This window comes from Pseudomonas sp. Xaverov 83 (assembly GCF_019352905.1).
GTDB lineage: Bacteria > Pseudomonadota > Gammaproteobacteria > Pseudomonadales > Pseudomonadaceae > Aquipseudomonas > Aquipseudomonas yamanorum.
In genome coordinates, this window is sequence record NZ_JAAAFU010000049.1 from 111,133 (window position 1) to 165,627 (window position 54,495).

Genomic DNA, 54,495 nt, shown 5'->3' on the forward strand with positions numbered 1-54,495 from the left:
CAGCTCCGACGTGCTGGTGGTGATGGTCAAGACGCCGCCGGAAGGCTGCTCGCGTTATGAAGCCATGGCGCCCATCGACCAGTTGATGTGGAAGATGCAGAACACCGAGGGCGTGCAGTCGGCCATCTCGCTGGTGACCGTGTCCAAGCAGATGATTAAGGGCATGAACGAGGGCAACCTGAAATGGGAAACCCTGTCCCGTAACCCGGATGTGCTGAACAATTCCATTGCCCGTGCCGATGGCCTGTACAACAACAATTGCTCCCTGGCGCCGGTACTGGTGTTCCTCAACGACCACAAGGCCGAAACCCTCGACCGCGCGGTGCATGCGGTGCAGGACTTCGCCAAGGAGAACAACAAGGACGGCCTGGAATTCATTCTCGCCGCCGGTAACGCCGGGATCGAAGCCGCCACCAACGAGGTGATCAAGGAGTCCGAGCTGACCATCCTGATCCTGGTGTACCTGTGCGTGGCCACCATGTGCATGATCACCTTCCGCTCCTGGGCGGCGACCCTGTGCATCGTGTTGCCGCTGGTGCTGACCTCAGTGCTGGGCAACGCGCTGATGGCGTTCATGGGTATCGGCGTCAAGGTTGCGACCTTGCCGGTGGTGGCCCTGGGCGTGGGGATTGGCGTGGACTACGGCATCTACATCTACAGCCGCCTGGAGAGTTTCCTGCGGGCCGGCCTGCCGTTGCAGGAAGCCTATTACCAGACCCTCAAGTCCACCGGTAAAGCCGTGCTGTTCACCGGCCTGTGCCTGGCCATCGGTGTGGCCACGTGGATCTTCTCGGCGATCAAGTTCCAGGCCGACATGGGCTTGATGCTGACCTTCATGCTGCTGTGGAACATGTTCGGCGCGCTGTGGCTGCTGCCGGCGCTGGCACGCTTCCTGATCAAACCCGAGAAGCTGGCGGGGCAGAAGGGCAATTCGCTGTTCGCTCACTGATCCAACGCTGTTCGTCAAAACGCCGTGGCCTGTGCCACGGCGTTTTGCTTTGCGCGGGCTTAGGCCGATGCAACGATTTGACCTATCATGAGGTCTTTCCCCTTGATGATTGATGGTTATGACTGCCGACACCGCTACCTTGCTCAACGCTTTTGAAGACTGCCAGATGGTCGAAATCGATGGTCTGCACACTTTCGATTTCAGCCTGGATGACCAGAAGTTACTGATCATCTGCATGGACGGTCGTGCCGAGAAGCGCTGGAGTTTCAGCCTGGAGCAAGTCAAGGCGGCGACCTTTGATCAAACACTGCAAAGCTGGACCCTTACCGGTGACTCGGGCGAACACCGCCTGGTCTGCATGAGCGGCGTCACCGGCAACAATAATGACGAGGATGAAGCGGATGATGATGCGTAAATTCTGGCCCCTGCTGATGGCCGGCAGCGTAGGCGCAATGTCGGTCCAGGCCGCGCCGGTGGACACCTATGAGTTACTGGTGGGCAGCTACACCGCCGGCACCAGTGAAGGTATCTACCGCTTGCAGTTCGACAGCCGTACCGGGCAGTTCAACGGCCAGCCGGTGCTCGCTGCCAAGGCGGCCAACCCGTCGTGGCTGACCCTGTCCAAAGACCAGAAGCACCTGTTTGTGGTCAATGAAAACGGCCCAGGCCAAAAAGACCCGGTGGGGCGCGTCAGCAGCTACAGCATCGACCCGAAAAACCATCAACTGACCCTGATCAACCAGGTGCAGAGCCTGGGCAACGAGCCGACCCATTCCAGCCTGGCCAGTGATGGGCGCTACCTGTTCGTGGCCAACTATTCCGTACTGGAAGATCCGGGCGGCAGCCTCGCGGTGTTGCCGGTAGACGCCGAAGGCAAGCTGTCGCCGCCGGTGCAGTTGAGTGGGCATCCGGCCAGCCGGGTCAACCCGGAGCGTCAGGCGTCCAATCACGTGCATTCGGTGGTGTCTTCGCCAGACGGCAAGTACGTGTTTGTCCAGGACCTGGGGGCGGACAAGATCTTTGCCTACCACTACGATCCCAAGGCCAACCATGAATTGCCGCTGACCCCGGCCGATCCTGCGTTTGTGCAATTGCCACCGGGCAGTGGCCCACGGCACTTGCTGTTCACCGCAGACGGCAAGCACGCCTGGCTGACCACTGAGATGAGCGCGCAAGTGGCAGTGTTCGACTACAACGATGGCAAGCTGACCCAGAAGCAACTGGTCGACTTTGCGGACGGCCAGCCGGTGTCCGACAAGGCCGGCGCCGCGCTGCATGCCTCAAGCGACGGCAAGTTCCTCTACGTCAGCAACCGTGGCACCGCCAACCAGATGCTGGTGTTTGCCATCGACCCGGGAACTGCGCAGTTGAAAGAGATCCAGCGCCGCTCGGTGGAAGGTGACCATCCCCGGGAGTTTGCCCTGGACCCCAGCGGCAAGTTTCTGCTGATCGCCAACCAGAAGAGCAACGAGATTGTGGTCGTCGAGCGCGACCCCAAGACCGGTCTTTTGGGCAAAACCGTGCAGAAACTGGCGATTGATGCTCCCAGCGACCTCAAGTTCTTGCCGCGACAATAAGCCACAGGCCCCGCAGTGCGGGGCCTGACTGGTTGTATTAATCGTATTAATAGCGGCTAGTGTTTCAATGAATTTCTAAGGCTAACCCCTCGGGCGTAAGTTTGGTTCCAAGGCCAACACAGGCCACTCAGCCAACCGAACACAAGGGTTACCGACATGAACTTCAATCTCTTCTCGATCATCGCCGCTTCCGCTGTTTCCGCCACCGTTGCATTGCCAGCTGCGGCCAGCGTTGAAATCAGCAGCAAAAAAACCAGCACCAGCGCCTACACCCAGAAGTACCTGCAACAAAGCGCCAACTTCTACGCAGCGCTGGACCACAAAATCCAGAACTGAGCGTTAGTTTTACCAAACGCTGAAGATCAAATGTGGGAGCTGGCTTGCCTGCGATAGCGGTTTATCAGTAACAGATTTGTCGACTGATGCACCGCTATCGCAGGCAAGCCAGCTCCCACATTAATCGTATTGAGTCTCAGGGTTTTGCCATTATGGCGATGAATAACGGCGACTCCAGAAACCGCTGCAACCAAGCCTGCAACCGCGGATAGGGAGCCCGTCCAAACCACTCCCGATCCACATGCGCAAACTGCCGCACAAACGGTGCCAGTGCCACATCCGCCAGGCTCAAGTGCCCGGCCAGCAAATACTCGCGCTCCGCCAGCAACTCTTCCAGCTTCGACAAAAACACCTCACCCTCGGCCCGATAGTGCTCCATCGGCTGCTCCGGATAACGCTCGGCATACTTGTATCGATTCAATTGATGTTTGAAGCCCTGATCGTTCTCGTCAATCAGCGCCTGCGTCGCCTCATCATCCCCAAGCAACCAACCCTCAGGATCGTTCTGCGCCAGGGCCCAGCGCATGATCGCCAGGCTTTCATCGATCACCCGGCCATCCACACTCAGCACCGGCACCGTGCCCTTGGGCGATAACACCAGCATTTCAGCCGGCTTGGCCTTGAGGCTGACCTCGATGATCTGCACCGCCGCCCCCGAATACCGCAAGGCCATCCGCGCCCGCATCGCATACGGGCAGCGGCGGAATGAATACAACACCCCCTCGCTCACTTGACCTCCAGGGTGCTCAAGCCATTGCCTTGGCGCTTGACCTGAATCTGCACCGGAATCCGCTCGTGCATTTCCTGTACATGGGAAATCACCGCCACCTTGCGGCCCTGGGCCTGCAAGCCGTCGAGGGCATCCATCGCCAGTTGCAGCGACTCGGGATCGAGGCTGCCAAAGCCTTCATCGATAAACAGCGACTCAATCTTCAACGTACTCGACGCCATCGACGCCAGGCCCAAGGCCAGGGCCAGCGAGACGAGGAATGTCTCGCCCCCCGACAACGAATGCACCGAGCGCAGTTCGTCGCCCATCTCCGTGTCGAGCACCAGCAGGCCGAGCATGCTGCCGCCGCGTTTGAGGCGGTAGCGGCGCACCAGTTGGCGCAGTTGCACGTTGGCGTGGTGCACCAGCAGATCGAGGTTGTAGGCCTGGGCGATCTTGCGGAAGGTATCGCCAGTGGCCGAACCGATCAGCGCATTCAGGCGTGCCCAGCGCTGCCATTCCTCGTAAGCCTTGGCGATCTCCGCCGCCAAGGCCTGGTTGGCATCCTGGCGGCGCTGGTCGTCGGCCTGTTGGGCGCGCAGTTCGGCGCAGTGTTTTTCGCCAATGACCAGCGCGGCATTGAGTTCGGCCAGGGCGCTGTCCAGTTGCTCGGCTTCAAGGTTGCCATTGTGCAACGCCTGGTGATCCTTGAGCCGCTGTTCGCGTTCTTGCAGCAACACCTTGGCTTGTTCGACGGCTTTTTCGCTGTGTTGCAGTTGCTGGCGTAACTCAACCACCTGCGGCTCATCGAAGGCCACCAAGCGGGCCAGGCCTTCGTCATCGAGTTCCGGGTGCAAGGCACGCCAGTCGCTGAGGCGCGTAGTGAGGGCCGCGTGTTCGGTTTCCAGAGACTGTTGGCGCTCTTGCAGCGACTTGAGGTTGGCTGCTACTTGGATCAACTGGTTGCGGGTGTCCTGCAACTGCTGGTTGGCCTCGGACTCATGCTGGCGCGCCTGGTCGACGGCCTGGTCCAGTTGCTGCTGCCAGTGCTCGGCGCTGGGGGTTTCGCCCAGCAGGCCGGCGAGTTTCTCCTCGGCGGCGTGTTGCAGGGCGCTTTGTTCGGCGAGCTGTTTTTGCAAGGTCTCCAACTGCTGCTGGCGATGTTGCTGGCGGTCCTGTTCTTTCTCGATGGCTTGCTGACGCTGCAGCTGCTCGGCCAATTCTTCCTTTTGGTTATCGAGCTGTTCCAGGCGTTGGCTGACCTGCTGGTCGAGCAGCATGAAGGTCGCCGCCGGCTCGCTGCGCAGGCCGTCGAGGGTCTCGCTCGGCAACAGGCTGGCGAAGGCGTTGAGTTCTTCGTCCAGGCGTTCGCGGTCGTTGGACAGTTCCCGTTGCTGGTCAATCAGTAACTGGCGCGCCTGTTGGCTGGCGTCCTGAGCGGCTTGCAGTTGTTGCTGCATACGCCCGGCGTTTTGTTGCAGGTTGAGCAGGGCGCCTTGGCGTTGTTCATCCTGGGTGAGGCTCTGGCTGAGCTGGCTCAGTTGTTGGGCAAGCCAGGCATCACGCTTGGCCGCGTCTTGGTTGAACAGCGAGGCCGACAGCGGATGGGCTTCAAGAGCGGGCAGCAAAGCCTGCAACTGGCTGGCGAGTTGCTCTTGCTGTTGCAGGAATTCCTTTTGCTGGGCGATCAGGCCGCCGACTTCGCCGCGCAGCTCGGTGAGTTTTTCCTTGAGCACGTCCACGGCTTGCTGCGCGCTGGCTTCTTCGCTTTCGTCGTGGCGGGTCAGGCTTTGCAGCATCGCTTCGGGGTGGTGATACGGGTGCTCGACACTGCCGCACACGGGGCATGGTTGATCATTCTGTAACTGGCCGCGCAATTCCTCGACACTGGCACTGCGGGCCAAACGCTGACGTTCCAGCAGGTGCTTGGTGACGGTCAGGGTCTGTTCGGCGACGGCCAGATCAGCCTTGGCTTGCAGGCCGCTCTGGTTCAACAGTTCACGTTGTTGCTGGGCGAGGGCCTGCTTTTGCGTCAGGGCCTGGCTTTGAGTGTCCAGTTGCTGATGGCTGTCCCACAGCCGCGCCAGGTCTTCAAACGCGCGATGTTGCTTGCGGTTGTCCTGGAGCAGGCTGCCCAGCAACTGGATCTGCTCGGCCACCGCATGGGGTTCGGCGCCGGCTTCGTGGTACAGCAAGTCCAGGGCTGCGCGTTGCTCGGTCCACTTTTCACCAAGGCGGGTGGCGCGCTCTTCCAACTGCGGCAGTTCAGCCTGGCCTTTATTGAGGCGATTGCCGATCAGCATCAGCTGTTGCAAGCGGTCGCGGTAGGCGTTCCATGCATCGCTCAAGGGGGCGAGTGCGGCACTGCGCTCAAGTTCTGCGGCCAGCCGGTGCAGGCGCTCGGCGACGAGTTTTTGCTTGTCGAGCAAGCCGGTCAACGCAGCCTGGCCTTCCACGCAGGCGGCTTCGCCCAACTGTTTTTCTTCGCTGCGCCTGGCCAGTTCACGGGTCAAGTGGGCGAGGGTGGTTTGCTCCTCGAAAGCCTGACGCAGCAGGGGCACCGCATCGGCTTGTTGTTTCAGGGCCTGAGCGAGAGCGATTTGCACCTCAGCCTGCTGCTGTTGCAGTTGGGTCTGGCGGGTGTGCAGCGCGGTTTGTTGCTCAAGGTGCTGCTGGATCTGCGCGGCGAGGGGCTGCAACTGCGTGGTCAGTTCAGCCTGACGCGTGAAGTGATGACGTTGCGGTGCCAGTTGCTCCAGGCGGCTGAGGTCCAGGCGTTGTGGGCCCAGGCTTTCCCAGTGTTGCTGGGCCTGCTGCAGTTGCTCGACCGCGCCTTGTTGGCGCTCCTGCCATTCCCGCAGTTCCTTGAGCCAGGTGTGCTGCAGCTCAAGCTGCTTGAGCTGCGCCTGCTGGGTCTTGAGCTGCTGCTGGGCGGCAGTCAGTTGTTCGTCCAGCTCAGCGCGGGCTTCAGGGGCCAGCGGGGTGACGCCGGTGGCCTGGTCTTGCAGGTGTTTGTGGGCGTCCCGTGCATCCTTGGCCTTGTCGAAGGCGCGGCGACCGAGTTGGGTATAGAGCGCGGTGTCGGTGAGCTTTTCCAGCAGTTCGCTGCGCTCATTGTCGTTGGCTTTGAGGAAGGCGCTGAATTCACTTTGCGCGAGCAATACCGCGCGGGTGAACTGCTCGAAGTTCAGGCCCAGGGCCAGTTCCAGCTGGGTCTTGTATTCGGTTTTCTGGCTGGCCAGCAGTTGCTCGCTGTCCAGGTCGATCAAGCTTTGCCGGCTGGCTTGCAGCTTGCCGCTGGCCTTGTCCCGGGCGCGGTTGGCTTCCCAGCGGGCGCGGTAGCGACGGCCGCTGACGCCGACAAAATCCACTTCGGCATAACCGCCGCCAGTGCCCCGGCGAATCAGGGTGCGTGGGTCACCGATGGAAATATCGGTGTCGGCATCCGGCATTTTTGCCTGGCCGGTATCCCCCAGGCGTGGCACGGCGCCAAACAGCGCCAGGCACAGTGCATCAAGCAAGGTACTTTTACCGGCACCCGTGGGCCCGGTAATCGCGAACAGCCCGGCACTGGCCAAGGGCTCGGCGGTAAAGTCGATTTCAAACGGCCCGGCCAGGGAGGCAAGGTTTTTCAGGCGAATGGCGAGGATCTTCATGGCTGTTCGCCCTCCTGTTGCACTTCCTGGAGCAGCACGGCGAAGTCCTTCAGGGTCTGTTCGTCCACTTCACTGCCGTAACTTTCCTGCCAGGCGCGGCTGAACAATTCCTGGGGCGTGAGCTGGTCGAGTTCGATCAGGCGGTCTTCCTGGCTGTCTTCACGGCCTCCGCTGCCTGCGTATTCAGCGGCGATGCGCACCAGGCGCACGGCCTTGCCTTGCAGGGCGTTTTCCACTTGCTGGCGCAGGTCGGGTTGCGGCTCGTCGAGGCGCACCCGCACTTCCAGCCACGGTTGGCGCTGGGTTTCCGCCAGCAGGTCGATGTCGGGCAGCTCGGCCAGTTGCTTGAGGATGTCGGCCAGGGGGGCGGCTTCCAGACGTTGCAAGTTGACCGAGCGCGGGATCAGGCGGGATTCGACGCTGACCAGGGTTTCGCCGTCCAGTTGCACATCGAGGATCTGGTGCTGGTAGCCGATTTCCGAAAACGACAGTGGAATCGGCGAGCCGCAGTAGCGAATACGCTCCTCGCCATTCACCCGCTGGGGTTTGTGCAAATGGCCGAGGGCCACGTAGCTGACGCTGGCATCAAACAGGCTGGCGGGCAGCGCTTCGGCATTGCCGATGATCAGGCTGCGCTCGGAATCTTCCGACACCGAACCGCCGGCCATGTGCGCATGGCTGATGGCAACCAGTGCCTGGCCCGGTTGGCGCTTGGCGTTGGCAGCGGCGATGAGCCATTCATGAACCTGGCCGATGCCCCGCAGGTAATCGTCCCCCAATTGCGCGCCGGTCACTTCGGCCGGGCGCAGGAAGGGCAGGGCCAGGCACCAGCCGGCGATTTCACCGTCGGCACTGGGCAACGGAATCAGCAGGCGTTCGACATCCAATTGCCCGTCATCCAGCCACAGCACCCGGCCCAGGGCGTGGGTACGCAGGCGGCGCATCAACGGCGCCGGCAGTTCGATGCGCGAGCCGGAGTCGTGGTTGCCGGCGATCATCACGATGGTCAGTGCGGGGTTTTGCTCGTGGGCGCTGATGATGAAGTCATACAGCCGCTCCTGGGCCTTGAGCGGCGGGTTGACCGTGTCGAAAATATCGCCGGCGATCAGCAGCACATCCGGGCGATGCAGGCCCAACTGGCCCAGCAGCCAGTCGAGGAAGCAGGCGTGTTCGAAGTCGCGTTCCTGGCCGTGCAGGTTTTGCCCAAGGTGCCAGTCGGAGGTGTGAAACAGACGCAAGGCGATCTCCGTAAAAAAGAGGGTGACCGCTCAAGACAGGGTGGCGGTACGCATAACCGCCAATTCTACTGTGCTAATGCTTAAACATCCCGCATCAAAAGCCCGAATCTCAGGTCCATTTCCGCCGGGATCGGCAGATACACCGTATGGCCGTCGCCCGGCGCCACCTCGATAGCCTCGCCCTTGGCGTTGTGCAGCGTGGCCAGGTCAAAGTGGAAATTCCCCGTTGGGGTCATCAGTTCCAGGTGATTGCCCACGGCAAACCGGTTCTTCACCTTGACCTCGGCCAGCTCGCCGCGCCGTTCACCGGTGAGCTCGCCGACGAACTGCTGACGTTCAGACACCGAGCTGCCGTTTTGGTAGTTCTGGTATTCAGAATGCACGTGTCGGCGCAGGAAACCTTCGGTGTAGCCGCGCTGGGCCAGGGATTCGAGGTTGGTCATCAAACCCCGGTCAAAGTCGCGCCCGGCCACTGCGTCGTCGATGGCCTGGCGATACACCTGGGTGGTGCGGGCGCAGTAGAAGTGGGATTTGGTGCGACCTTCGATCTTCAGCGAATGCACGCCCATGCGCGTCAGCCGCTCGACGTGCTGCACCGCCCGCAGGTCCTTGGCGTTCATGATGTAGGTGCCGTGCTCGTCTTCGAAGGCGGGCATCTGCTCGTCAGGGCGGTTGGCCTCCTGCAACAGGAACACCTGGTCAGTGGGCGCGCCGAGGCCCAGGGTCGGCTCGGGCACGTACTGCTGAACGATGTCGCCAACGGCGTTTTCCACCGCAGGTGTGGCCTGGTATTTCCAGCGGCAGGCGTTGGTGCAGGTGCCTTGGTTGGCGTCGCGTTTGTTCATGTAGCCCGACAGCAGGCAGCGCCCGGAATAGGCCATGCACAGCGCGCCGTGCACAAACACTTCCAGCTCCATGGCGGGGACGTGCTGGCGGATTTCCTCGATCTCCTCCAGCGACAGCTCCCGGGACAGGATGATCCGGCAGATGCCTTGGGCCTGCCAGAACTCGACGCTGGCCCAGTTCACCGTATTGGCCTGTACCGACAGGTGGATCGGCATGTGCGGGAAGTGCCGGCGTACCAGCATGATCAGGCCCGGGTCGGACATGATCAGCGCGTCCGGGCCCATGGCGATCACCGGGGCGAGGTCCTTGAGGAAGGTTTTCAGCTTGGCGTTGTGGGGCGCGATATTCACCACCACGTAGAACCGCTTGCCCTGGGCCTGGGCTTCCTGGATGCCGAGGGCGAGGTTGGCATGGTCGAACTCGTTATTGCGCACCCGCAGGCTGTAGCGCGGTTGCCCGGCGTAGACGGCATCGGCGCCGTAGGCAAAGGCGTAACGCATGTTTTTCAGGGTGCCGGCGGGGGCGAGCAGTTCGGGGGCGATAACGGGAGGCATGGGTTCGGGTCGCAAAAGGGCGGCAGGGTAGCCGGGGCGAGCACGGGGTTTATTGATCCAGGTCTAATAAGTAGGGCACTCGCGGGATTTGCAGCGGACTAAACATCAAGGCGCACATGAGCGTCTGGTGTTTTAGACATGGATCGGACATGAACCAAACCAACTTGCAATTCAAAACCCTGCTGTTACTGCTCGCCCTGGTGACCATCGCGTTTATCTGGATTTTGCTGCCGTTCTACGGCGCGGTGTTCTGGGCGGTGATCCTGGGGATCATCTTTGCGCCCATGCAACGGCGCTTCCAGCAACGTTTTGGCTGGAACCGCAACTTCACCTCCCTGGCAACCCTGACGGTGTGCCTGGTGATCGCGATTTTGCCGGTGATCATCACCAGTGCCTTGCTGGTGCAGGAGGGCGCGACGCTTTACAAGAACGTCGAGAGCGGCAAGCTCGACGTTGCCGGTTACATCGAGCAGTTCAAGAATTTCCTGCCACCGTATTTCCAGCATCTGCTGGACCGCTTCGGCATGGGTAACCTGGAAGGCCTGCGGGAGAAGATCGTCAAGAGCGCGATGCAGGGCAGCCAGTTTTTTGCGACCCAGGCGTTCAGCTTCGGCCAGGGCACGTTTGATTTCCTGGTGAGCTTTTTCATCATGCTGTACTTGCTGTACTTCCTGCTGCGCGACGGTCCGGAGCTGGTACGCAAGGTGCGCACCGCCGTGCCGCTGGCCGAACCGCAGAAGCGTCGCCTGCAATTGAAGTTCAACCGGGTGGTGCGGGCCACGGTGAAAGGCAACGTGCTGGTGGCGGTCACGCAAGGGGCGTTGGGTGGTTTGATTTTCTGGTTTCTGGACATTCCCAGCGCGTTGCTCTGGGCGGTGTTGATGGCGTTTCTGTCGCTGCTGCCGGCGGTGGGCGCGGGGATTGTGTGGGGGCCGGTGGCGGCGTATTTCCTGCTCAGCGGGTCGACCTGGCAAGGCGTGGTGCTGGCGCTGTTCGGGGTGTTTGTGATCGGGCTGGTGGACAATGTGCTGAGGCCCATCCTGGTGGGCAAGGACACCCGTATGCCGGATTACCTGATCCTTATCTCAACCTTGGGCGGCCTGTCGATCTTTGGCCTGAACGGGTTTGTCATCGGCCCGTTGATTGCTGCGTTGTTCATGTCCAGCTGGGCGCTGTTTGTCGAAACCAAACCGCGGGTTCAATTGCCTTAGGCATGAAAACAATGGGCCATCCTGACCGACAGGGCCTGGGCGGCTGGCAACGAGGTGAGTGGGCCGCTGATGGGTTCGCCATCGCGTACCAGGTACCAGCAGGCGAGCAAACCCAGCTCCCGAAGAGGGGCGGGAACGGCACTGCCGATAACGGACATGATTTGAATAGTGGGCATGATGACCTCCAAGACGCTATGGAGGTGACATTACGGTGTGCAGGCCTTAAGTGAAAATTAACCCGCTCGATAGTCGACATCACTGTTATCGAGCGATCAATCAGTCGACAACCTGGTCGAGCATGTGCACCACTTCCTGTTCACTGAGCAGACCCTTGCGCACCAGGTTTTCCGTCAGCAAGGACAGGAACTTGGCGTTGCGATGGCCTTCCAGGGCCTTGAGTTCGGTCAGTACGCTATAGACCTTGCTTGAGGTGCAGAGGCCGGCGGTGCGATGGGGGTTTTGCGTGGGCATGGTCAATCGTCCTTGTTGTTATTGACTGGACAGTGTTGATAGTGGAGGCCTTTTAAGACACAAACATGACAGCGCAGACCCGGTTCGGGCAAGCGTCAATTGAGATCAATGATGTGGGATTTGGCCACAGCCATTGTCCTTATTACGACCTTGGCGAGATTTATTCAGACCAACAGGCCAAAAAAAGGCCCCGCTTTTAGGGCGGAGCCTGTTCAGGTGTGTCAGTTCATGCTTACCAACCGCGACCATAATAGCCGTGTGGAGGGCCGTAGTAGCCGCGCGGTGGGCCGTAATAGACCGGTGCCGGGCGGTAATAAACCCGTTGCTGCACATACACCGGCGGTGGCGGTGCGTAATAGACCGGCGGCGGAGCGGCATACACCGGCTGCGGCTGGACATACACCGGCTGTTGCACGTAGACCGGTTGCTGCTGGCTGGCAACGATCGAGCCGCCTACCACTGCACCGACAACGGCCCCCAGTGCAAGCGGAGCACCCCAACCACCACCGTGGGCGGAGGCTTGTCCTGCTATAGCGAGTGCGCCGATAAGCAAGGCGATCTTGGGGAGTTTACGAATCATGGTCATTCCTCGGTTAGCCCCAGCGCTCATGGTCTGCAATCAATAGACTCAAGGATTGTCGCGGGGATACTTTTAAGACAGCGTATTTCTAAAAAACAGCACGGCCTATAGGTAAAGGTTGTGTAAGGTCTGTATCGGTTGGCTTACACAAGCGGCCGGGCACAGTGCGTATGATCCACGACAACCCGCCGGCGCGGGTATTCCGTCTATCCGAAACCGCCTCTGGAAGGGCTTCAAGGAGTTACCGATGCAGATGAACCCCAACAAGGACACCCAACTGTGCATGTCACTGTCGGCGCGCCCCGGGAACTTTGGCCTGCGTTTTCATAACCACCTGTACGAGCAGTTGGGGCTGAATTTCTACTACAAGGCCTTCAGCAGCCAGGACCTGCCAGGCGCCGTCGGTGGCATTCGTGCGTTGGGCATTCGTGGGTGTGGCGTGTCGATGCCGTTCAAGGAGGCGTGCATTGCCCTGGTGGACGAGCTGGATGATTCGGCGCGGGCCATTGCGTCGATCAATACCATCGTCAACACCAATGGGCATTTGAAGGCCTACAACACCGACTACATCGCCATCGAGCAACTGCTGCGCAAGCACGAAGTGCCCAAGGACTCGACTTTCGCCCTGCGCGGCAGCGGTGGTATGGCCAAGGCGGTGGCCAGTGCGTTGCGCGATGGCGGTTATGCCAAGGGCGTGATTGTGGCGCGTAATGAAGTGGCGGGCCGGGCACTGGCCCAGAGCCTGGGGTATGAGTGGCAGGCGCAGTTGGGTGCCTTGCGCCCGCAGATGCTGGTCAACGTGACGCCGATTGGCATGACCGGAGGGGCGGAAGCAGATCAGTTGGCGTTTGAGGCTGATGCCATTGATGCGGCCGAGACCGTATTCGATGTGGTGGCGATTCCCTCGGAAACGCCGCTGATCCTGCGCGGCCGCGACCAGGGCAAACGCGTGATCACCGGTTTGGAAGTGATCGCCATCCAGGCCTTGGAGCAGTTTGTGCTGTACACCGGCGTACGGCCGACGGATGCGCAGTTTCAGGCGGCGGTGGCGTTTGCGCGAAGCTGAGCATCGCCGCTGACTGTGTGGCGAGGGAGCTTGCTGTGGATAGGGAGCTTTTGTGGCGAGGGAGCTCCCTCCCTACCAAAGCTCACTCACCACAAACATTACTCTAGCCGCGAAAGGCGCTCTTCCAGCGCCACAATCCGCGCTTCCAGCTCTTCGATACGCTCCAGGGAAACCCCACTTCCCGCACCACGCTCCACCGGGTTCCCACGCGCCGCCAGGATCGCTTCAATATCCGCCGGGTCACCCAAGGCGTGCATGTACCGATCTTCCCGCTGCCCCGACTGACGCGGCACCAACAACGCCAGCCCACGGGCAATCAGGCGTTCCAGTTGATGCACCACTTGCTCGGTGTCTTCAAATTCGTGCATGCGCCCGCTGCGGGTCAGCAGTTCGTTGACCGTCTGCGGCCCCCGCAGGAACAACAGCCCACTGAGAATCACCTGGGCCGGCACCAGTTCCAGGGCCTTGTCCACCCGATGCTCCCAGCGGTCGGCGCGGCTGCCCATCACCAGCCGGGTAAACCCGCGACCTTCCAGGGCCCGCAGGCTCTGGCCGACCTGGCCCTGGCTGAGGTTCATCACCGGTTCGCGGCTGGTTTTCTGGTTGCAGGCGATCACCAGCGCGTTGAGGGTCAACGGGTAGGTTTCAGGGCTGGTGGCCTGTTTTTCGATCAGGCAGCCCAGGATGCGGATTTCCGTGCTGTTCAGGCGCGGCTCTTCGGAAGTGGTGTCGTGCTCGGTGGTCATCGCGCTTTCCCTAATGCAGTGAGCCCACTAGCCTAATCCTGAAAAAATAAAAGACAAGCGGCGCTGGCGGCCGGCATGTCTATAATCGCCGCTGTTTCAAACCCTGCCACAACTGTCGAGACTGTCATGACTATTTCCCTGTACGCCGCTTCCCTCCCGGTCTTCAAGCAAATGCTCAACGCCCTGAGCGATGTGCTGAACAAGGCCGAAGCCCACGCCACCGCCAAGAACATCGACCCGAACGCCTTCCTGCAAGCACGCCTGTACCCGGACATGTTCCCGCTGGTGCGTCAGGTGCAGATCGCTGTCGACTTCGCCAAAGGCGTTTCTGCCCGCCTGGCTGAAATCGAAGTTCCGAAATACGACGATACAGAAGTGACCTTCGCCGACCTGCAAGCGCTGATCGCCAAGGTACTGGCGTTTATCGACACCATCACCCCGGCTCAGGTCGACGGCAAAGAAGGCATCGAAATCATCACCCGCCCTGGCACGCCGAAAGAGAAGCGCTTCAGCGGCCAGTCGTACCTGCTGAGCTACGGCCTGCCGCAGTTCTTCTTCCACGTCACCACCGCTTACGCCTTGCTGCGTCACAACGGTGTGGAAGTGGGCAAGCGCGACTACATGGGCGCGTTCTAAGCCTTAAGTCGTAAAAAGCCCGGGGCAGTTCATTCACGAACCGCCCCGGGCTTTTTTGTGCGCCTAAGGTTTACGCGGTCTGTTCTTCTTTGCCCAGGCACGCAGCAGCGGTGAACAGCACGTCGGTGGACGAGTTCAGCGCGGTTTCCGCCGAGTCCTGCAAGACACCGATGATGAAGCCCACGGCTACCACCTGCATCGCGATTTCGCTGGGAATGCCGAACAGGCTGCATGCCAGAGGAATCAACAGCAGCGAGCCCCCGGCAACCCCCGACGCGCCGCAGGCGCACACTGCAGCGACTACGCTGAGCAATATGGCGGTGGGGATGTCCACGGCAATGCCCAGGGTGTGCACGGCGGCCAGGGTCAGTACGGTGATGGTGATGGCCGCGCCGGCCATATTGATGGTGGCACCGAGGGGGATCGACACCGAGTACGTATCTTCATGCAGGCCCAGGCGCTTGCTCAGCGCCAGGTTGACCGGGATGTTGGCTGCCGAACTGCGAGTGAAGAAGGCGGTGATACCACTTTCCCGCAAGCACATCAGCACCAGCGGGTAAGGGTTGCGGCGCAGTTTCCAGAACACGATGGCCGGGTTGATCACCAGCGCGACGAACAGCATGCAGCCGATCAACACCAGCAGCAGGTGCGCGTAGCCCAGCAGGGCGCCGAAGCCGGACGTGGCGAGGGTCGAGGCCACCAGGCCGAAGATCCCCAGGGGCGCGAAGCGGATCACCATGCGCACGATCAGCGTGACGCCGTTGGACAGGTCTCCCAGCACGGTGCGGGTGGTGTCGCTGGCATGGCGAATGGCGATGCCCATGCCGATGGCCCACGCCAGGATACCGATGAAGTTGGCATTCATCAGCGCGCTGACCGGGTTGTCCACCACGCTGAGCAACAGGCTTTGCAACACGTCACCGATGCCGCCGGGAGGACTGATGGCCACATCGTGAGTGGCCAGTACCAGCGAGGAGGGGAACAGCGTGCTGGCGATCACCGCGACCACGGCGGCAGAAAAGGTGCCCAGCAGGTACAGGAACAGGATCGGCCGGATATGGGTTTCCTGGCCATGCTTGTGGTTGGCAATTGAAGCCATCACCAACACAAACACCAGGATGGGCGCGACGGCCTTGAGCGCCGAGACAAAGACCTTGCCGATAAATCCGGTGGCTTGTGCCACGTCGGGTAACAGCAGGGCCAGCAGGATACCGGCGATCAGGCCGATGACGATTTGGGTGACCAGGCTGATAGACATCAGGCGTTGAAAGAGGGAAGGGGCAGCAGTCATAAAAGGGTTGTCTCTAGTTTTTTTAATAGATGCAGCTAGGCAGCATGAATCTGGCAGGGGCGAAGTCTAACATCTGTAGGAAACGTCTAATCCGGGTGCGGCGTTCCGTCGCCACGCTGCTACACATTCTGTTAACATTGCCCATCCTCTTATTTCCTCTCTATCAGCGGGCCCTCCGGGCTGTCGTTGATGTCGCTGTTTTCTGGAGTTTTTGATGTTGTTTCCGATCCTGCTGCTGTCGGCGGCCGGTTTTACCGTGCTGACCACAGAGTTCATCATTGTGGGCCTGTTGCCTTCCATCGCCCGGGACCTCGACGTGAGCGTGTCCCAGGCCGGGTTGCTGGTGACGTTGTTCGCCTTTACCGTGGCGGCGTTTGGCCCGTTCCTGACCGCGTATTTCGCGCGGTTCGAGCGCAAGCGGCTGTTTATCACGATCCTGATCATGTTCGGCCTGGCCAACACCCTTGCAGCAGTGGCCTCGAATATCTGGGTCATGTCCTTGGCCCGGTTGATCCCGGCGCTGGGATTGCCGGTGTTCTGGGCCCTGGCCAGCGAGACGGCGGTGGACATCGTCGGGCCGGATTTCGCCGGCCGCGCGATTGAAAAAATCGGCTTCGGCATTGTGTGCGCCACGGTTTTCGGCATCCCGGTGGGCACGCTGATTTCCGATATGTTCGGCTGGCGCACTGCCTTCGGCATTCTTGCGGTGGTGGCGTTCGCCAAGGCGTTGCTGCTGTTTATCTACCTGCCGAAGACCCGGGCGAAGAACGACCAGGTCAGCTTGCGCTCCCAGTTCAAGATCTTGCGCAGCCCGCTGATGCAGGGCCATATCCTGCTGTCGATCCTGGTGTTCAGCGGGATGTTCACCGCCTATACCTATCTAGCCGACATCCTCGAACGCCTGGCGGGTTTTGACGGAACCCTGGTGGGCTGGTGCCTGATGGGCTTTGGCGCGGTCGGCCTGATTGGCAACTCCTTGGGCGGGCGCATGGTCGACCGGCATCCGCTGATCGCGTCGATGGTGTTCTGCGGCTTCATGATCGCGGGCATGGTGGCGCTGGTGCCCGCCATTCATTCCACCATCGGATTGGCGGCGGCGATGGCCGTATGGGGCGTGACCCAGGCGGCGCTGTTTCTGGTCAGCCATGTGCGGCTGATGAAGGCCGCACCCCATGCGCCGGCGTTTGCCGCCTCGCTGAACATCGCCGGGGCCAACCTGGGGATTGGCCTGGGGGCGTTGGTGGGCGGTCACGTGATCGACACCCTGGGCCTTGGCAGCCTCGGGTTTGCTGCGGCTGGCTTTATCCTGCTGTCGATCCTGCTGGCGCTGTGGCTGATGACCGCCAAGACCCGCGCCATCTGCGCCTGATTCCTCAGGGCAGGGCCGTAAACAGCTCCCGTCTCGCACCTTCGGTAATCGCCACGATGCCGGGGTGCTTGACCTTGCGCTCTACCGAGATCGCATAAAACGACTCGGTCACCGCATCCGTCTGGCCGATCAGCACCACGCCATATTGGCGTTCCACCTCATCGGCAATCACGCTGGGTGCGATAAAAATCCCGCTGCCGGATTGGCCAAAGGCCTGCATCAACGCACTGTCGTCAAACTCCCCGACAATCCGTGGCTGGATCTGCTGCTCGGCAAACCAGCGCAGCAAACGGCTGCGCACCACCGTCTCCGCGCCCGGAATCAACAGCGGCGCGCCCTGCAGGCACTGTGGGAAATCGCCGTGATGCTGGTCAGCCAATGCCTGGGTCGCGAAAAAACTGATCCCGCATTCCCCCAGCTTCTGGCTGTAGCCCTTGATGTCCAGGTGCGGCGGCATCGGGCTGTCGGAGATCACCAGATCCAAGCGCTGGATCGCCAGGTCCGCCAGCAAGCGCTCGAGTTTGTCTTCACGGCAGGTGATGCGGATCGGCTCGCTCAATTCCATGGTCGGCGCAATCAGCCGGTAGACGATGGACTTGGGCACCACATCCGCCACGCCGACCCGGAACAGGATCTGCTGCTCATTGGGCTGGGTGCGCAACATGGCTTCAAGCTCATTGCCCAGCTGGAACATCTGCTCGGCATAGGGCAGCGCCTGGCGCCCGGCTTCGGTCAGCTCCAGTTGGCGCCCAACCTTCTGAAACAAGGCCACGCCGAAGGTCTGCTCCAGCAGGCTGATCTGCCCGCTGATGGTCTGCGGCGTGAGGTTCAGTTGCTCACAGGCGCGCACGATGCTGCCGGTCTTGGCGACGACCCAGAAGTAGTGCAGTTGTCGGTAATTGAGCATGGCAGTCAACACTTCGTGAAAACCGAAGTATAAACGAAAAAAATACGAATTTTACTGAAGTGTTCGCCTGCATAGAATGCGTCGCTATCGAGGGGCCACTACTTGGACCCGACGGTTCTAACGAGGAACGCATCATGAAACTCAATTCCCTGGGCGCAACGGCGTTACTTGGGCTTTCATTAGTCATGCTCAGTGGCTGTGACCAAGCGGAAAAAAGCGCGCAACAACTGCTGGGTAAAGCCACCGAGTCGGCCAAGCAAGTGATTGACGACACCCACCAGGCCGCCGAACAGGCGTTGAGTGATGCGACCAAGGGCTTGATCGCACCGCCGGAAGGCAAGCAGGACAAGCAGGACAAGCAGGAACAGCAAGACAACAAGCCTGAATCCACCTCCCAAGAAACCTGATACCCGCACATCACACCAGGACTGACCTATGGAATACCTTTTACAACTGGCCGCTAGCCCGACCGCGTGGATCGCACTGGCCACCTTGATCGTCATGGAGATTGTGCTGGGGATCGATAACCTGATCTTTATCTCGATTCTCACCAACAAGTTGCCGTTGCAACACCGGGCCAAGGCCCGTCGCATCGGCATCAGCATGGCATTGATCCTGCGTCTGGGCCTGTTGAGCACCATCGCCTTTATCGTGCAGCTGACCGCGCCGGTCATCGACATCCTGGGGCAGTCGTTCTCCTGGAAAGACATGATCCTGATCGCCGGTGGCCTGTTCCTGGTCTGGAAGGCGACCACCGAGATCCATCACAGCATGGACCCCGAAAAGGAGCACGTGGACACCGGTGCGCCGAGCGTGACCCTGGGCTTCGCTTCGGCCATTGGCCAGATCCTGCTGCTGGACATGGTGTTTTCCATCGACAGCATCATCACCGCCGTGGGCATGACCGAGCACTTGCCGATCATGATCATTGCCGTAGTGGTCTCGGTAATCGTGATGTTGGTGGCGGCTGAGCCGTTGGCCAAGTTCATCAACGATAACCCGACGATTGTGATGTTGGCTTTGGGCTTCCTGATCATGATCGGTATGACGCTGATCGCCGAAGGTTTCGGCGCCCATGTTCCAAAAGGCTATGTGTATGCGGCCATGGCGTTCTCGGCGGCTATCGAGTGCCTGAACATGATGCGACGCAACCGGCATAAACGCCTCGCTGCCAAACAGTAAACGCTGTCAAGAAAGGCCGGCTGCGCTCATCAGAGCCCAGCCGGCCTTTTTGCTGCCTGGTTCCCGCTGAATCGTCCATGTATGTAGGAGTCGTCTGTTAAGATTCTTCGCCTTGACGTTTTGAGGTGCCTTCATGAACGAGCCAATTCGCCTGACCCAATACAGCCACGGTGCTGGTTGCGGTTGCAAGATTTCACCTCAGGTGCTGGAAGTGATACTTGCCGGCAGCGGTGCGCAAAACCTTGACCCCAAGCTGTGGGTAGGCAACGCCTCCCGTGATGACGCTGCTGTATATGCCATCGACGACGAGCGCGGCGTGGTGTCTACCACCGATTTTTTCATGCCGATTGTCGATGATCCCTTCGACTTCGGCCGTATTGCCGCCACCAACGCCATCAGCGATATCTACGCCATGGGCGGCGATCCGTTGATGGCCATCGCGATTCTCGGCTGGCCGGTCAACGTGCTGGCCCCGGAAATTGCCCGGGAAGTGATTCGCGGCGGTCGTTCCGTGTGTGATGCTGCCGGGATTCCCCTGGCCGGTGGCCACTCCATCGACGCCCCCGAGCCGATCTTCGGCCTGGCTGTCACCGGGCTGGTGGAAAAACGCCACATGAAGCGCAATGACACCGCCACCGCCGGTTGTCAGCTGTACCTGACCAAACCCTTGGGCATCGGTATCCTCACCACCGCCGAAAAGAAGGGCAAGCTGCGCGAAGCCGATGTGGGCCTGGCCCGTGACTGGATGTGCACCCTCAACAAGCCCGGCAGCCGTTTTGGCAAGCTGGCCGGTGTGACGGCCATGACCGACGTCACCGGTTTCGGCCTGTTGGGCCATCTGGTGGAAATGGCTGACGGCAGCAATTTGACTGCCCGCATCCAATACGAAAAAGTCCCACGCCTGCCCGGGGTTGAGTACTACCTGGAGCAGGGCTGCGTGCCTGGCGGCACCTTGCGCAACTTCGACAGCTACGCCAGCAAGCTGGGGCGCCTGAACGAACTGCACAAACGCGTGCTGTGCGACCCGCAAACCAGCGGCGGCCTGCTGGTGGCGGTCACGCCCGAGGGCAATGCCGAATTCCTCGCCGTGGCCGCGGAACTGGGCCTGGACCTTGAACCTATCGGCGAACTGGTTGAGCGACAGACCAACGCGGTAGAGGTGTTCTGATGCCCATCGACATCACCGATTACCGCGACATCTTTCTCAACGACCGGCCGATGATGGATACCCGCGCGCCGATCGAGTTCAGCAAGGGCGCGTTTCCCGGGGTGGTCAACCTGCCGTTGATGACCGACGACGAGCGCCAGCGAGTGGGCACCTGTTACAAGCAGCAGGGACAGCAGGCGGCCATTGTCCTCGGTCACGAACTGGTGTCCGGGGCAATCAAGGCCGAACGTATCGAACACTGGGCGCGTTTTGCCCAGGCCAATCCTGATGGCTTGCTGTACTGCTTTCGCGGCGGGATGCGTTCGCAGATTGCCCAGCAATGGTTGAAAACCGAGGCGGGTATCGACTATCCGCGAGTGGGCGGTGGCTACAAGGCCATGCGCACCTTCCTGCTTGACACCGTTGAAAGCGCCACCGCGCAATGCGACTTCGTATTGCTGGGCGGCATGACCGGCACCGGCAAGACCGAAGTGCTCGGCCAGTTGAACAACGCCCTGGACCTGGAAGGCCACGCCAACCATCGCGGTTCCAGCTTCGGCAAGCGCGCCACGGCGCAACCCTCCAACATCGACTTCGAAAACCGCCTGGCGGTGGACCTGCTGAAAAAGCGTGCTGCCGGTATCGAGCAGTTCGTGGTCGAGGATGAGAGCCGCATGATCGGCAGCTGCGCCCTGCCATTACCCTTGCACAAGGGCATGCAGGGCTTTCCGATGGTCTGGCTGGAAGACAGCGTTGAAGGCCGCGTGGAGCGCATCCTGAAGGATTACGTGGTGGACCTTTGCGCTGAGTTTTTCACGGTGTTTGGCGAGACTGGCCAGGAACTGTTCGCCGAACGCCTGACCCAGAGCCTGGGCAATATCCACAAGCGCCTGGGCGGCGAGCGGTTCGCGCGGTTGCACGCGATCATGCAGGGCGCATTGGCAGAGCAAGCCCGCAGCGGCGCGGTGGATTTGCACCGCGGCTGGATCGAAGGGCTGTTGCGTGAGTACTACGACCCGATGTATGCGTTCCAGCGGGAAAGCAAAGGCGCACGCATCGAGTTTGCGGGAGAGCAAGCGGCGGTGGTGGAGTATTTCCGGGACAGGCTCGCTCGGCGTAAGTAATTGATTGAGTTCGCCGGCCTTTCGCGAGCAAGCCCGCTCCCACATTCGACCGCATTTATCCTGTAGGAATGCAGTCAACATGTGGGAGCGGGCTTGCTCGCGAAGAGGCCCTCGAATTCACCCAATCACTACAGGATAAAAGCCCCGATCAGCCCACACACCACCCCCATCAGCATCGTCAGCCCGGCCACGGTCACCAGCACCCGCGCATCGAAGTCCTTACGCAGCATCAGCAGCGATGGCAGGCTCACGCTCGGCAGGGTCATCAGCAAGGCCACGGCCGGGCCGGTGCCCATGCCGAGGGTCATCATGGTCTGCACGATGGGGATTTCGGCGGCGGTCGGAATCACGAACAACGTGCCGACAATCGCCAGCGGCACCAGCCACACCAGGCTGTTGGCCATGGCGCCGTCAACGTGGGGAAACAGCCAGACCCGCGCCGCGCCGAGGATCAGCACCGCCAGGATGTACACCGGGATCGTGCTCCAGAACAGCTGCCACAGGGTGCGCAGCCAGCGGGTCAGGAACGGTTCGGTTTCGGTGAGGCTGGCCTGGGCCACGGCGTCGAGCGCGGCTTCCGGTACCTGCTCCGGCCGCGCGATGCGTTGCGCCACTAGCGAAACACCCACTACCAGCACGATCCCGGCCACCAACCGCAGCGCGGTAAAGCCCCAGCCAAGCACAAAGCCCATGAACACCAGTGTCGCCGGGTTCAGCACCGGGTTGGCAATCCAGAACGCCAACGCCGCGCCCACCGACACCTTCTGCCGACGCATACCGGCCGCCACCGGAGCGGCGCAGCAACTGCACATCATCCCCGGCAGGGCGAACAGCCCGCCACGCAGGGTAGATCCCAGCCCGGCACGGCCAAACAGGCGCAGCAGCCAGTCCCGTGGGATCAGCACCTGCAGTAATGAGCCGAGAATGACCGCCAGCACCGCAGCCTTCCAGATCGCCAGGAAATACACCTGGGCATAGGCCAACGCGGCGGCCAGTGGCGCGCTTTGCTGGTCGTTGAGAATTGAGGCGCCGATGCTGTGGTTGTCCGCCGCGATAAACGCTTTGGCGTAGTAGGGCGACCACTTCACGTAGTAGAGGCCGATGCAAGCCACCAGCAGGAACAGCGCTGGTTTCCACCAGAAGGACCAGCCCCGGGCGGGCTGGGTGGAGGAGAGGTTGGACATTTCGATGATCCGCAGATGAGTCAATAGCGCAGCATCATACGCTGTGGGACCTAAATATCGGCACTCACCTGTGTGGCTTCCGGGCAAGTCTGCTGGCCGTTATCTAGCCCTTGCTTGTAATTGCGGCTCAGCATCGTGGCCTTGCCGTTGTGCCAGGTCAGGGTCAACACATACAAGGTATCGAAATCACTGCCGGACCAATCGTCGGTAATCACGTGTTTTTCACCCACCGCTTCACTCGCCACCTTGTTGATCAGGTCTGGCAGGTAGCCGTGGGACCAGGCGGTATAGATGATGGCGTTGTGGTACTTGTCTTCCACCAGTTCGTCAGCAAGAGCGCTGGTGTCATTGGCCGAAAACTTTATGTTCACCGGCAACCCGAGCTTGATGGCGCTGGGGCTGATGGTCATCAATGGGCGGATGTAGCTGTAGGAGTTGTCTTTCTCACCTTCCTCGACATTGCGGGTCGGGTTGGGCGCGAACACGAAGTTGGCCTTGCCGAATTTTTCCGGCAGGACGGTGGCCAGGTTCATGGCACGGTTCAGTCCCTGGCAATTGAGTTGGCCAAGGCCGCCGGCCGGTTTTTCGCCGTGGCGCAGGAACACCAGGGTTTGCACACCGTCGACTTGCTGGGCGCGGCTGATCCGGGATTCCAGGGTAAGGCCGACTGCGGTGCTCACCAGTAATACCGGCAGCAGGATGTAGGAGTAGCGTTTGAAGCGTTTCGCAAGGCACAGAGGCTTGATGGTCATGAAAGTTCTAAGTCTCGGTGCAGGGATTCAGGGCAAGCAAGCCCAGCCATCGGGCGCTCTCTAAGAGTCTCCCCAGGCAGTTTGGTTCGTTTCGTGGGGGAGATGGGGCGGCATCCTTGCCGTGTGCAGGAGATTAACCAGTAGATGTTGCTGAATTAAGACGGATGCACGAGAGACGCCGAACCACTACTCTCCTACTTTTACCAGGAGTCGCGCGATGAACTCACTTTCAGACTTCCCCATCACCGCCAAATGGCCAGCCCGGCATCCCGAGCGCCTGCAGCTCTACTCTTTGCCGACGCCCAACGGGGTGAAGGTGTCGATCATGCTGGAGGAACTCGGGCTGCCTTACGAGGCGCACAAGGTCAGCTTCGAGACCCAGGACCAGCTCTCCGCCGAATTCCTGTCGCTGAACCCCAACAACAAGATTCCGGCGATCATCGACCCCCATGGCCCCGGCGGACAGGCGCTTGGGTTGTTCGAGTCGGGCGCGATCCTCATTTACCTTGCCGAGAAGAGCGGCGAATTGCTGCCCGAAGACCCGGCAATGCGTTACGAGACGATCCAGTGGCTCATGTTCCAGATGGCCGGTATCGGGCCGATGTTCGGCCAGGTGGGGTTCTTCAACAAATTCGCCGGCGCGGCCTATGAGGATAAACGCCCGCGTGACCGCTATGTCGCCGAGTCTCGCCGCCTGCTGGAGGTGCTGGAAAAACGCTTGCTGGGCCGCACCTGGATCATGGGTGACGAGTACAGCATCGCCGACATCGCCACCTTCCCGTGGGTGCGCAACCTGATTGGCTTCTACGAGTCCGGCGACCTGGTGGGCATTACCGACTTCCCGAACGTACTGCGGGCCCTGGACGGGTTCGTCGCCCGGCCAGCGGTGATCCGTGGCTTGAACATCCCAGCATAAGGACCGGCATGGCCTCTTTCGATTTCAAACAACTGGACGTTTTCAGCGGCGTGGCCCTCAAGGGCAACCCGCTGGCCGTGGTGCTGGGCGCCGACAGCCTGAGCGACCAGCAAATGGCGGATTTCGCCAACTGGACCAACCTCAGTGAAACCACATTCTTGCTCAAGCCCCGTGATCCACGGGCAGACTACCGAGTAAGAATTTTTACCACCCTGCAGGAATTGCCATTTGCCGGCCATCCGACCCTCGGCAGTTGCCATGCCTGGCTGCAGGCCGGTGGCCAACCCGCTGGCGAGGAGATCATCCAGGAGTGTGAAATCGGCCTGGTGCGCATCCGTCGCCAGGGAGGTGAACTGGCATTTATCGCGCCACCGCTGCTGCGCGCCGGCCCGCTGGAGAGTGAGTTGATTGAGCGCGTGCGGCGGGGGTTGGGCCTTGAACCCGGGGCGATTTTGCGTAGCCAGTGGGTGGATAACGGTGCGGGTTGGCTGGCGGTCATGCTGGAGGACCGGGAACAGGTACTGGCGCTGCGTCCGGATTACTCGCAGTTGCAAGGGCTGGCCGTGGGCGTGATCGCCCCGTGGCGCCCCGGGCGGGACGGTGACGAGGCGCAATTTGAAGTGCGGGCCTTTATTGCCGGCGATGGAGCCCCGGAAGACCCGGCCACCGGCAGCCTGAACGCCGGTGTTGCCCAGTGGCTGCTGGGGGAAGGCCTGGCGCCCAGCCGCTATGTGGTCAGCCAGGGCACCGCCATGGGCCGCGCCGGGCGCATCCGCGTCGAACAGCATGGCGAGGAAATCTGGGTCGGCGGTGCGGTTGCCGTTTGCATTGACGGACGTCTACAGCTCTAGATCAATGCAATTGTTACCGGGTCTGCAATAAACTGTTCTGCACTTGGCGTTTGTGCTCTGCGGTGCACGAGGCATAAGCTTTCGCCCCTATGTTTTTTCGGCCTGCCTTTTTCAGGAGCATCAATGTCCAGCCAGTTCCCCGAAGCCCGTCCACGCCGCCTGCGCCGCTCTGCGGAGTTGCGTGGCCTGTTCCAGGAAACCGAATTCACCCTCAATGACTTGGTGCTGCCGATCTTCGTTGAAGAAGAAATCGACGACTTCGTGCCGATCACCAGCATGCCCGGGGTGCAGCGCATTCCCGAGTCGAAGCTGGCCGGCGAGATCGAGCGCTATGCGAAAGCCGGGATCAAGTCGGTGATGACCTTCGGTGTGTCCCACCACCTGGACGCCTCCGGCAGCGACACCTGGCAAGAACGTGGCCTGGTGTCGCGCATGTCCTCGATCATCAAGGACGCGGTGCCGGAAATGATCGTGATGTCCGACACCTGTTTCTGCGAGTACACCGACCACGGCCATTGCGGCGTGATGCACGGCGCCGAAGTCGATAACGACCGCACCCTGGTCAACCTCGGCAAGCAAGCCGTGGCCGCCGCCCGTGCCGGTGCTGACGTGATCGCGCCGTCTGCCGCGATGGATGGGCAGGTGCAGGCCATTCGCCGGGCCCTGGATGAAGCAGGCTTCAGCCATATCCCGATCATGGCCTATTCCACCAAATTCGCCTCGGCCCTTTACGGCCCGTTCCGCGAAGCCGGCGGCAGCGCGCTCAAGGGCGACCGCAAAAGCTATCAGATGAACCCGATGAACCGCCGCGAAGCGGTGCGTGAGTCGTTGCTGGATGAGCAGGAGGGCGCAGATGCGCTGATGGTCAAACCGGCCGGCGCGTACCTGGACATCATCCGCGACATCCGCGAAGCCTCGCGCTTGCCGGTGGCGGCATACCAGGTCAGCGGCGAGTACGCGATGATCAAGTTCGGTGCCCAGGCGGGCGCGATCGATGAAGCCCGCGTAGTGCGGGAAACCCTGGGGTCGATCAAGCGCGCTGGGGCAGACTTGATCTTCACCTACTTTGCGATGGACCTGGCGCTCGCCGGGATCTAAGTAACCTGTGGCGAGGGAGCAAGTTCCCTCGCCACAAGAAGCCTGTTCGCGGCTGCTTGCACCTTAGCGCTGGGCAAACGCCAGGTTCAGCCCCAACCCCGCAAACGCCGCTGCAAAACTGCGGCGCAGCCAGTTCTGCACGCGTGGCGATTCGATCACCGCGCGGCGGAACACATTGGCCAGCAGGCCATAAATCACAAACACCGCAAACGTCATCGCCATGAACACACTGCTCAGCAACAGCATTTGCAGGGCCGGTGCGCTCGTGCCCGGGGTGACGAATTGCGGCAGGAACGCCAGGAAGAAAATCGTCAGCTTGGGGTTCAGGATATTCAGCAACAGGCCCCGCACCATCAGGCTACGGGCGCTGGAAATCGTCGGTGCGTCGTTCATGGCAAAGGCCGAGCGGTCCCGCCAGGTGGCGTAGGCGAGGTACAGCAAGTAGGCGGCGCCGGCATACTTCAGGGCTTCGAACGCCAGGGCACTGGTGTGCAGCAGGGCGGACAGGCCAAGTACCGAGGCCAACAAGTGCGGGACGATCCCGGCGGTGCAGCCCAGGGCGGCGAACACACTGGCGCGCTTGCCGGCGGTCAGTCCGGTGGACACGGTGAAGATGACGCCGGTGCCGGGAATCAGCACGACGATCAGGCAGGTGATCAGAAAGTTCAGGCTAAGCATGGCATCCAAACTCCTTGTAGGAACGACGGGTGCCTGATCCTTTCACGTCCTGGTTTTTTTGGCGAGAGCAGCAGGTCGGCGAACCCCGGTTAGACTTACCGGTCGATATCTGCCAAGACTGGCCCATCGTCACCCAAGGAAGCCCCATGCATTCATCCCGCCTGATCCTGTGCCTGACCACCTTGCTGGTGCTGGCCGGCTGCTCCAGCCAGCGCACCCAGCAATTGCCCGAGCGCAGCGAAGCCGAGGTAAAGGCGCAGATCGTGCGGCTGATGCCGGCCAGCGTGCCGGATCGTGGCGGCTGGGCCCAGGACATCTACACCGCCTTCAATACGCAGAAAATCTACCCCAGCACGGAAAACATCTGCGCGGTATTGGCCGTGACCGAGCAGGAGTCCACCTATCAGGTTGACCCGCCGGTACCGAACATGGGCAAGATCGCCCAGGACGAAATCCTGCGCCGCGCCGCTAAAGTCCACGTGCCGGCGGTGCTGGTGCGCACGGCGCTGCAACTGCGCTCGCCCACGGGCAAGTCCTACGCCGAGCGCTTGAACGCTGCGCGTACCGAGCGGGATCTGAGTGGGATCTTTGACGACTTCATCAGCGTCGTGCCCTTGGGCAATACCCTGTTTGGCGGCTTCAACCCGGTGCATACCGCAGGCCCGATGCAGGTCAGCATCGACTTCGCACAAAAGCAGGCCCGGGATTATCCCTACACCGTGGATGGCAGCATTCGTCGGGAAGTGTTTACCCGTCGAGGCGGCATGTACTTTGGCATCACCCATTTGCTGGGCTACCCGGTGCATTACGACCAGATGCTGTTCCGCTTCGCCGACTTCAATGCCGGTTGGTACGCCAGCCGCAATGCGGCATTCCAGGCGGCGGTCAGTCGGGTCTCGGGTACCACGCTGGCGCTGGACGGCGACTTGATCAACTACGGCTCTTTCCTGCCAGGCACCACCGAGTTGGCGGTGCGTTCCCTGGGCAAGGCGCTGGACATGCGCAACCCGAGCATCCGCAGCCAGTTGGAGCAGGGTGAGCGCCTGGATTTTGAAGATACCACCCTGTACCAGCGTGTGTTCGCCCTGGCCGACAAGGCCGCCGGCAAACCGGTGCCGCGAGCCATCTTGCCGGGCATCGTGCTGAAAAGCCCGAAGATCACCCGCAACCTCACCACCGCCTGGTTCGCCAAGCGCGTGGACGAGCGTTATCAGCGTTGCATGAAGCGTTAGGGGCGACGCTTGACCAACTTGCGCCACAGCCACACCCACAGCCACAACACCGGGAAGGCCAGGATCACGAACGGCAACACATAGCTGGCGCGCTCCAGGGCGTCGGCGGTGCCGTCCACCAGGTTTTCGCCCAGGTTGCTGAACATGCGGCTCAAGCGTGACTGCTGTTGCAGGCCGTCGGAGGTGCTGAAATTCAGGGTCACGCGGTTGGTGTCCAGGCGACGCTTTTGGCCTGCGGCGGCCTGAGCCAGTTCCTGCAGGTCGTTTTCGATATTCGCCTGCTCCTTGCTCAAGGTGATCAGGTCGCCCACGGTGATGTCCTTGCGCTTGGCCAGTTCATCCAGGCGCTGCTGCTGGGCCAGCAAGCGCTCCTGACGACGCTGCACATCGGCGACCGCATCGGCCAGGTCTTCGGCGGTAGTAATCCGCTGCCCCAGCTTGCCACCTTCGGCCGCCATGGCCACCAGTGGTTCAACGCCGGCGGGTGCAATGCGCAACACCATCTGGCCGCCGTCGCTGTCTTGCTTGATACCGAGAATATTGCACGGGCCGAACCGCGCCGACTCGCAGGCTTCGCGGGTGGCCTGCATGCGCGGTGCGAGCAGGGCGACGGGCAGCGAGAGGCTCAGCTCATGCTCGTAGGCCAGTTGCGCCCCGGCCTTGCCTTGTTCGCCACTGATTACGGTGGCTTCGGAATGGCTTTTGGGTGAGCAGCCGGCCAAGACCAGCAGCATCAGTAGCAGAGAGGTTTTGCCGTCCGGATGGCGCATTGCAGTTCCTTGGGGTGTGCAAAAGTGGCGATTAAACCGGGTCCGGCGGATTAACGCAAAGCATCGTGAAGGATTTGCAGCGCTGATCTTGATAGTCGTCGCCCAAGGGCTGGGGTACACCTCAAGGCTCACTCCAGGGAAGAATTTGCCATGACCGCCCATGTTGTCCCCGAAGGTTTTGTCCCGTTGTCTCGCAGCAGCCCTTTGCTAGACCTGCTGGGCCCGGTGTACTGCCGTGGTGAAGGGGTGCAGCTGGAAATTGGCCTGCGCGCCGACAACCGCCACGCCAACGGACGCGGCACCGTGCACGGTGGCGTGTTGGCCACCCTGGCGGATGTGGGCATGGGCTACGCCATGGCCTTTTCCAGCGAGCCGCCGCTGCCGTTGATCACGGCGAGCATGACTCTGGATTATCTCGGCGCGGTGCAGGTGGGGGAGTGGATCGAGGTGCGCTTGGAACACCACAAGCGTGGGCGGCAGATGGCGTTTGCCACGGTCAGCGTGCAGGTCGGGGAGAAGGTGGTCGTGCGGGCAAATGCGGTGTTTGCGGTGCCCCAGGTGCGGGACTGACCGATAAAGAAAAGGCCCGGTTTTCGTGGAACCGGGCCTTTTCCATGTTGCTCTTTGAAATCAGCTGCGTTCAAGGGCCAGGGCTACACCCTGACCGCCACCGATGCACAGGGTGGCCAGGCCTTTCTTGGCGTCACGCTTGATCATTTCATGCAGCAGGGTCACCAGCACACGGCAGCCTGATGCGCCAATCGGGTGGCCGATGGCAATCGCGCCGCCGTTGACGTTGACCTTCGCCGCGTCCCATTCCAGCTCTTTGCCCACTGCCAGTGACTGCGCGGCGAAGGCTTCGTTGGCTTCGATCAGGTCCAGGTCGCCCAGGTTCCAGCCGGCCTTGTCCAGGCAGCGGCGGGTGGCCGAAACCGGGCCAATGCCCATGATCGCAGGATCGACGCCGGCGTTGGCGTAGCTGGCGATGCGTGCCAGTACCGGCAGGCCCAGGGCCTTGGCTTTGTCTGCGCTCATCAGCAGCACGGCAGCCGCGCCGTCGTTGAGGCTGGAGGCATTGCCGGCGGTGACGGTGCCGTCTTTCTTGAAGGCCGGCTTGAGCTTGGCCAGGGATTCAGCAGTGGTGCCCGCGCGTGGCTGTTCGTCCACGGCGAAGGCCACCGGGTCGCCCTTGCGCTGGGGAATCAGGATCGGCGTGATCTCATCGCTGAAACGCCCGGCTTCAATCGCCGCCGTGGCTTTTTGCTGGGAGGCGGCGGCGAAGGCGTCCTGGGCTTCACGGCTGATACCGTACTTGTCCACCAGGTTCTCGGCGGTGATGCCCATGTGGTAGTCGTTGAACGCATCCCACAGGCCGTCGGTGATCATGCTGTCGATCATTTTCGCATGGCCCATGCGCAGGCCGGTGCGAGCGGCCGGCAATACGTACGGGGCCAGGCTCATGTTCTCCATGCCGCCGGCGATGATCACCTCGGCGTCACCGCAACGGATCGCTTGCGCGCCGAGGTGCAGGGCCTTGAGGCCCGAACCGCAGACCTTGTTCAGGGTCAGGGCCGGTACGGCGTGGGGCAGGCCGGCGAGGATCGAGGCCTGGCGGGCCGGGTTCTGGCCGCTGCCGGCGGTGAGCACCTGGCCAAGGATCACTTCATCCACCAGCGCGGGGTCGATGCCGGTTTGCTCCAGCAGGCGACGGATCACCGCAGCCCCCAGCTCCGGGGCCGGGATGCTTGCCAGCGAACCTTGGAAGCTGCCCACGGCGGTGCGGGTGGCAGCAACAATCACGACGTCTTGCATGGAATCTGTCCTCACTGGAAGTGCATTTCTGGAACATGGTCCGGGACGATCAGTTTACCGGCTGTCTTGCTGACGATCTCTTCAACACTGACGCCAGGTGCGCGTTCCTTGAGGACAAAAGCGCCATTTTCGATTTCCAGGTAGGCCAGGTCTGTCAGCACGCGCTTGATGCAGTTGGCGCCGGTCAGCGGCAGGCTGCAGCGGCTCAACAACTTGGATTCACCGTCCTTGGACGCGTGGGTCATGATCACGATGATGTTCTCGGCACCGGCCACCAGGTCCATCGCGCCGCCCATGCCCTTGACCAGCTTGCCGGGGATCATCCACGAGGCGATGTTGCCCTGTACGTCGACTTCAAAGGCGCCAAGCACGGTCAGGTCGACGTGGCCGCCGCGAATCATCGCGAAGGACTCGGCCGAGGAGAAGATCGACGCGCCAATACGTGCGGTGACGGTCTGTTTGCCGGCATTGATCATGTCGGCATCGATGGTTTCTTCAGTCGGAAACGGACCCATGCCCAGCAGGCCGTTTTCCGACTGCAGCATCACTTCCATGCCCTCGGGGATGTAGTTGGCCACCAGGGTCGGGATGCCGATGCCGAGGTTGACGTAGAAACCGTCCTGCATTTCGCGGGCGACGCGTTGAGCCATTTGTTCGCGGGTAAGAGCCATTGTTTGTCTCCTTATTGTTTGGGCTGGTGGATTATTTGCGGAGGGTGCGCTGTTCGATGCGCTTCTCGAAGGTGCCGCAAATGATCCGGTCGACGTAGATCCCTGGGGTATGGATATGCGCCGGGTCCAGCTCGCCCGGTTCGACGATTTCTTCGACTTCGACCACTGTGATCTTGCCGGCGGTGGCAGCCAGCGGATTGAAGTTCTGAGCGGTGTGGCGGTAGATCACGTTGCCGAAGTGGTCGGCTTTCCAGCCTTTGACGATGGCGAAGTCGCCGGTGATGGATTCTTCCATCAGGTACGGGCGACCGTTGAATTCGCGGGTTTCCTTGCCTTCAGCGACGGGGGTGCCGACGCCGGTGGCGGTGAAGAAGGCCGGGATGCCGGCACCGCCAGCGCGCAGTTTTTCGGCGAGGGTGCCTTGGGGTGTCAGGACCACTTCGATTTCGCCGCTGAGCAGTTGCTTCTCGAACAGCGCGTTTTCACCGACATAGGACGCGAAGACCTTACTGATTTGCTTGCCTTCCAGCAGCAGGCCCAGGCCAAAGCCGTCAACGCCGCAGTTGTTGGAAACCACGGTCAGGTTGCGGGTGCCTTTGCGTTTGATTTCGGCGATGAGGTTTTCCGGGATGCCGCACAGGCCAAAACCACCCGCCAGCACCGTCATGCCATCTTCCAGGCCTGCCAGCGCCTCTTCATAGGACGCTACGCGTTTATCAAAACCTGCCATATGCACCTCTTTTATTGTTTGTGGGCCAGCCATATGAACCGAGTGTTGCGCTGACGGATTGATTTGTTAAGTTGTTTTTTAAGGTTGATTGATTTAAAAAACAGCATAGTCGTCAGCCATCGGGAGAAGCTTCATGACAGTTAAACAGATGCGCGCCTTTCTTGCCGTGGCCCAGACCCTCAGCTTTGCGGCGGCCTGTGAGCGTTTGCATCTTTCCCAGTCGGCCTTGAGCCTGACCATCAAAGGTCTGGAGGAAGGCCTGGGCGGACGCTTGTTCAGCCGCAATACCCGAAATGTCGCGCTGACCCCCGAAGGTGAATCCCTGCTGCCCCTGGCCCGGCGCCTGATCGCCGATTGGGACAATGCCGAGGATGAGTTGCGCCAGCGTTTCACCTTGCAGCGCGGGCGGGTGACGGTGGCAGCGATGCCGTCGTTTGCCGGGAACCTGCTGCCGCCGATCCTGAAGATTTTTCGGGCGCGCTATCCCCAGGTCAACGTGACGGTGAATGACGTGATCAACGAGCAGGTGCTGGAAATGGTCCGCGATCGCCAGGTGGAACTGGGCGTGGCGTTTGAGCCTACGGAAAGCTCGTCGCTGGTGTTTACCCCGTTGTATGTGGATCGCTTTGTCGCGGTAGTGCCCGGTGACTCGGCGTTGGCGCGCCGGTCCGATATCGACTGGCACACCCTGCTGGAACAACCCTTCATCACCTTGCAGCGACCGTCCACGGTGCGGGTGATGCTGGAAGAACATCTGAAGGTGCTGGACATGAAGCTGCCGGTGGCCCTGGAGAGCCATCAACTGGCGACAGTGGGCAAGATGGTTGCCAGTGGCTTGGGCGTCAGCGCGGTGCCGGCGTTGTGTGCGCGCCAGATGCAGGAAGCGGGTGCCCACTGCATCACCTTGAGCGATCCGGTGATTGAACGGCCGATTGGTGTATTGACCAAGCCGGGGCACGAACTTTCGGCAGCGGCCCAAGCCATGTTTGATATTTTTTGCGATGAAGCGGGGAAGGGGCGTTTTCCGGCGTTGTTGCAATAACCGTCGGCAATAAAAAAGCCTGCTCGTTTAAGCGAGCAGGCTTAAGTAATCAGTGCGTAGTTATCAGCAGTATCTGTCGATCACTTTAACGTGCGAATGGCCTTTAAGGTTCTGCCACTCGGTATTAAGTGTATGAAAGACCTGCTCGATAAAGTTGCGATCAGCGGCGGCTTTCTTGCCGACATAACCCTGGCCGCGGCGGTACATCTTCAGGCGCGCTGCCAGTTCACGGTTATTCCTGTCGAACTCTTCTTCCACGGTATGGGGCGCCAGGCAGTCAATATGGACCTGGCCCGATTTACCAATCCAGAGGATATGGTCGTCGAGCGTGTCTTTCTGCGCTGCGAACATCTCAGCCAATTCTTCGATAGTTGGTTGGTTGTTCAGATTCATGTGTAAGCCCCTTGACCAGTTGGCGATCTTTAGTTGATCCATTAAAACTACTAAGTTGTCTCCGGCTCAGAAAACCGGGCGTCAGCGACTGTCTGCCGAATACGGGCAGGGTCTTGAACCGATGCATGTAGTCTTGCTGATGAACTGCTACGCAATGGTTTCATAACGAAGACAAGCAGCGTTTGAGCTCCTTGTACCGATCCTTTCGGGCCGGTCAGCTTCATCAATCTGCCTTGTGGGCAGTGCACATCCGGAAAAAACAGCTCGGCGGTCAGACGAGCTTGTTCAAAACACGTGTTACCAACGCTCCCGATCCGGGAGACGCTTGAATCATGCAATTACAAAATGGTTACGTCAACGATTATGTAGTGATTATTTTTGAGCACTACATAAATCCCCGTGGGACGGGGATGAGAGCGGAAAGCGTGACTTGAGCGTCATTTTTTGTGCGGGTGGGTCTAGGGTTTGGCAACGCTTTTGTGGCGAGGGAGCAAGCTCCCTCGCCACAGAAAAGCAGGATTTGGCTATCCCAGACGTTCTGCCAGCAATGGCAACAAACGTTCGCAGGAGGCCTCGATTTTGAGTTGCAGCAGCTCATCGCCCCGTGTCTTGCCCAGATTGATGGCAATCACAGGCTTGCCCTGCTCAACCATCGCCTTGCACAAGCGAAACGCTGAATACGCCATCAACGATGAGCCCACCACCAGCAAGCCTTCCGCTTCGTCCACGGCCGCCATCGCCTTGGCGGCCGTGCCCTGGGCGACGTTCTCGCCGAAAAACACCACATCCGGCTTCAGCCGTTGCCCGCCGCAATGGGGGCAGCGGGGCACCTGGAAGCGTCCTTCAAAGGCCGGGTCCAGCAGGGTGTCACCGTCTGGTGCCTGAACCGCGTCCACACCCGCCAGGTACGGATTCTCCGCTTCCATCTGGCGCTGGATCAGGTCCCGTTCGCTGGTCTGCTGGCAATCCAGGCACAGCACCCGGTGCAGGCTGCCGTGGAGTTCGATCACATCATGGCTGCCGGCCTGGTCGTGCAGGGTGTCGACGTTCTGGGTGATCAGCCCGGTAATGCGCTGGCGCTGCTGCAAGGTGGCCAACGCGATATGCGCCGCGTTCGGCTGTGCGACACACACCCTCGGCCAGCCGAGCATCGCCCTGGCCCAGTAGCGGCGGCGTGCCTCCGGGGTTGCGAGGAACTCCTGGTACATCATCGGCGCCTTGCCCCGGCGCACGCCTTCGCTGTCGCGATAATCGGGAATCCCCGAAGAGGTGCTGATACCCGCACCGGTCAGCACCAGGAAGCGCCGTTCGGCCATGGCCCGGTGCAGGCTGTCGAGCTGGTTATCGACTTGATGTTGCAGGGTATCGAGCATGGGGTCCCCAATGATTATTCGCCGCGAATGTACTGCTCCAGCTGTTTGATCAAGTCGGCCTGTTCGGCAATCGCTTCCTTGACCAGGTCGCCGATGGATAGCAGACCAAGGAGCTCGCCGTTCTCTACCACAGGCAGGTGGCGCAGATGTCGGTCGGTCATGATAGTCATGCAGGTCTCGACAGTCTGGTGAGTGTCGACGGTGATCACCGGTGAATTCATGATCTCGTGGGCTTTGGTCGTCACCGAAGACAATCCATGGAGGATGACCTTACGGGCATAGTCTCGTTCACTGATGATGCCCACCACCTTTCCGTCCTGGAGCACTGGCAAGGCCCCGACGTTTTTCGACGCCATCACGATCAAGGCCTCAAATACCGTATGGTCGTGGGGGATAGTGTGGACTTGCTGGTTTTGCTGGTCTTTGGACTTCAGCACTTGGGCAACGGTTTTCATGGAGGCCACTCCGGTGTTGTTATTGTTGGGAGGTTAGCAGGCCCTACAGAATCCTGGATGGCCCGCGGCAGGGCAAGGTCCAAAGCGGCATACATCCCGTCGAAAAACGTCATTGTCGCGACTTTTTAGTGCCTCTCAGCCTTTGTTTGCCGGTTTCGCCGCCCGCTTCGGGCTGGTGGCTGTCTTGCGCTTGGCCGGTTTGCGTTTGTTTTTCCACGGCGTAGCGCCACGTCCTGCCGGGCTGGCCGGGCCGCTGATGGTCAGGCGCATGCCGGTGCAGCGGGTGACTTGCTTGCTCATCCACGCCGCCTGCTTGGCCACGAACTCCTCCAGGCTCATCTCACCGCTCTGCACCATGTCCAACGCCTGTTCCCAGATGGCCGTGGTGCCGGGGTCGGCGATTGCCCGTGGCACCGCATCGATCAGGCTGAACGCGGCAGGCGTTGCCGACAGCGCCTTGCCGTTTTTCACCAGGTAACCGCGATCCAGCAGGCCCTGGATAATCCCGGCGCGGGTGGCTTCGGTGCCGATCCCGGTGGTGTCCTTGAGCTTTTGCTTGAGCAGCGGATCTTCCACCAGCTTGGCGACGTTCTTCATCGCCTTGATCAGGTCGCCTTCGGTGAAGGGCTTGGGCGGCTGGGTCCACAGGTCCTTGAGGTTGACCTTGGCCACGGTGTAGTCCTGGCCTTGAACCAGTTTCGGCAAGGACTGCGGCGCAGGTGCTTCACGGCCCTTGGCCGGCGCCAATGCTTCCGGCAATGCGCGTTTCCAGCCAGGTTCCACGATGACTTTGCCAACTGCCCGCAAGGCTTCACCGGCGCAGTCGAAATCGGCCTGGGTGCGGTCGTATTCATGGTTGGGAAGGAACTGCGCGAGGTAGCGGGCGCGAATCAGGGTGTACACAGCGCGATGCTTGCCGGTCAGTTGCCCGACATCCTTGCCGGCGCCGGTGGGAATGATGCCGTGGTGCGCACTGACCTTGGCGTCGTTCCAGGCCCGTGAGCGACGTTGTGGGTCCATGTGCGGCATCAACGCGTTCACTGCCGGATCGGCCCGGCCCAGCGCCGCGAGAATTTTCAACGCGTCGCCGTGCTGGCTAAGGGGCAGGTAGCCGCAATCGCTGCGCGGGTAAGTAATCACTTTGTGGGTTTCGTAGAGCGACTGCGCAACATCCAGGGTTTCCTGAGCGCCGAGGCCGAGTTTTTTCGAGCAGATTTCCTGCAAGGTGCCGAGGTCGAAGGGCAGGGGCGCCACGTCGCGCATCCGCTCGGTACGCAGTTTGACCAGTCGCGCACTGGCGGCGTTGCTCATGGCGTTGGCCGCGTCCCGGGCAAGCTCCGGATTGAGGCAACGGCCCTGATCATCACAGGCGTCTTCGGTCGCGCGCCATTGCGCAGTGAAGGTGATGTTGTCATGGAGCAGGTCCACATCGATGGCCCAATAGGCGACGGGTACAAAGTCGGCAATGCTGCGGTCCCGGTCTACTACCAACCGCAGGGTCGGGGTTTGCACACGCCCAACCGGCAACACGCCCTGATAACCGGACTGTTGGCCCAGCAGGGTAAACAGGCGGCTCATGTTCATCCCGATCAGCCAGTCGGCGCGGGAGCGGCCAAGGGCCGAATGGTAGAGGCTGAAGGTTTCTGCACCGGGCTTCAACGAGGCCAGGGCCTTGCGGATGGATGCGTCGTCGAGGGCCGAGAGCCACAGTCGCTGGATGGGGCCGCGATAACGGCAGTGCTCCACCAGTTCCCGGGCGATCATCTCGCCTTCGCGGTCGGCATCGGTGGCGATCACCAATTCCTGGGCTTCCCCCAGCAGACGCTTGACCGCCTTGAACTGGCTGGCGGTCTTGGGCTTGACCAGCATCTTCCATTTCTCGGGGATGATCGGCAGGTCGGCCAGCACCCAGCGCTTGTACTTGGCGTCGTAGCTGTCGGGCGGGGCGGTTTCCAGCAGGTGGCCGATGCACCAGGTCACCGTCACGCCTGAACCCAGCCAACAACCGTCGCCACGGCGGGTCGCGCCGAGCACGGCGGCGATATCCTTGGCCTGGGACGGTTTTTCACAGAGGAACAGCCGCATGGTCACCACATTCGTTACGAAATTGAATGGGGAGCAGGATGGGCAATAAATCAGAATTGGGCAACTTTTATCTGGATGGATATACAGCAATTTGTGTGTCTGGTGCTAAACCCAATGTGGGAGCGGGCTTGCTCGCGAAAGCGGTGTATCAGTCAACCTATCCGGCGACTGACACTCCGCATTCGCGAGCAAGCCCGCTCCCACACTGAATCTCCAGTGTCAGCCGGATCGAAGTTTAGTTATTGTCGATATCCACGTTCTTGGTCTCTTTCAGGCAAATCAGCCCCACGATCAGGCTCACCCCGGTAATCACCACCGGGTACCACAGGCCGTAGAAGATATCGCCGGTGTACACCACCAGCGCAAACGACACCGTTGGCAGGAACCCACCAAACCAGCCGTTACCAATGTGGTAAGGCAGCGACAACGAGGTGTAGCGGATGCGTGTCGGGAACAGCTCCACCATCAGCGCTGCCAGCGGGCCGTAGCACATGGCAGCGATCAGGATCAGTGCCACGATCAGCACCACCACCATGGTTTTGTTGACCTGCGCCACGTCTGCCGACTGCGGATAACCCGCCAGCGTCACCGCGCCTTTCAGGGCAGCTTCGTCGTAACCATCGATACGCACATCACCCACGCTCACCTGCACCGCGCTGCCCGCCGGGGCGGCCGCGCTTTCATACGGCAGGCCCTGTTTCACCAGGAAGGTCTTGACCTTGTCGCACGGGCTGTCAAACCGCGCCTTGCCCACCGGGTCGAACTGGAAGGTGCAGGTGGCTGGATCCGCCAACACCGTGATCGGTGACTGGCGGCTCGCATGGTCCATCGCCGGGTTGGTGTAGTGGGCCAGGCCCTTGAAGATCGGGAAGTACAACGCGGTGGCCAGCAGCAGGCCGACCATCAACACCGGCTTGCGCCCCAGTTTGTCCGAGAGCCAGCCGAAGAAGATGAAGAACGGCGCACCAATCACCACGCTGATGATCAGCAGCATGTTGGCCAGTGCCGGGTCCATCTTCAGAAACTGCGTGAGGAAGAACAGCACATAAAACTGTGCGGCATAAAACGTCACGGCTTGCCCAGCGTTAATGCTGAACAGCGCAATCAGCACGATCTTGAGGTTTTCCCATTTGCCGAACGACTCGCGGATCGGCGCCTTGCTGGCCTTGCCTTCCTCTTTCATTTTCAGGAACGCCGGCGACTCGTGCAGGCTCAGGCGGATCCAGGTGGAGATGCCCAGCAGCACGATCGACAGCAGGAACGGCAGGCGCCAGCCCCACACTTCGAATTGGTCACCGGTGAAGTAACGGCACGCCAGCACCACCAGCAGCGACAGCAACAGGCCGAGGGTCGCGGTGGATTGAATCCAGCTGGTGTGGAAGCCGCGTTTGCCCGCCGGTGCATGCTCGGCCACGTAAGTGGCCGCACCGCCGTACTCGCCGCCCAGCGCCAGGCCCTGGAGCATGCGCAGTGCCACGAGGATGATCGGTGCGGCGATGCCGATGCTTGAATAGGTGGGCAGCAGGCCCACGCAGAAGGTCGCCAGGCCCATCAGGATGATGGTGGCGAGGAAGGTGTACTTGCGGCCGATCATGTCCCCCAGCCGACCAAACACCAGGGCGCCGAACGGGCGCACCACAAAGCCGGCCGCGAAGGCCATCAGGGCGAAGATAAACGCCGTGGTGTCGTTGACCCCGGCAAAGAACTGCTTGCTGATCACCGCCGCGAGGGCGCCGTAGAGGAAGAAGTCATACCACTCGAACACCGTCCCGAGGGAGGAGGCGAAGATGACTTTCTGCGTGTCGTTGCTCGAGCGTGCGCCGAGCGCCGGGTCCAGGGGTTGAGCGTGTTCTGACATTGGGTAGCCCTCACAGTGATTATTTATTGTTGTTCCACTGTCGGCGCCGAATCGGCGCCGCTGTTCAGATTGCGGTGACCAGTTCTTTCTCCGGGGCGAGGCTCCTTGTGTTCGGCGAAAGGATAAGCTGCGCGGCTTTTTCCGCGATCATCAGCGTGGGTGAGCAGGTGTTGCCTGAAGTAATGCGTGGCATGACTGACGCGTCGGCGATGCGCAGGCCCGGAATGCCGTGCACCCGCAGTTGCGCGTCGACCACGGCGTCCTTGTCGCTGCCCATGCGGCAGGTGCCCACCGGATGGAAAATCGTGGTGCCGATGCGGGCAGCGGCCTCTTGCAGTTGTTCGTCGGTTTGCAGTGCTTCGCCGGGCAGGTATTCCACCGGGTTGAATTGCTTCAGGGCCGGCGCCGAAACGATGCGGCGGGTCAGGCGAATGGCGTCGGCGGCCACCCGCAGGTCTTCCGGGTGGCTGAGGTAGTTGGGGCGGATCAACGGCGCGTCTGCCGGGTTGGCCGAGCGAATGTCGATGCGGCCACGGCTTTGCGGGCGCAGGTCACACACCGAGGCGGTGAAGGCCGGAAAGGCGTGCAGCGGTTCGCCGAAGCGCTCCAGGGACAGCGGCTGTACGTGGTATTCGAGGTTGGCCGACGTCTGTTCCGGCCCGGAGCGGGCGAACGCGCCCAACTGGCTGGGGGCCATGGACAGCGGGCCGCTGCGGTCGTACAGGTAGCGCAGGCCCATGCCCATCTTGCCCAGCACGGTGCCCGCAATCTGGTTAAGGGTGCGGGCGTTTTCCAGCTTGTAGATCAGGCGCAGTTGCAGGTGATCCTGCAGGTTGCCACCGACGCCGGGCAACTCGTGCAGCACGTCGATACCCAAGGGCTTGAGCACGCTGGAAGGGCCGATGCCGGAGCGTTGCAGGATGCCGGGCGAACCGACGGAGCCCGCGCACAGGATGATTTCCTTGCGCGCCCTCCATGTAACGGCCTGGCCTTGCTGGCGAGCAACCACTGAGGTGGCGCGACCGTTTTCCAGCAGCACGCGGTCGACTTCAACCTCAGTCATCACCGTCAGGTTGGGCCGCTGGCGGACCGGCTTGAGGAACGCCTTGGCCGCGTTCCAGCGCACCCCGGATTTTTGATTGACCTGGAAATAGCCGCAGCCTTCGTTGTCGCCCTGGTTGAAGTCACTGATGCTCTCGATACCACTCTGCTGCGCTGCATCGCGAAACGCGTCGAGGATCGGCCAGTGCAGGCGCTGTTGTTCAACCCGCCACTCACCGCCGTCACTGTGGAATTCCGAGGCGCCGGCAAAATGGTTTTCGCTCTGCTTGAAAAGTGGCAGCACATCTTTCCAGGCCCAGCCGGGATTGTCCTCGGCCCAGCCGTCGTAGTCCCGGGCCTGGCCGCGCATGTAGATCATGCCGTTGATCGACGAACAACCGCCCAGCACCTTTCCCCGCGGATAGCTCAGCGCACGGCCTTGCAAGCCTTCCTGGGCTTCGGTCTTGAAGCACCAGTCGGTGCGCGGGTTGCCGATGCAGAACAGATAGCCGACGGGAATATGGATCCAGGGATAGTTATCGCGACCGCCGGCTTCAAGCAACAACACGCGATGGGCAGGGTTGGCAGACAGTCGATTGGCCAGCAGGCAGCCTGCGGGGCCGGCGCCTACCACCACGTAATCGTATTCAGCAGCTGCAGAATGCATCTGTGACCTCGCTTGTTTTTCTTATTGGCTCCATCCTAGTTGTTAGTTTTCGTCTTAAAAATGTTAGTTTTTACCCAGCTGCTGTGCGTTTTTAGACAGCGATGCTTTCAAGGTGGAGAGCGGAGGCGATATGTTCGACTGGAATGATCTGCGGTTCTTTCTTGAGTTACAGCGTAGCGGACGCCTGCTCACCGCGGCGCAGCGTTTGAAAACCACCCACGCCACCGTGGCCCGGCACATCGAGGCCATCGAGAAGAGCCTGGGCACCGCACTGTTCGTGCAGCACGCACAGGGCTACGAACTCACGCCTTCCGGCGAAGCCCTGCTCAAACACGCCGAAGCCATGGAAAACGTGGCACTGCTGGCCGAAGAAGAACTGACCCATTCTGCCGCGCCCCTGGGCAAGATTCGCCTGGGCGTGGCTGAAGGTCTGGGGGTGATGTTTCTCGCCAGTCGCATGGGCGGCCTGTTCGAGCGCTACCCCGGCCTGGAAGTGGAACTGCTGGCGGTGCCGCGCTTCGTCAGCATCCTCAACCGCGAAGCGGAAATCAGCATCCACCTGGAACGCCCCAGCGTCGACCAATTGGTAACCCGCAAACTCACCGACTACCGCCTGGCCCTCTACGCCAGCCGCAGCTACCTGGACCGTACGCCACCGATTGAAAAGCGCGAGGATTTGGCCGTCCATGCCTGGATCGATTACGTCGACGATTTGCTGTTCAGCCAGGAACTGAAATTCCTCAGCAGCTTCTGCCGCAACCCCAAAGTGGTGTTCCACAGCACCAGCGTGATCGCCCAGCACCAGGCCGCGCGCTCGGGATTGGGGATTGCCGTGTTGCCGTGCTTCATGGCCGCGAGCGACCCGGAACTGGTGCCGCTGCTGCCGGGGGAGAGCATCCAGCGCAGCTACTGGATCAGCTCCCGGCGCGAGTTGCACAAGTCGGTAAGGTTGCGGGTGTTGTGGGATTACCTGGTGGAACTGTGCGCGCGGGAGCAAGGGGTTTTGTTGGGGGAGGGTTAGAGCTTCACCACCTGATGCACCTGCTCACCACAGGCACGGATCTCATTGATCATCTTTTCAAACGGCGCGCTGACAATTTCATCGTGGGTCAGCCAGCGTATCTTCTGCACCAGAAGGTAGTGATAACGCCATTCGCCCTTGACGCGTTCACCCGTCAAGTCCAGGTCGTACCACGGCGAGTGCACCTGGCAGGCCTTGATGTCCTTGTCGATCTGCCCACCCGACAGTGCGATGGTGTAATCCAGCGTCTCGGGGTTGCCTACATACAAGTCCGCCAGTTGCCCGTTGCGGCGGTAGTTGAGCAACCCGTCCCATTTCTCCTGCAGCAAGGCATCGTTGTAGACGTGGTCATTGCCTAAGGGCTCCAGGGGCCGCATGTCCGTCAGGTTGGCGCTGACCTTGTAGCTGGCCGGGATCAAGAAGGCCGTGGCGGGGCGCTCGACCTGGCAGTCGGTGATCTGTTTGCCAAAGTTGTCGCAGATGTTCTGGTCGCTGGCGGTAGCGCCTTGCTGGCGGTCGGCGAGGCTCAGTTGCATCAGCGGCATACCGCGAAAATCAACGGTGGCCGAGACGCGGGCGGTGCCCTGGGCGTCGAAGCGTTCTTGCTTGTCGAGGATCAACGTGGCGGCGGCAGGTTGCAGCGGGATGTGTTCTTCACGTACCTGGCCCTCGGCGTTGGTCACCAGCACCCAGCGGTCCTGGATGTCGGGCAGGGTCTGGCCTGGGGCGAAGACCGGGTTGGTCGGGTCCAGCCACCACACTTGGCCATCGACTTCGGCGCGGACAATGGCGTGGTTCGGTGCGCCGGTGCCGGGAATCAGCAGCGGGTTGACCACATCACCTCGGCTGACCCAGGCGGGTTCGGCCTTGATTCCGCTGGCCTTGAGCATGGCCGCCAGCAATGTCGAAAGGTCTTTGCAGTCGCCGTAGCCGTGCTGTTCGATCTCGGCCAGGCTGAAGGGTACGTAGCCGCGATCCGAGGCGCGCCAATCGCCCAGGTAACGGTAGTGGTCGTTGATGTGCTGCATCAGGCCGGCCACTTGCTGCGCCGGCGGCAGGCCGCGAACGGAGGCCACGGCGGCGGCACCCTGGGGCGGCAGCTTGGCGCTGAGGATCTGGTTGTAGCGTTCGGCAAAATTGCCGAAGTATTGCTGGCGATCCAGGGAGCTGCCGACTTCGATACGCGGTGTGTGGCGTATGTAGGCGTTGGCGGATTCGTTGATGTAGCTGAGGTAGGTCGGAGCCTTTTGCACCACGTCCAGGGTCTTGCGATTGGCCGATGGGGTAATGCTGAAACCCTCCATCAATTCGCTGCGCCACTCGATGGGCCGCTCGGCGGTGAAGCGTGCCTTGAAGTGGTCGCGCCGTGCGGCGCTGGGGCCGAACTGCAAGGCGTAGTAGAACTCGGTCATCAGCGGTTTGGCGGGATAGTGTTCGCGCACCGTGTAGCGGATTTGCGTGCCCACCCGCAGGTTGGGGAATGCCAGCGAGGTCTGTTTTTCCCGGGAGAATCCCTGGTCAGGATTGGGGGCGGTGCGGGTGTCGATTTGTGCCTGGTCCAGGGGCACCGGTTTGCCGCCGGGCTGGGTGGACTCGGCCTTGAGCAGTTCAAAGCCGTCCTCTTCCTGATAGCTGAAGTCGATCCGCGAGAGCATTTCCCGGCCGCTTGGCTTGAGGATGGTGTAGTGGTAGCGCGTGGTGCAGTCGACGCTGGCGTCGCGGTTGAAGTGGCAATGCAGCTCGGTGTCGCTGGCCAGCGGGGCTTCGGCCATTGGTTGCAGGGCGGCAAACGCGCTGTGGCTGGCAAGCCCCCAGCTGATGCAGATCAGGGGACGGTAAAACGAAAAACGGTGCATGGGCGCCTCAGGTGGAACATTGACACAAGTACCCTACGGGTACCGAGAAGGCGCCGGATGATAATGGATCGCAACACGAATGCCTAGCATTGTCGGACAATTATTTTCGCTGAAAGGCCCGAGATAGAGCCTTCGTTAATGTTTTAAGGATTATTTTGCGAGCTCAAACTCGACACTTCCCAGTCGTTCGCCGTTCACCAACACGTGCACTGCGTGCTTGCCTGGATAGTGTTTGCGCGTGGTCAATTCACGAATGTGTTGGCCGCGGCTGATGGCGTGATGCTCCCCGGCACCCAGGGTAAATGCCTTGAGCTTGAACACCTTGGACGCGCTGTGACCGGCGCTTTTCACATAGTCGATGGCGTAGTCGACCACCAGCTTTTGTGGGGTGTCGGCGATGGATTCCAGGCTGAAAGAGAGGTTGATCCGTTCCCCCAGGTTAATCACCGCCGGCTCAACCTTGAGCTGATGGAGCTTCACCTCGGCCTTGGCCCCCGCACCCATGATCGTCAGCGCCCGGGTGTTGCCTTGCTTGATGAGGCTGCGCAAGGCGTGGCGGGCGATCCAGGCGGTGTGGGGGTTGGCCAGGGACCAGCCTTCGATCAAGGTCAGCACCCAGTCGGGATGGTCCTTGGTGATGTCGTTGAGGTGGTTGGCCACTGACTTGCGCACGTAGAGGCTGCTGTCGGCCTTGAGGTTATCGAGGATCGAGGCACACAGGTTAGGGTCGGCTTGCACCTCGGCCAGGCGAAACGACCACGGCAGGCGTGGCCGTGAACCTTCGCTGGCGAGGCGTCGTACGTGTTCGTTGTCATCCAGCGACCATTGCTGCATCACCGCCAGGGTGCGCTTGAAATCCTTCAGCAGAAAATACCGCACGGCAAACTCGGCGGAGCCGAAGGTGGTGAAGTACTTGAGGGCGGCCATGGAACGCTTGAAGTCTTCGCCGCCGTAGCTCGCGACGTAGTGGGGCAGGAACAGGCTGACAAAGGCACTGTTCAGCCGGGGTGCCAGGGCATACAGCAACTTCAGCGTTTGGGGGTAATCCAGCGGGATCACGGTGTGCAGGCTTTCGCTGACCCGCGCCATGCGCTGCATCACCGACAGGTCCGCGAGCCCGGCCTTGGCGTGTTTGAGAAAACCCTTGGCGTCGAACGCCGGGTACACCGCAGTCATTTCGGTGGCGATGTGTTGCAGGCGTTCGGCGTTGAAGATTTCCTTCAGGGCCGGGGCGCTTTGGTCGGTCATGGGCAAGTCCGCAGATGAAGTTGGCCATCAGAGTACATGCAAAACCCCATATCGAAGGCCCCACGTCGTAGCAGCTGTCGAGCCTTGGCGAGGCTGCGTCAGCGGTGTGTCTGATACACCGCGGACGCAGCCTCGCCTGGGCTCGACAGCTGCTACGGGGAGAGGTGTGGGTTAGAGGTACCAGCGATATTCCCGCGCATGAATTTCCTGCTGGAATGCCAGGTGGTCCTGGCGTTTGTTTTCGCAATACACGTCGACAAACTCGGCGCCGAGGCCTTCACGCAACGCTGGCTGATGCTGCATGGCGCGCACTGCTTCGAGCATTTCCAGGGGGAAATCCGTGCCGCTGTTGCGGTCTTCGTTCAGCGGGGCGATGGGTTCTTTGGCGGCATCAAGACCGTGTTCAAGTCCCACCAGAATCGCCGCCAGCACCAGGTACGGATTGGCATCGGCACTCGCCAGGCGATGTTCGATGCGCAAGTTGCGCGGGTCGGATTCAGGGATTCGCACACACGCGTCGCGGTCTTCATAACCCCAGCACGCGCGGGTGGCCGCGTTGACCGTGCCGCCGAGCCGGCGGAAGGCGTTGTGGTTGGGCGAAAAGATTGGCATGCAATGGGGCAGCAGTTGCAGACAGCCGGCCACCGCGTGGCGCAACGGTTGCTGTTGATGGGCCGCCAGCAGGTTATTGCCCGCAGCATCGTACAGGCTGACGTGTACGTGCATGCCACTGCCAGGATGTTGCAGGTAGGGCTTGGCCATGAAGCTGGCGCGATAGCCATGCTTGAGGGCCACGCCACGGGTGCTGCGGCAGAACAGGGCGGCCCAGTCGGCGGCGCGCAGGCCGTCTTCCAGGTGGCCGAAATTGATCTCGAACTGGCCGGGGCCAAGTTCGGCGGTGATCACCGTGATGTCGATGCCCTGGGCCTTGGCGGTCTCGACCATGTCGTCCAGTACCGGGGCGAAACGCGACAGGCGCTCGATGTGTAGATTGGGCTGGTCGTCGGCGTCATCACTCAGCGGGTCGCGGGCGAATTGCGGCAGGCCATCGCTGAGCTTTTTATCGAACAGGTAGAACTCCAGCTCAAACGCGACTACCGGGTGAATGCCCTTGCGGTGCAGGCGCTCCAGCACTTTGGCCAGCACTTCCCGGGGTTCGAATTCGATGGGCGCTTCGGTGCCATCGGAGGTGATCAGCATCTGCCCCAGGGGCTGCGCTTCCCAGCTCACCGGCTTTAGGGTACCGGGCACCAGGCGGCGATTGGCGTCCGGGTCACCGTCGTGAAAGCAATAGTCGCCAATCTTGAACAGGCCGCCCTGGGCACCCAGCAGTACCGCGTTCTGCGGCAGCTTCAAAGGGCTGCCGGCGGCGACCTTTTCCAGCATGTCCACCGGGTAGCGCTTGCCGTAGAAATGCCCGGGAATGTCCAGGGCAATCAGGTCGACATAACGCACATCGGGATGGTTCTGGCGAAAGGTCCGGACTTCGGCCAGCAGCGTGGAGGAATGGCTTTTCACGGGTGACGCTCCTTGGTGTGCCTTCAGTTGTAGACCCACAGCACACGGGCTGGCAGGTCAGTCAGGTTGCCGTAGCGGCAGTGGGCGAAACTGGCCAGGTGGAAGCTGTCACCCGGGCGCAAGGTGACCGAGTCGGCCTCGCCCTCAACCCACAGTGTCAACTCGCCTTCCAGTACATAACCGGCCTGTTCGGCACGGTCGCTCATGGTCTGTTCGCCACTGTTGGCGCCGGGGGCCAATAGGCTGTCGAGCATCGAGAACGCGCCGTGCATGCTCGGCGACACCAGGATGTCGGTGATGCCATTGGCGTAATACACCGTGCGCCGTTCGTTGGGGCGGGTCACCCAGTCCACCGCCTTGGGTTTGGACAGGCTGTAGAAATAGGTGGTGGGCACCCCGAGGGCGTGGCTGATGGCCGTGAGGTCGGCGACGGTAGGGCGCGACAGGCCGCGTTCAACCTGGGACAGGAAACCTACGGAACGCTCGATCTTTTGCGCGAGTTGCGCCAGGGTGAGCTTCTTGTGCTTGCGCAGGTCGTGAATCAGGATCGCCAGGGCGTCGAGTTCTTCTTGCTTGTCCATGGGCGCTTCGTGAAATTCTTATCAAGAAATTTCATGAAAAATTACAGGATTAATTTCATGGAGGCAATGGGTATGGAGTTGGCGGAGCATTTACGCAGCCTGGAACAGGAGCTGCACCAATGCACCACCCGTGCAGATGCGACGCGGTTGTCGGTGCTGCTGGCGGATGATTTCGTCGAGTTTGGTGCCAGTGGCAACGTGTGGGGCAGTAAGGACGAGGTGATCGACGGTTTGCAGGACGAGGTGTTCTCTGCTCGAAGCATCAGTGACTTTGCATTGAAGCTGCTGGCCGAGGGCGTGGCGTTGGTGACGTATCGCTGCCAACGGGCGGCGACTGAGGCCAATGCGGCGGGGGAGTCGTTGCGCAGTTCGGTGTGGCGCGAGACCGGCGGGCGGTGGCAGATGGTGTTTCATCAGGGCACGCCGACGCGTCAGCGTGCACCTGTGTAAGTGTCGGCAGGTTCAGGCCGTGTGCTTGACCTCAAACCCCAACAGGCTTACATCATCACGATGCCCCAGCAGCTCGGCCACCACCGACGTCGGCGACTTGTGCTTGTAGGTGTTGTAGTTGTTAACCGAGTCCTGGAACAGCTGACGGGTGAACCCGACGCGGCTTTCCAGGCTGGCAATGTCCGCGGCGGGTGACGAGGCGTTTTGCGCCGCCGCCAGTTGTTGCTCGGCCTCTTTGAATTGACCGAAGGCTTTTTTGCAACGATCGAGCAGCGCCACCAGTTCCCGGTAGGTGCCGAACACGTAAAGCGCGAGCAAGGTGACAATAGTCACGAAAATGATGATGACGTGGGTACCAGTCATTGGACTTCCTGGGCAGCTGGAAAAAAGAACCAATCTTATCTGATTAATCGTCGCCTCGGTCGTTGGCCATCCATCCATCCGCCGCTTCAATCACTGCGCTGAATGATTCTTCGCGGCTGCGGTCGGAATCTTTACGCGTCATTCATTGAAGGAAGTGCCCATGAAGTCCAGATCCCTTGTTGCCTGCCTGCTGGTTGCCGCGAGCCTGTCCGCCGCCAGTCTTACCGTCCAGGCCGCTGATACTCCGCAAAAAACCGTGCAGCCTTCAAACATCAATACCCGTGACCTCAAGACCGGCGACCGCGCGCCAGACATTCTGATGCGTAAGGAGTCGGCCATTGCCGACTGGAAGAAACATGGCCTGAAGCAGCCGGAAGAAGACAGCCAGTGGGCCCGGGTAAACGACAAGTACGTGTTGCTCAAAACCACCAACGGCACGATTCTCGACATCACGCCGGTTAAAAAATAAGGCGTCAGCGGGATGAGCGACCGCGTCCTCATCCCGCTGCATTTGATTTTTGCATAAATGCATAAATCAGCATTTATTTCGTCTCATCTTGCGTTAAGGTACATCCGCTTGCGGGTCGCAATGGCCCCGTTACCTTGACCAGAATGAGAGCAGGATGCTTGCCACAATAAGAAACTACCCACGTACCGTGAACCTGCTGCTGTCGGCCACGCTGATCCTCACGCTGGCCAAAGCCATCACGTTTCCGTATCTGGTGATCTACCTCACCAACCATTTTGCCCTCGACATCAGCCAGGTCGGCCTGGTGATCGGCAGCTCATTGATCGTCGGTTCGTTGCTGAGTGTGTATGGCGGTTTCCTGGTAGACCGCATCAGCAGTTACCGGCTGTTGCTCAGCTTGAGCGTGGTGTTTGCCCTAGGGTTTATCGGCACGGTGCTGGCTCGGGAAATCTGGTCGTTCTACAGCTGCCTGATCCTGATCAACCTGGCGTACGCGGTGATCGACATTGCGATCAAGTCCGGGTTTGCCAGCCTGTTGCCGGAGGATGAGCGCAGCGAAGCGTTTTCCATCAAGTACACCCTGACCAATATCGGTTACGCCGTAGGGCCGTTTTTTGGCGCGATGATAGCCAAGCTCGATATCAGCTTGCCGTTTATCCTGTCGGCGGTCTTGGGCCTCGGATTTTTCCTGCTGTATTGGCGTTGGGGCGACCGCACCTTGGCCACCGTCGACACCACGCAAAAGCCGGTGTCATTCCTCGCCGTGGGCCGCGTACTGCTGCGGGATCATCGGCTGGTGTGCTTTACCATCGGCGGCCTGCTCAGTGCCGTGGTGTTCGGCCAGTTCACCGCGTACCTCTCGCAATACCTGGTGACTACCACCACCGCTGAATACACCTACACCATCATCAGCGCGGTACTCACCACCAACGCCGTGTTGGTGATTGCCCTGCAATACGCGATTGGCCGGAGGATTTCCCACCGTTACCTGAGCCAGTGGCTGATCTTCGGCCTGGGCATGTTCATGCTGGGAGTGATCGGTTTTGCCCTGGCGAGCAACGTGTGGTGGTGGATAGTGGCGATGGCGATTTTCACCGTGGGTGAAATCGTGGTGTTCCCGGCCGAGTACATGTTTATCGACCGCATCGCCCCGGACCATCTGCGGGGCATGTATTACGGCGCGCAAAACCTCTCCAACCTCGGCGCTGCCCTGGGGCCGGTGCTGTGCGGGCTGGTACTGGCCAGCCTGCCGGCCCACTACATGTTCTACATGTTGGCAGCGTTTATCGTCGGGGGCGGGGTGTTCTATTTTATCGGGGCGTCGTTGAAGGCACGCTAACTGCTGTAGGAGCGAGCTTGCTCGCGAAAAACGCCCAGGCACCGCGTTCATTCATGCGTGGCGCGTTATCGTTAACGACCTTCGCGAGCAAGCTCGCTCCTACAAAGGGCGCAGCGGCAGGTCATCCAGCCTGAGTTTGCCGACGGTGTTGCTCTGCAATTCGTAACGCAACTCGTCGACCATCTTTTCCACTTCCTGCGGGGTCTGCAGCTTGTTGACGCTGATCCCGGTGACCACCAGGTCCACCCGGCCGCTTTCGGCATCGAAGACTTTGAGGGTCAACGAGGCGTCACGGCACAGGGTGAACTCGCAGGTCAGGGGCGACAGAGCCTCTTCGATGCAGTTGCGCAGTTGGGAGAGCGTAAACATTAGGGCTCTCCTCAGCGACGACGCAGCAACAGGCCCAGCAGCAGGCCGACACCGGCGACAATCGCCACGGTAGCCAAGGGTTTTTGCTTGGCAAAGTCGCCAACGGTGTCCAGCGCATCACCGTAGGTTTGCTGCAATTGGCCAGCAGCCTGGCGGGCCACACCTTCGGCCTGGAGACGTTCGTCACCGGTCAGATCACCCAGAAAACCTTGAGCCTTGCCGGCCACTTTCTCGACGGCGCCTTTGACTTGTTCGCTTTTCATGATGGATTCCTTAAAGGGCATGACATCTCGACAGCACAGGACCCAAAGCCCTGTGCCCACTCTTCAAGGTTAAGCAGTGCATCCCCGCGCAATAAGGCGAATTTGCACCGGTCGCACTAGTGCATTTGCACTCTATTTCGGCTTTTTAACCCGCAATTCACCGGCAAACAGCCCGCGCTCACGGGCCCAGACGATGGCTGCACTACGGCTATGTACCCCCAGTTTGGAGTACACCGTGGCCACATGGTTACGCACGGTGTTGGGCGCCAGTTTCAGGCGCGAGGCGATTTCCTTGTCGGCCAGGCCTTCGCAAATCAAGCCCAGTACATCGCGCTCCCGGGCGGTCAGGTCGGTAAAGGAAATGTTCGGTACATTGGGGCTGTTGACGCTCTTGGCGTTGGCCAGTTTTTCAATCAGCGTCTGGCTGAACCATGAGGCGTCCTGCATCACTTCCTCGATAGCGGCCACCAGTTCCAGCTCGGAGCGCTTGCGTTCGGTGATGTTCATCAGCACCAGCAAATAGCAGGGCACGTCCTGGATGCTGACGGTGTCGGCAGACAGCACGCAGTCGATCAGCTCATTGCCTTTCTTGCGAATCTTCAGGTCGAGGCCGTCGAGGTTGCCGGCTTTTTCCAGGGTGGTGAACAGTTGCGTGCAGGCCTGGGGGCTGTCGATAAAGTCGATGTCTTCGATGGATTTGCCGATCAGTTCTTCACTGGTATAGCCGGTGATGGTCATAAAGGCTTCGTTGATATCCACCACCTGGCGGTTGGCGGCGTTGCACACCAGGGTCGGCACCGGCGTCAGGCGGAACGACTTGGCGAAACGTTCCTCGCTCTGGCGCAGGGCGGTTTCGGCTTTACGGCGGGGCTCCAGGTCAGTGAAGGAAAACAGCATGCAGTCTTCCTCATTCATGTCCAGCGGTTGGCCGGCCACGATCACCAGTTTGCTGCCGCCTTCGGGCAGTTTCAGTTCGGCTTGCATCTGCGGAATGGTCGCGCCTTCGCCCAGGCGCTTGACAGCGAGGTCCTTGTTTTCGGCCTGTTCCAGCACGTCCAGCTCATACACCGAGTGGCCGATCACCTGGTCGCGGTTATAGCCGGTCATCTCCAGAAAGCCCTGGTTGACCTTGATATAGCGCAGGTCGCTCAAGCGGCAAATCACCGCCGGTGCCGGGTTGGCATTGAAGGTTTTTTCGAAGCGCTGTTCGGCGCTGGCCCATTCGGTGGCGTCGCTCAGGATCAACACCAGCAACTCCGGCTCGCCCGACGCGTCGTCGAGCACCAGGCTGCGCAGGCGATGCACCCAGACTTTTTCCTCGTCGCCGGTGGGGGTGACTTCCACCACCACATCGCTGAACTCTTCACCGTCTGCCACCCGGCTCAGGGGGTAATTCTCCAGCACCAGCGGGTGGTTGTTGCGATACCGCAAGGCAAAGCGCGCGGCGTATTCCTTGGTGTTGGCACCCAGGTCTTCGACTTTATCCACGCCATGCATCAGCAGCGCGGCTTCATTCGCCCAGAGGATGGTCTGGTCGGCCTCGGCGAGGATCACCCCATCGGACAAGCCGGAGATGATCTGCTGCAGTTGGCGGCGGTTGGTTTCTTTGGCGAGGACGGCCTGGCTCATGGTTTCTCCTGGGGTAAGTCGCATGGGAAGTACGACACCTGAGGCTCAGGATAGTGCAGAGAAAGTGCCCGGCGCGGGGTGCGAATGCACCAGTGCGCCTAGTGCAATTGTGCCGAGACCGCAGGGTAGGTGCCTCGCCAAACTGGCCACCTACCCACTGTTCAAAGGATTTAACATGACCACTGTCTATGAAACCAACCGTTCGCTGTTTCGCGTCTCCTGGGGCTCGGTATTGGCCGGTAGTGCAATTGCCCTGGTGACCTACCTGGTGTTGAGCGTACTCGGTACCGCGATTGGTGCCAGTGCAGTCAACCCGATGGCAGCCGGTAACCCGCTGAGCGGTTTTGGTACAGGTGCCGGGATCTGGTTGTTTGTCTCGACGCTGTTGGCCATCGGTGCCGGTGCATTCGTGGCCGGGCGTACCGCACCGGATCGCGGCGGCCTGCATGGCGTGCTGAGCTGGACCATCACCACTTTGCTGACCACCTGGCTGCTCGCCGCGCTGGCCACCAGCGTTGTCGGTGCCGCGGGTAACGTCGTCGGTAAAGGGTTGTCGGCGGCCGGTAGCGGTATCGCCGCCGTGGCGCCGGGCATCAGCGACAGCGTCAAGCAGCAACTGAATGAGCAGGGCATCAAGCTGGATTGGAACAGCCTGCAAGGCCAACTCGACACATTGCTCAAGCAGAGCGGCAAGCCTGAACTGGACCCTGCCAACGTTGAGCAAAAAGCCGATCAGGCAGCTGCGGATGGCAAGCAATCGGCCAACGATGCGGCGACCAACCCAGCCCAGGCCGGTGATGAATTGAAGCAGTGGTTCGAGCGGGTCAAGGCTTCCGGTGAGCCCGCGTTGAATGCAGCAGACAAGCAGGCGTTGGTTAACATCGTCGCCGCCCGTACCGGCAAGAGCCAGGCTGAAGCGACCCAGATCGTCGACAACTATGCCCAGGCCTACCAGCAGGCTGTGCAGAAGGTTGACGAGCTGAAGCAACAGGCTGAGCAGAAAGCCCGCGAAGCCGGTGAAGTGGCGGCCAAGCAACTGTCCCGCGCAGCGTGGAGCACCTTGTTGATGTTGCTGCTGGGTGCGGCGTTGAGCTTTGGTGTAGGTCGCCTGGCGATTTCCACCCGTCGTGTGCCTTTGGCATAACCCTTTTTAGCGGCAGGGATGCCGCTTTCCCTTGGCACCAAACATGCTAGTGTCAGCACTCCAACACCCACTGGCAGTGCCTGGCGATGCGCGACATCTACAGCGTCTTCAACTCCAACGGCGCCTATGAAACCGGGGCCCACGCCCATGATGAATTCATGCTGATGGTGCCCGAGCACGGTCTGTTGCGTTTCAAGGATGAAGAAAGTGGGCGCACCACCTCGGTGATCGACCGCCAGTTCGTACTGGTGCCGCCGCAATCCAGCCATTCCTCTTCGTCACTCACCGCCAGCCAGGGCCACGTGGCGTTCTACGTCGACCCCGACTACATGCACTACGCCTTGCGGGATATTTCCGGTGACGCCAACCGCTTGCTGCGCGTGCCCACCCTGGGCATCTGGCAAACCTCCGCGCCGTTGCACCATCTGCTACTCGCAAAAAAAGCCTTCAGCCAACCAGACCTGTACATCGACCGCCGCCGCCAGGTAGCCCAGGCCGATCATTTGCTGCTGCTCGAATGCCTGGCGATTTCCCTCAGCCAGCCGAGCCTGCAACGCTCATCCACCGAGCGCCATGGCGCCATGCTGGTGCGCGACGTGAAGGCTTACGTGGAGGGCAATCTCGAACGTGCGCCGGGGCTGGATGAGATCGCCGAGACGTTTCACATGTCCCGCCGTCACCTGACCCGGCTGTTCGCGTTGCACACCGGCGAGACGGTGCTGGTTTATGTCCAGCGCCTGCGCCTGGAACGGGCGCAGACCTTGTTGCGGCACACGCGCATGTCGGTGCTGGAGATCGCCAATAACGTCGGCTATGAATCACCTTCACACCTGGCCCATGTGTTTCGTCGGGTGCTGGGTGTGTCGCCGGATGAGTGGCGCCGCGGCTGATACCGCTTCAACCTTTTTTTGATGTCCCAATCCCGCGCATGATCCGGCCCGATCCCGTGCGCCGCAAATCTGTCATCCGTTCATCCTCACCCCGTCAACAACAAACAAGTCCGGCCTACCGGACGAGGAGGGGCGGTGAGTGCAAAACCCTT

At 60.9% G+C, this 54,495-nt stretch carries 56 protein-coding genes (2 of these 56 cut by a window edge); 25 read left to right on the plus strand and 31 right to left on the minus strand.

Annotated elements, in window-relative coordinates; genetic code table 11:
* The 4 genes from K0H47_RS16045 to K0H47_RS16060 form a co-directional block, all read left to right on the plus strand.
* Positions 1 to 949, plus strand: partial view of an RND family transporter gene (locus K0H47_RS16045; RefSeq protein WP_063031291.1) — the 3' portion only. The gene continues 1,427 nt to the left of window position 1, outside the view; 949 of the gene's 2,376 nt are visible here — the last part of the coding sequence; its start codon lies off the left edge, out of view; it ends in the stop codon at positions 947 to 949.
* A 118-nt stretch (positions 950 to 1,067) separates the two neighbouring features.
* Positions 1,068 to 1,364, plus strand: coding sequence for a DUF5629 family protein (locus K0H47_RS16050; RefSeq protein ID WP_010172342.1), 297 nt, complete (start codon positions 1,068 to 1,070; stop codon positions 1,362 to 1,364).
* Positions 1,351 to 2,526: a lactonase family protein gene (locus K0H47_RS16055; protein ID WP_219273191.1), complete on the plus strand. Its 1,176-nt coding sequence runs from the start codon at positions 1,351 to 1,353 to the stop codon at positions 2,524 to 2,526. Before K0H47_RS16050 ends, K0H47_RS16055 begins: the two co-directional genes overlap by 14 nt.
* 156 nt (positions 2,527 to 2,682) lie before the next feature.
* Positions 2,683 to 2,862 (plus strand): hypothetical protein, encoded by a 180-nt coding sequence (locus K0H47_RS16060; RefSeq protein WP_017475510.1) that lies wholly within the window; start codon positions 2,683 to 2,685, stop codon positions 2,860 to 2,862.
* Between the two features lie 136 nt (positions 2,863 to 2,998).
* Here K0H47_RS16060 and K0H47_RS16065 read toward each other — a convergent pair whose 3' ends face one another.
* From K0H47_RS16065 to yegQ, 4 genes are all read right to left on the minus strand, one after another.
* Positions 2,999 to 3,592 carry a glutathione S-transferase gene (locus K0H47_RS16065; RefSeq protein WP_219273193.1) on the minus strand — a complete coding sequence of 198 codons (594 nt, stop codon included), beginning with the start codon at positions 3,590 to 3,592 and terminating at the stop codon, positions 2,999 to 3,001.
* Entirely contained in the window at positions 3,589 to 7,227 is a 3,639-nt protein-coding gene (locus tag K0H47_RS16070; protein ID WP_219273194.1) for an AAA family ATPase, read from the minus strand. The genes K0H47_RS16065 and K0H47_RS16070 overlap by 4 nt, the downstream gene beginning before the upstream one ends.
* Positions 7,224 to 8,465 (minus strand): exonuclease SbcCD subunit D C-terminal domain-containing protein, encoded by a 1,242-nt coding sequence (locus K0H47_RS16075; protein ID WP_063031283.1) that lies wholly within the window; start codon positions 8,463 to 8,465, stop codon positions 7,224 to 7,226. The genes K0H47_RS16070 and K0H47_RS16075 overlap by 4 nt, the downstream gene beginning before the upstream one ends.
* Before the next feature lie 80 nt (positions 8,466 to 8,545).
* Positions 8,546 to 9,865, minus strand: coding sequence for a tRNA 5-hydroxyuridine modification protein YegQ (yegQ, locus tag K0H47_RS16080; protein WP_219273196.1), 1,320 nt, complete (start codon positions 9,863 to 9,865; stop codon positions 8,546 to 8,548).
* Between the two features lie 149 nt (positions 9,866 to 10,014).
* Between yegQ and K0H47_RS16085 the strand changes: the two genes are divergently transcribed.
* Complete coding sequence (locus K0H47_RS16085) at positions 10,015 to 11,076, plus strand: AI-2E family transporter (protein WP_063031278.1); 1,062 nt, start codon at positions 10,015 to 10,017, stop codon at positions 11,074 to 11,076.
* Here the strand turns inward: K0H47_RS16085 and K0H47_RS16090 are convergent.
* The 3 genes from K0H47_RS16090 to K0H47_RS16100 all read right to left on the minus strand — a co-directional run bounded on the left by K0H47_RS16090 (position 11,073) and on the right by K0H47_RS16100 (position 12,133).
* A complete protein-coding gene (locus K0H47_RS16090; protein ID WP_017475504.1) occupies positions 11,073 to 11,252 on the minus strand; it encodes a hypothetical protein in 180 nt (59 codons plus the stop codon). The two genes, K0H47_RS16085 and K0H47_RS16090, sit on opposite strands and share 4 nt — an antisense overlap.
* A gap of 100 nt (positions 11,253 to 11,352) precedes the next feature.
* Positions 11,353 to 11,547 carry a hypothetical protein gene (locus tag K0H47_RS16095; RefSeq protein WP_003211226.1) on the minus strand — a complete coding sequence of 65 codons (195 nt, stop codon included), beginning with the start codon at positions 11,545 to 11,547 and terminating at the stop codon, positions 11,353 to 11,355.
* Between the two features lie 232 nt (positions 11,548 to 11,779).
* Positions 11,780 to 12,133, minus strand: a complete 354-nt coding sequence (locus tag K0H47_RS16100; RefSeq protein WP_017475503.1) for a hypothetical protein — start codon at positions 12,131 to 12,133, stop codon at positions 11,780 to 11,782.
* A 241-nt stretch (positions 12,134 to 12,374) separates the two neighbouring features.
* Here K0H47_RS16100 and K0H47_RS16105 point away from each other — a divergent pair, with 241 nt between their 5' ends.
* Positions 12,375 to 13,193 carry a shikimate 5-dehydrogenase gene (locus tag K0H47_RS16105; RefSeq protein WP_063031275.1) on the plus strand — a complete coding sequence of 273 codons (819 nt, stop codon included), beginning with the start codon at positions 12,375 to 12,377 and terminating at the stop codon, positions 13,191 to 13,193.
* 98 nt (positions 13,194 to 13,291) lie between these two features.
* Here the strand turns inward: K0H47_RS16105 and K0H47_RS16110 are convergent, their stop codons facing one another.
* Positions 13,292 to 13,939 carry a YceH family protein gene (locus tag K0H47_RS16110; protein WP_063031273.1) on the minus strand — a complete coding sequence of 216 codons (648 nt, stop codon included), beginning with the start codon at positions 13,937 to 13,939 and terminating at the stop codon, positions 13,292 to 13,294.
* A 126-nt stretch (positions 13,940 to 14,065) separates the two neighbouring features.
* Here K0H47_RS16110 and K0H47_RS16115 point away from each other — a divergent pair, with 126 nt between their 5' ends.
* Entirely contained in the window at positions 14,066 to 14,575 is a 510-nt protein-coding gene (locus K0H47_RS16115) for a DUF1993 family protein (protein ID WP_003211233.1), read from the plus strand.
* Between the two features lie 70 nt (positions 14,576 to 14,645).
* On the opposite strand, the gene sstT is transcribed toward K0H47_RS16115, so the two are convergent.
* Positions 14,646 to 15,866 (minus strand): serine/threonine transporter SstT, encoded by a 1,221-nt coding sequence (gene sstT, locus K0H47_RS16120; protein WP_063031271.1) that lies wholly within the window; start codon positions 15,864 to 15,866, stop codon positions 14,646 to 14,648.
* Positions 15,867 to 16,080: 214 nt separating this feature from the next.
* On the opposite strand from sstT, the gene K0H47_RS16125 reads away from it, so the two are divergent.
* A complete protein-coding gene (locus K0H47_RS16125; protein ID WP_218263439.1) occupies positions 16,081 to 17,235 on the plus strand; it encodes an MFS transporter in 1,155 nt (384 codons plus the stop codon).
* 4 nt (positions 17,236 to 17,239) lie between these two features.
* On the opposite strand, the gene nhaR is transcribed toward K0H47_RS16125, so the two are convergent.
* Positions 17,240 to 18,142 carry a transcriptional activator NhaR gene (nhaR, locus tag K0H47_RS16130; RefSeq protein WP_063031267.1) on the minus strand — a complete coding sequence of 301 codons (903 nt, stop codon included), beginning with the start codon at positions 18,140 to 18,142 and terminating at the stop codon, positions 17,240 to 17,242.
* A 134-nt stretch (positions 18,143 to 18,276) separates the two neighbouring features.
* On the opposite strand from nhaR, the gene K0H47_RS16135 reads away from it, so the two are divergent.
* From K0H47_RS16135 to mnmH, 4 genes are all read left to right on the plus strand, one after another.
* A complete protein-coding gene (locus K0H47_RS16135; protein WP_177026281.1) occupies positions 18,277 to 18,549 on the plus strand; it encodes a hypothetical protein in 273 nt (90 codons plus the stop codon).
* Between the two features lie 28 nt (positions 18,550 to 18,577).
* On the plus strand, positions 18,578 to 19,324 hold the full coding sequence (locus K0H47_RS16140) for a TerC family protein (protein ID WP_093198453.1): 747 nt from the start codon (positions 18,578 to 18,580) through the stop codon (positions 19,322 to 19,324).
* Between the two features lie 133 nt (positions 19,325 to 19,457).
* Positions 19,458 to 20,492 carry a selenide, water dikinase SelD gene (selD, locus tag K0H47_RS16145; RefSeq protein WP_063031261.1) on the plus strand — a complete coding sequence of 345 codons (1,035 nt, stop codon included), beginning with the start codon at positions 19,458 to 19,460 and terminating at the stop codon, positions 20,490 to 20,492.
* Positions 20,492 to 21,595: a tRNA 2-selenouridine(34) synthase MnmH gene (gene mnmH, locus K0H47_RS16150; RefSeq protein WP_219273198.1), complete on the plus strand. Its 1,104-nt coding sequence runs from the start codon at positions 20,492 to 20,494 to the stop codon at positions 21,593 to 21,595. The genes selD and mnmH overlap by 1 nt, the downstream gene beginning before the upstream one ends.
* Positions 21,596 to 21,723: 128 nt before the next feature.
* Here mnmH and K0H47_RS16155 read toward each other — a convergent pair whose 3' ends face one another.
* Together K0H47_RS16155 and K0H47_RS16160 are read right to left on the minus strand one after the other, a co-directional pair.
* On the minus strand, positions 21,724 to 22,779 hold the full coding sequence (locus K0H47_RS16155; protein ID WP_063034003.1) for a permease: 1,056 nt from the start codon (positions 22,777 to 22,779) through the stop codon (positions 21,724 to 21,726).
* 50 nt (positions 22,780 to 22,829) lie between these two features.
* Complete coding sequence (locus K0H47_RS16160; protein WP_063031257.1) at positions 22,830 to 23,531, minus strand: hypothetical protein; 702 nt, start codon at positions 23,529 to 23,531, stop codon at positions 22,830 to 22,832.
* Between the two features lie 217 nt (positions 23,532 to 23,748).
* On the opposite strand from K0H47_RS16160, the gene K0H47_RS16165 reads away from it, so the two are divergent.
* The 3 genes from K0H47_RS16165 to hemB all read left to right on the plus strand — a co-directional run bounded on the left by K0H47_RS16165 (position 23,749) and on the right by hemB (position 26,396).
* Entirely contained in the window at positions 23,749 to 24,447 is a 699-nt protein-coding gene (locus tag K0H47_RS16165; RefSeq protein WP_177070139.1) for a glutathione S-transferase N-terminal domain-containing protein, read from the plus strand.
* An 8-nt stretch (positions 24,448 to 24,455) separates the two neighbouring features.
* Positions 24,456 to 25,298 (plus strand): PhzF family phenazine biosynthesis protein, encoded by an 843-nt coding sequence (locus K0H47_RS16170; protein WP_219273200.1) that lies wholly within the window; start codon positions 24,456 to 24,458, stop codon positions 25,296 to 25,298.
* Positions 25,299 to 25,421: 123 nt separating this feature from the next.
* Positions 25,422 to 26,396, plus strand: coding sequence for a porphobilinogen synthase (hemB, locus tag K0H47_RS16175; RefSeq protein ID WP_017475488.1), 975 nt, complete (start codon positions 25,422 to 25,424; stop codon positions 26,394 to 26,396).
* Positions 26,397 to 26,459: 63 nt separating this feature from the next.
* Here hemB and K0H47_RS16180 read toward each other — a convergent pair whose 3' ends face one another.
* Positions 26,460 to 27,074: a LysE family translocator gene (locus tag K0H47_RS16180; protein WP_177026277.1), complete on the minus strand. Its 615-nt coding sequence runs from the start codon at positions 27,072 to 27,074 to the stop codon at positions 26,460 to 26,462.
* A 146-nt stretch (positions 27,075 to 27,220) separates the two neighbouring features.
* Between K0H47_RS16180 and K0H47_RS16185 the strand changes: the two genes are divergently transcribed.
* Complete coding sequence (locus tag K0H47_RS16185; protein WP_177026276.1) at positions 27,221 to 28,306, plus strand: DUF1615 domain-containing protein; 1,086 nt, start codon at positions 27,221 to 27,223, stop codon at positions 28,304 to 28,306.
* On the opposite strand, the gene K0H47_RS16190 is transcribed toward K0H47_RS16185, so the two are convergent.
* On the minus strand, positions 28,303 to 29,076 hold the full coding sequence (locus K0H47_RS16190) for a DUF4349 domain-containing protein (protein ID WP_177026275.1): 774 nt from the start codon (positions 29,074 to 29,076) through the stop codon (positions 28,303 to 28,305). The two genes, K0H47_RS16185 and K0H47_RS16190, sit on opposite strands and share 4 nt — an antisense overlap.
* A gap of 150 nt (positions 29,077 to 29,226) precedes the next feature.
* On the opposite strand from K0H47_RS16190, the gene K0H47_RS16195 reads away from it, so the two are divergent.
* Positions 29,227 to 29,646, plus strand: a complete 420-nt coding sequence (locus K0H47_RS16195; protein ID WP_063031245.1) for a PaaI family thioesterase — start codon at positions 29,227 to 29,229, stop codon at positions 29,644 to 29,646.
* A 60-nt stretch (positions 29,647 to 29,706) separates the two neighbouring features.
* On the opposite strand, the gene K0H47_RS16200 is transcribed toward K0H47_RS16195, so the two are convergent.
* The 3 genes from K0H47_RS16200 to K0H47_RS16210 are packed head-to-tail and all read right to left on the minus strand — an operon-like array spanning position 29,707 to position 32,289.
* A complete protein-coding gene (locus tag K0H47_RS16200) occupies positions 29,707 to 30,888 on the minus strand; it encodes an acetyl-CoA C-acetyltransferase (RefSeq protein WP_093198419.1) in 1,182 nt (393 codons plus the stop codon).
* An 11-nt stretch (positions 30,889 to 30,899) separates the two neighbouring features.
* Entirely contained in the window at positions 30,900 to 31,559 is a 660-nt protein-coding gene (locus tag K0H47_RS16205; protein ID WP_017475483.1) for a CoA transferase subunit B, read from the minus strand.
* A gap of 31 nt (positions 31,560 to 31,590) precedes the next feature.
* Positions 31,591 to 32,289, minus strand: coding sequence for a CoA transferase subunit A (locus K0H47_RS16210; RefSeq protein WP_063031241.1), 699 nt, complete (start codon positions 32,287 to 32,289; stop codon positions 31,591 to 31,593).
* A 133-nt stretch (positions 32,290 to 32,422) separates the two neighbouring features.
* Between K0H47_RS16210 and K0H47_RS16215 the strand changes: the two genes are divergently transcribed.
* Positions 32,423 to 33,331 carry a LysR family transcriptional regulator gene (locus K0H47_RS16215; protein ID WP_177070147.1) on the plus strand — a complete coding sequence of 303 codons (909 nt, stop codon included), beginning with the start codon at positions 32,423 to 32,425 and terminating at the stop codon, positions 33,329 to 33,331.
* Between the two features lie 63 nt (positions 33,332 to 33,394).
* On the opposite strand, the gene K0H47_RS16220 is transcribed toward K0H47_RS16215, so the two are convergent.
* The 6 genes from K0H47_RS16220 to K0H47_RS16245 form a co-directional block, all read right to left on the minus strand.
* Complete coding sequence (locus K0H47_RS16220; protein ID WP_063031237.1) at positions 33,395 to 33,724, minus strand: hypothetical protein; 330 nt, start codon at positions 33,722 to 33,724, stop codon at positions 33,395 to 33,397.
* 524 nt (positions 33,725 to 34,248) lie between these two features.
* Complete coding sequence (locus K0H47_RS16225; protein WP_201139922.1) at positions 34,249 to 35,097, minus strand: NAD-dependent protein deacetylase; 849 nt, start codon at positions 35,095 to 35,097, stop codon at positions 34,249 to 34,251.
* Between the two features lie 14 nt (positions 35,098 to 35,111).
* Positions 35,112 to 35,552, minus strand: a complete 441-nt coding sequence (locus tag K0H47_RS16230; RefSeq protein ID WP_063031233.1) for a CBS domain-containing protein — start codon at positions 35,550 to 35,552, stop codon at positions 35,112 to 35,114.
* A gap of 135 nt (positions 35,553 to 35,687) precedes the next feature.
* A complete protein-coding gene (locus tag K0H47_RS16235) occupies positions 35,688 to 37,637 on the minus strand; it encodes a DNA topoisomerase III (protein WP_063031231.1) in 1,950 nt (649 codons plus the stop codon).
* A gap of 235 nt (positions 37,638 to 37,872) precedes the next feature.
* Positions 37,873 to 39,495: an MFS transporter gene (locus K0H47_RS16240; protein ID WP_010172258.1), complete on the minus strand. Its 1,623-nt coding sequence runs from the start codon at positions 39,493 to 39,495 to the stop codon at positions 37,873 to 37,875.
* A gap of 64 nt (positions 39,496 to 39,559) precedes the next feature.
* A complete protein-coding gene (locus tag K0H47_RS16245) occupies positions 39,560 to 41,203 on the minus strand; it encodes a GMC family oxidoreductase (RefSeq protein ID WP_177070151.1) in 1,644 nt (547 codons plus the stop codon).
* A 130-nt stretch (positions 41,204 to 41,333) separates the two neighbouring features.
* On the opposite strand from K0H47_RS16245, the gene K0H47_RS16250 reads away from it, so the two are divergent.
* Positions 41,334 to 42,224, plus strand: a complete 891-nt coding sequence (locus K0H47_RS16250) for a LysR family transcriptional regulator (protein WP_063031227.1) — start codon at positions 41,334 to 41,336, stop codon at positions 42,222 to 42,224.
* Here K0H47_RS16250 and K0H47_RS16255 read toward each other — a convergent pair.
* From K0H47_RS16255 to K0H47_RS16270, 4 genes are all read right to left on the minus strand, one after another.
* Positions 42,221 to 44,080 carry a DUF3857 domain-containing transglutaminase family protein gene (locus K0H47_RS16255; RefSeq protein ID WP_219273201.1) on the minus strand — a complete coding sequence of 620 codons (1,860 nt, stop codon included), beginning with the start codon at positions 44,078 to 44,080 and terminating at the stop codon, positions 42,221 to 42,223. The genes K0H47_RS16250 and K0H47_RS16255 overlap by 4 nt on opposite strands.
* Before the next feature lie 150 nt (positions 44,081 to 44,230).
* A complete protein-coding gene (locus K0H47_RS16260) occupies positions 44,231 to 45,328 on the minus strand; it encodes a DNA alkylation repair protein (RefSeq protein ID WP_219273202.1) in 1,098 nt (365 codons plus the stop codon).
* A gap of 171 nt (positions 45,329 to 45,499) precedes the next feature.
* On the minus strand, positions 45,500 to 46,846 hold the full coding sequence (locus K0H47_RS16265; protein ID WP_219273204.1) for a glutamine synthetase family protein: 1,347 nt from the start codon (positions 46,844 to 46,846) through the stop codon (positions 45,500 to 45,502).
* A 23-nt stretch (positions 46,847 to 46,869) separates the two neighbouring features.
* Positions 46,870 to 47,427, minus strand: coding sequence for a helix-turn-helix domain-containing protein (locus tag K0H47_RS16270; RefSeq protein WP_063031219.1), 558 nt, complete (start codon positions 47,425 to 47,427; stop codon positions 46,870 to 46,872).
* Between the two features lie 57 nt (positions 47,428 to 47,484).
* On the opposite strand from K0H47_RS16270, the gene K0H47_RS16275 reads away from it, so the two are divergent.
* A complete protein-coding gene (locus K0H47_RS16275; protein ID WP_231988866.1) occupies positions 47,485 to 47,877 on the plus strand; it encodes a DUF4440 domain-containing protein in 393 nt (130 codons plus the stop codon).
* A 12-nt stretch (positions 47,878 to 47,889) separates the two neighbouring features.
* On the opposite strand, the gene K0H47_RS16280 is transcribed toward K0H47_RS16275, so the two are convergent.
* Positions 47,890 to 48,240: a LemA family protein gene (locus K0H47_RS16280; protein ID WP_093198387.1), complete on the minus strand. Its 351-nt coding sequence runs from the start codon at positions 48,238 to 48,240 to the stop codon at positions 47,890 to 47,892.
* Positions 48,241 to 48,400: 160 nt separating this feature from the next.
* On the opposite strand from K0H47_RS16280, the gene K0H47_RS16285 reads away from it, so the two are divergent.
* Positions 48,401 to 48,709 carry an RcnB family protein gene (locus K0H47_RS16285; RefSeq protein ID WP_017475469.1) on the plus strand — a complete coding sequence of 103 codons (309 nt, stop codon included), beginning with the start codon at positions 48,401 to 48,403 and terminating at the stop codon, positions 48,707 to 48,709.
* Between the two features lie 154 nt (positions 48,710 to 48,863).
* Positions 48,864 to 50,048, plus strand: coding sequence for an MFS transporter (locus K0H47_RS16290; RefSeq protein WP_219273206.1), 1,185 nt, complete (start codon positions 48,864 to 48,866; stop codon positions 50,046 to 50,048).
* A gap of 99 nt (positions 50,049 to 50,147) precedes the next feature.
* On the opposite strand, the gene K0H47_RS16295 is transcribed toward K0H47_RS16290, so the two are convergent.
* The 3 genes from K0H47_RS16295 to K0H47_RS16305 form a co-directional block, all read right to left on the minus strand.
* Positions 50,148 to 50,417 (minus strand): DUF1652 domain-containing protein, encoded by a 270-nt coding sequence (locus K0H47_RS16295; protein WP_003211585.1) that lies wholly within the window; start codon positions 50,415 to 50,417, stop codon positions 50,148 to 50,150.
* 11 nt (positions 50,418 to 50,428) lie between these two features.
* The gene (locus K0H47_RS16300) at positions 50,429 to 50,680 is read right to left on the minus strand and encodes a CsbD family protein (protein WP_003211583.1); all 252 of its coding nucleotides are present in this window, start codon (positions 50,678 to 50,680) and stop codon (positions 50,429 to 50,431) included.
* Positions 50,681 to 50,812: 132 nt separating this feature from the next.
* Entirely contained in the window at positions 50,813 to 52,309 is a 1,497-nt protein-coding gene (locus tag K0H47_RS16305; protein WP_003211582.1) for a PAS domain S-box protein, read from the minus strand.
* Between the two features lie 175 nt (positions 52,310 to 52,484).
* Between K0H47_RS16305 and K0H47_RS16310 the strand changes: the two genes are divergently transcribed.
* The 3 genes from K0H47_RS16310 to K0H47_RS16320 form a co-directional block, all read left to right on the plus strand.
* Positions 52,485 to 53,453 (plus strand): hypothetical protein, encoded by a 969-nt coding sequence (locus K0H47_RS16310; RefSeq protein ID WP_093198378.1) that lies wholly within the window; start codon positions 52,485 to 52,487, stop codon positions 53,451 to 53,453.
* Positions 53,454 to 53,539: 86 nt separating this feature from the next.
* On the plus strand, positions 53,540 to 54,343 hold the full coding sequence (locus K0H47_RS16315; RefSeq protein ID WP_219273208.1) for an AraC family transcriptional regulator: 804 nt from the start codon (positions 53,540 to 53,542) through the stop codon (positions 54,341 to 54,343).
* Positions 54,344 to 54,478: 135 nt separating this feature from the next.
* Positions 54,479 to 54,495, plus strand: partial view of an ABC transporter ATP-binding protein gene (locus tag K0H47_RS16320; protein ID WP_219273210.1) — the start only. It continues 802 nt past the right edge of the window; the window shows 17 of its 819 coding nt (coding positions 1-17); it begins with the start codon at positions 54,479 to 54,481; its stop codon lies beyond the right edge, outside the window.

Excerpts from the sequence above, each read along its gene's own strand:
- K0H47_RS16050 (WP_010172342.1), top strand. The coding sequence starts at position 1,068 with ATGACTGCCGACACCGCTACCTTGCTCAACGCTTTTGAAGACTGCCAG.
- K0H47_RS16055 (WP_219273191.1), top strand. The coding sequence starts at position 1,351 with ATGATGATGCGTAAATTCTGGCCCCTGCTGATGGCCGGCAGCGTAGGC.
- K0H47_RS16060 (WP_017475510.1), top strand. The coding sequence starts at position 2,683 with ATGAACTTCAATCTCTTCTCGATCATCGCCGCTTCCGCTGTTTCCGCC.
- K0H47_RS16070 (WP_219273194.1), bottom strand. The coding sequence starts at position 7,227 with ATGAAGATCCTCGCCATTCGCCTGAAAAACCTTGCCTCCCTGGCCGGG.
- yegQ (WP_219273196.1), bottom strand. The coding sequence starts at position 9,865 with ATGCCTCCCGTTATCGCCCCCGAACTGCTCGCCCCCGCCGGCACCCTG.
- K0H47_RS16085 (WP_063031278.1), top strand. The coding sequence starts at position 10,015 with ATGAACCAAACCAACTTGCAATTCAAAACCCTGCTGTTACTGCTCGCC.
- K0H47_RS16090 (WP_017475504.1), bottom strand. The coding sequence starts at position 11,252 with ATGCCCACTATTCAAATCATGTCCGTTATCGGCAGTGCCGTTCCCGCC.
- K0H47_RS16095 (WP_003211226.1), bottom strand. The coding sequence starts at position 11,547 with ATGCCCACGCAAAACCCCCATCGCACCGCCGGCCTCTGCACCTCAAGC.
- K0H47_RS16100 (WP_017475503.1), bottom strand. The coding sequence starts at position 12,133 with ATGACCATGATTCGTAAACTCCCCAAGATCGCCTTGCTTATCGGCGCA.
- K0H47_RS16105 (WP_063031275.1), top strand. The coding sequence starts at position 12,375 with ATGCAGATGAACCCCAACAAGGACACCCAACTGTGCATGTCACTGTCG.
- K0H47_RS16110 (WP_063031273.1), bottom strand. The coding sequence starts at position 13,939 with ATGACCACCGAGCACGACACCACTTCCGAAGAGCCGCGCCTGAACAGC.
- K0H47_RS16115 (WP_003211233.1), top strand. The coding sequence starts at position 14,066 with ATGACTATTTCCCTGTACGCCGCTTCCCTCCCGGTCTTCAAGCAAATG.
- sstT (WP_063031271.1), bottom strand. The coding sequence starts at position 15,866 with ATGACTGCTGCCCCTTCCCTCTTTCAACGCCTGATGTCTATCAGCCTG.
- K0H47_RS16125 (WP_218263439.1), top strand. The coding sequence starts at position 16,081 with ATGTTGTTTCCGATCCTGCTGCTGTCGGCGGCCGGTTTTACCGTGCTG.
- nhaR (WP_063031267.1), bottom strand. The coding sequence starts at position 18,142 with ATGCTCAATTACCGACAACTGCACTACTTCTGGGTCGTCGCCAAGACC.
- K0H47_RS16135 (WP_177026281.1), top strand. The coding sequence starts at position 18,277 with ATGAAACTCAATTCCCTGGGCGCAACGGCGTTACTTGGGCTTTCATTA.
- K0H47_RS16140 (WP_093198453.1), top strand. The coding sequence starts at position 18,578 with ATGGAATACCTTTTACAACTGGCCGCTAGCCCGACCGCGTGGATCGCA.
- selD (WP_063031261.1), top strand. The coding sequence starts at position 19,458 with ATGAACGAGCCAATTCGCCTGACCCAATACAGCCACGGTGCTGGTTGC.
- mnmH (WP_219273198.1), top strand. The coding sequence starts at position 20,492 with ATGCCCATCGACATCACCGATTACCGCGACATCTTTCTCAACGACCGG.
- K0H47_RS16155 (WP_063034003.1), bottom strand. The coding sequence starts at position 22,779 with ATGTCCAACCTCTCCTCCACCCAGCCCGCCCGGGGCTGGTCCTTCTGG.
- K0H47_RS16160 (WP_063031257.1), bottom strand. The coding sequence starts at position 23,531 with ATGACCATCAAGCCTCTGTGCCTTGCGAAACGCTTCAAACGCTACTCC.
- K0H47_RS16165 (WP_177070139.1), top strand. The coding sequence starts at position 23,749 with ATGAACTCACTTTCAGACTTCCCCATCACCGCCAAATGGCCAGCCCGG.
- K0H47_RS16170 (WP_219273200.1), top strand. The coding sequence starts at position 24,456 with ATGGCCTCTTTCGATTTCAAACAACTGGACGTTTTCAGCGGCGTGGCC.
- hemB (WP_017475488.1), top strand. The coding sequence starts at position 25,422 with ATGTCCAGCCAGTTCCCCGAAGCCCGTCCACGCCGCCTGCGCCGCTCT.
- K0H47_RS16180 (WP_177026277.1), bottom strand. The coding sequence starts at position 27,074 with ATGCTTAGCCTGAACTTTCTGATCACCTGCCTGATCGTCGTGCTGATT.
- K0H47_RS16185 (WP_177026276.1), top strand. The coding sequence starts at position 27,221 with ATGCATTCATCCCGCCTGATCCTGTGCCTGACCACCTTGCTGGTGCTG.
- K0H47_RS16190 (WP_177026275.1), bottom strand. The coding sequence starts at position 29,076 with ATGCGCCATCCGGACGGCAAAACCTCTCTGCTACTGATGCTGCTGGTC.
- K0H47_RS16195 (WP_063031245.1), top strand. The coding sequence starts at position 29,227 with ATGACCGCCCATGTTGTCCCCGAAGGTTTTGTCCCGTTGTCTCGCAGC.
- K0H47_RS16200 (WP_093198419.1), bottom strand. The coding sequence starts at position 30,888 with ATGCAAGACGTCGTGATTGTTGCTGCCACCCGCACCGCCGTGGGCAGC.
- K0H47_RS16205 (WP_017475483.1), bottom strand. The coding sequence starts at position 31,559 with ATGGCTCTTACCCGCGAACAAATGGCTCAACGCGTCGCCCGCGAAATG.
- K0H47_RS16210 (WP_063031241.1), bottom strand. The coding sequence starts at position 32,289 with ATGGCAGGTTTTGATAAACGCGTAGCGTCCTATGAAGAGGCGCTGGCA.
- K0H47_RS16215 (WP_177070147.1), top strand. The coding sequence starts at position 32,423 with ATGACAGTTAAACAGATGCGCGCCTTTCTTGCCGTGGCCCAGACCCTC.
- K0H47_RS16220 (WP_063031237.1), bottom strand. The coding sequence starts at position 33,724 with ATGAATCTGAACAACCAACCAACTATCGAAGAATTGGCTGAGATGTTC.
- K0H47_RS16225 (WP_201139922.1), bottom strand. The coding sequence starts at position 35,097 with ATGCTCGATACCCTGCAACATCAAGTCGATAACCAGCTCGACAGCCTG.
- K0H47_RS16230 (WP_063031233.1), bottom strand. The coding sequence starts at position 35,552 with ATGAAAACCGTTGCCCAAGTGCTGAAGTCCAAAGACCAGCAAAACCAG.
- K0H47_RS16235 (WP_063031231.1), bottom strand. The coding sequence starts at position 37,637 with ATGCGGCTGTTCCTCTGTGAAAAACCGTCCCAGGCCAAGGATATCGCC.
- K0H47_RS16240 (WP_010172258.1), bottom strand. The coding sequence starts at position 39,495 with ATGTCAGAACACGCTCAACCCCTGGACCCGGCGCTCGGCGCACGCTCG.
- K0H47_RS16245 (WP_177070151.1), bottom strand. The coding sequence starts at position 41,203 with ATGCATTCTGCAGCTGCTGAATACGATTACGTGGTGGTAGGCGCCGGC.
- K0H47_RS16250 (WP_063031227.1), top strand. The coding sequence starts at position 41,334 with ATGTTCGACTGGAATGATCTGCGGTTCTTTCTTGAGTTACAGCGTAGC.
- K0H47_RS16255 (WP_219273201.1), bottom strand. The coding sequence starts at position 44,080 with ATGCACCGTTTTTCGTTTTACCGTCCCCTGATCTGCATCAGCTGGGGG.
- K0H47_RS16260 (WP_219273202.1), bottom strand. The coding sequence starts at position 45,328 with ATGACCGACCAAAGCGCCCCGGCCCTGAAGGAAATCTTCAACGCCGAA.
- K0H47_RS16270 (WP_063031219.1), bottom strand. The coding sequence starts at position 47,427 with ATGGACAAGCAAGAAGAACTCGACGCCCTGGCGATCCTGATTCACGAC.
- K0H47_RS16275 (WP_231988866.1), top strand. The coding sequence starts at position 47,485 with ATGGAGGCAATGGGTATGGAGTTGGCGGAGCATTTACGCAGCCTGGAA.
- K0H47_RS16280 (WP_093198387.1), bottom strand. The coding sequence starts at position 48,240 with ATGACTGGTACCCACGTCATCATCATTTTCGTGACTATTGTCACCTTG.
- K0H47_RS16285 (WP_017475469.1), top strand. The coding sequence starts at position 48,401 with ATGAAGTCCAGATCCCTTGTTGCCTGCCTGCTGGTTGCCGCGAGCCTG.
- K0H47_RS16290 (WP_219273206.1), top strand. The coding sequence starts at position 48,864 with ATGCTTGCCACAATAAGAAACTACCCACGTACCGTGAACCTGCTGCTG.
- K0H47_RS16295 (WP_003211585.1), bottom strand. The coding sequence starts at position 50,417 with ATGTTTACGCTCTCCCAACTGCGCAACTGCATCGAAGAGGCTCTGTCG.
- K0H47_RS16300 (WP_003211583.1), bottom strand. The coding sequence starts at position 50,680 with ATGAAAAGCGAACAAGTCAAAGGCGCCGTCGAGAAAGTGGCCGGCAAG.
- K0H47_RS16305 (WP_003211582.1), bottom strand. The coding sequence starts at position 52,309 with ATGAGCCAGGCCGTCCTCGCCAAAGAAACCAACCGCCGCCAACTGCAG.
- K0H47_RS16310 (WP_093198378.1), top strand. The coding sequence starts at position 52,485 with ATGACCACTGTCTATGAAACCAACCGTTCGCTGTTTCGCGTCTCCTGG.
- K0H47_RS16315 (WP_219273208.1), top strand. The coding sequence starts at position 53,540 with ATGCGCGACATCTACAGCGTCTTCAACTCCAACGGCGCCTATGAAACC.